The following is a 41,035-nucleotide window of genomic DNA, read 5'->3' as shown; positions in this document are numbered from 1 at the left end:
CCCTCGGTGCTCCCGGCCCCGGGCGCACCTGCTCAGCTCAGACGGAGTCCGCGAGCGCCTGCGCGATCGTGGTGGCCGGGCGCCCGAGCAGGGTCTGCAGATCCCTGCTGTCTGACTCCAGGGCGCCGTCGGCGATCCCGCGGTCCATCTCGGCGACGAACCCGGCGACCTGCTCCGGCAGCCCGGCCTGCTGCAGGACCTGGGCGTACTCCTCGACGGTCTGATCGATGTAGTCGACCTCGCGCTCGAGCAGCCCGCCGATGCGCGCAGCGATCTCGGGGTAGCTCAGGGCAGGGTCGCCGGCCAGCTCGTGGACTCGGCCCTCCTGGGCCTCCATCGTGATCACGGCCGCGGCGGCCTCGGCGTAGTCCCTGCGCGCGGCCCCGTTCACACGGGCCGTTCCGGCGGCCCCGAACATCTTCCCGTACTCGCGGGCCGGGGCGATCGCCGAGGCGTAGTTCTCCCAGTACCAGCCGTTGCGCAGCAGCACGTGGCCGATGCCGGACTCGGCCAGCAGCTGCTCGGTCTCCCGATGCTCGGGGGCCAGGTTCAGGGTCGAGGTCTCGACACCCAGCAGCGACGTGTAGGCGATCAGCTGCACACCGGCCGCCTGAGCAGCCTGGATGACGTTGGAGTGCTGCGCCACGCGCTTGCCGATCTCGCTGCCGGAGACCATCACCAGGCGCTGCACGCCCTCCAGAGCGGCCTTCAGGGCGTCGGCGTCCTCGTAGGCGGCGACCGCGACCCGGACACCGCGGTCGGCGAGGTCCTGCGCCTTGTCGGCATTGCGCACGACGGCGACGATCTCCTCCGGCGCGACCTGGCGCTCGATGAGGGACTCGATGACGAGACGGCCCAGCTGGCCGGTGGCTCCCGTGACTGCGATGCTCATGATGATCTCCTTCGGTGTGGGTGTTCCTCCGAACCGTAGCACTTACTTTTCGTGAGCACTTTGGATTGTCATGCGCCGTCACATCGGATAGCGCTGCCGATACAGTGGAGGACATGGCAGCGCAGAAGACGACACCAGGATCCGAGCACAGGCAGGCCGCGCAGCCGTCGGCCGAGCTCGGCGCGGACGTCATGGCGAAGGCCTGTGCGTCGCGCTCGGTGCTGCATCACGTCACGGGCCGATGGGGCGCCCTCACCATGGTCGCGCTCTTCCGCAGGGAGGGCCCTGCGCGCTTCGGCGAGCTGCGCCGGGCCATCGAGGGGATCAGCGACCGCATGCTCTCCCAGACCCTCAGCGAGCTCGCGCACGACGGCCTGGTGGTGCGAACCGTGCACAGCGCCATCCCGCCGCACGTGGACTACGCCCTGACGGAGCTCGGCACGGCCGTGGCCGAGCCTCTCATTGCGCTCATCACCACGATCGAGGCGGATCTGCCCGCCGTGCTGGAGGCCCGGAAGGAGCACGACGACTGCGCGTGACCAGCCCGCGCAGTCGTCGTCGGCAGCCGTCGATCTCGGCCCCACAGGCCTGGGACCGTCAGGCCACCTGCCGGCCCGTCGCCGATCTGCGCTTCACCGACCGGCGCTGTCCGCTCCTGCGGCGGCCTCGTCAGGCGTGTACCCCTCGTAGATCTGCTGATCCACGAGCTCCGCGCGCGACATCGGCATCAGATCCAGACAGCTCTGTGCCGACCGGCCCGCCTGTTCCGAGCAGTCCACGCTCAGGCTGCTCACCCCGGATTCGGCCTGGTCAGGGGTGTAGCCCTCATAGACGAGCTGATCGACCAGCCCGGAGCGGCTGAAGCCGGGCATGTCGATGTAGCTCTGTGCACTTCCAGCGGCCTGCTGGGCGTAATCCACGGTCAGCCCATCCACAGCCGCCGTCGCCGCGCCCTGCGGCACAGCCCAGGGGCCGCCTGCGGAGGCGTCCTCGCCGAACGGGTTCTGACCGACCTCCGCCGGCACCGGGACCTCGCCCGGGGCCGGGCCGACGCCCGACTCCTCGGCGAAGGGGTCCTGCCCGACGTCCGCCGGGACAGGAGTCTCGTCCGGAGCCGGCCCGGCGGAAGGATCCTGAGCCTCGGTCGGAGTCCGCCTCGGTGGCAGGTTCATCGGCCGAATCGGAGGGTGACGGCGTGGCGGACCCGGAAGGCGTCTCGGTCTTGGTCGGCTCAGCGCTCGACGAGGACGAGGCAGAAGCGGAGGACGTCGAGTCCTTCTCGGCATCCTCCCCCGAGCCGCAGGCGCTGAGCAGCAGCACGGCGGCCAGTCCCGTTGCGATCCCTGCGGTGGTCCTGCGGACGCGCTGTCCCATGGCTGCTGTGCTCCTCGGCGATGAAGTGAGGCCTCGGATCGCACCGAAGATCAGCGCCCCCCCGAAGCGGATGATATGGATTGCATCGCATCTTCAGGGGCAGGATGGGGCGCTTGCCCAGCAATCCTCCGCGGGACTTCGGCGGCGCCGCGTAGCCTTCGGAGTATGACGAACGAGCACTTCGCAGGAGACGACCGAAGCCACTGGCAGCGCATGCTCGACGGCGACCCATACATCGCCGACGGCCCCGAGTTCGCTGAAGCCTCCCGCCGCGCCACTCGCCTCTCCGATACCTTCCACCGCGCCGTCGTCGACGTCGATCCCGGCTCCCGCGAGCTGCTCCAGGAGCTGCTCGGGCACCTGGGCGAGGATGCGACCGTGCGTCCCCCGCTCTATGTGGACTACGGCAGCCGCATCAGCATCGGCGCCCGGTCCTTTGTGAACTTCAACCTCACCGCCTTGGACGTCGCGCCGATCACCATCGGGGAGGACTGTCAGCTCGGTCCCAACGTCCAGCTGCTGACTCCCACGCACCCTGTGGAGCCCGGACCCCGCCGGGACAAGCTCGAGGCCGCCGAGCCGATCACGCTGGGCGACAACGTCTGGCTCGGCGGCGGTGTGATCGTGTGCCCCGGCGTGAGCATCGGCGAGAACACCGTGGTGGGCGCCGGATCCGTGGTCACCAAGGACCTGCCCGCGAACGTGATCGCCGTCGGCAACCCCGCCAAGGTCATCCGCCAGATCCCGAGCGCCTGAGACCGCGGCTGATCTCAAGCGCGGCCCGGCGCCAGGCCTTCCGGAACGGGGAAGGCCGCAGATGCCTCAGAGGCCCAGCTGATCCGCGGCCGATGCTGCCTGTTCCGGGGTGTAGCCCCCGAAGACGAGCTGATCGATCAGACCGGAGCGGGACATCGGAGACAGATCCAGGTAACTCTGCCCAGATTCGACGGCCTCCTGGGTGTAGTCCACGCTCAAGGCCGAGACCCCGGCCTCAGCCTGCTGCGGGGTGTAGCCGTCGAAGATCAGCTGATCGACCAGCCCGGAGCGGCTGAAACCCATCAGATCCACATAGTCCTGCCCGGACTGGGCGGCCTGCTCGGAATAGTCCACCGACAGGGAGTCGACGGCCGTCGTCGCCTCTGACGTCGTGTAGCCCTCGTACTCGAGCTGGTCGATCAGACCGCTGCGCGAGAAGGACGTGAACCTCAGGTAGTCCTGGGCCACGGCGGCGGCACCACCCTGGGCCGTACCTGCTCCCCCCGTGCCGTCCGAGGTGCCCGCTCCCGGTGCGGCGCCGTCTGCTGCTGCGTCCTCGGCGAAGGGATCCTCGCCGATATCCGCCGGCACGGGGACCTCGCCCTCGCGCGGACCAGGGGTGTAGTCCTCCGTCGGATCGGCGGCAGGGGTCGCCTCCGGCGTGGTCGCCTCCGGCGTGGTCGGCACCGGCGTGGTCGGCTCGGGGCTGGGCTCTGCCGTCTCGGTCGGCGATGCGCTCGCCGCAGCCGTCTGCGTGGGCTCCGAGGCGCTCGCCTCCGACGAGCTCGAAGCGGAGGACGAGGAGCTGGCCGAGGCCTCCGGATCATCACCCGCCCCGCACGCGCTGAGCAGCAGCATGGCCGCCAGACCCGTCGTGACCGCTGCACTGATCCTGCGCTGTCCGAGTCCCATGTCCGCTCCGCTCGTGTCTGCTCGTCCGATGGACCCACCCGCCACGGCGCCTGGTGCGGCCATATGAGAGGTCATGTGCATTCCATCACATATCAGCCGGCGCTACGGCCATCGCACCGCGGCCGGCGTCAGGGCCGCGCGTACCGTCATCGCATCAGCCCGTCGCACCGCCTCATAGGCCCCCTCTGTGACTCTTGCCGGTAAATGGCGGGGTTCTGTTGATGCTTCGTAGCGGCCTCAGGTGGTACCGATGACGAGGGTGCTGGCGGCTGCTTCGATGACATCGTTGGTGATGGTGTCGAGCTCGTTGATCTTCATGACGCGCTCGATCTGCGAGAGGAGCCTCTCCAGCAGTCGGAAGTTCCCGCGGGTAATGCGGGTGATGGCTGCGATGGCCTGAGCGTCGGTGAAGTCTTCGGGGTCGAGGGTCTTGCCCAGGGAGCGCCAGTGACGCTGGAGGACGAACAGCAGCTCGTCCGTGCCCAGGGGTCGGTATTGGTGGGCGAAGCCGACACGACTGTAGAACTGCGGGTAGTGACTGAACTGCTTCTCCAGCCCAGGCATGCCGATCAGGATCAGAGCGATGTTGTCGCGGTCGTAGCGATCGCGCAGCAGCTCCAGCGCGGTGGGGAGGAGCCGTTCGGACTCATCGACGATCACCAGCTGCACGTGGTTCCTGTCGTGCCGCCATCCCCACGACTGCGAGGTGATCTGGCCGATCGCCTCCAGGTGCTGCTCGATGCAGATGTTGGTGCGGGTGATGGCCTGGTCCAGTTCGTCCTTGAGCACCCGTGGGGTGGTGAGCACGCTGGGGGTGTAGAGCACGGTACGACTCCGAGCCAGGGCGGCGTAGACCTTGGCGTCGCTGTCGGCGCGCGGCCCCCAGTTGGTCAGCAGGTCGTAGGCCTTTTCCCAGTGTGCGTAGCGACGCGCGGACAGCGTCTTACCCACCCCGGCCGGTCCGAAGCACAGGCCGATGGTGTGGCCGCGGCGCACAGCGTAGGCGAACTCGGTGAAGCGGCGGTGCTCCTTGGTGACGATGAAGCGCTGGCTCACATCAGGTCCTCCCTGTAGACCTTCAGCTTCCGCCTCGGTGCTGGCGCGGGGGCCGGCGGCTCGGCTGTCGGCGGCGCCTCGGTGGTGTGTGCGGCTACGACGGCGATGCGTTCATTGATACCTTGGCGCAGGGCTCGGCGGCGGGCGTTGCGGGCAGCCTGGATCTCCTTGAGGCCGATCTTCTGGGCCTGGTGCTCCTGGTTCACGGCCTTGCAGAGAAACTCGTCATGGTCAAAGACGCGGATCTCGGTGATATCGCGCGGGTCGTAGCGGATCACCACGGGCCGTCCGACGTAGCCGGCCAGCGTCGGGGAGACGTAGCGCAGCCCCTGGAAGCGGATGCCATCGCGGTGCACCACCCGGGACTGGGCAACCGTGAGCAGCAGCCCGTCGAGATCTTCGAGGCTCTCGGGCATGCGCGGCAGCCAGCCCTCGGCGATCCACGCACTGCGCGGCGAGGTGTCAAGCTCGCTGTGCGACCGGTCGTTGTAGGTGGCCACGAACCCCTCCAGGGCGCTGTCGAGCTCGGCCAGCGACAGCTTCGGCGTCGGAGCAAGGTGGCCCTCGGTGATGTAGCCGGGCAGTTCAGCGAGAAGCTCGGTGTTGACGGTGCCGAGGAACCGTTCGATCTTGCCGCGGCCCTGGGGGCGGGCGACGGTGGAGTGGATCAGCCGTATATGGAGGTCGACGGTGGTGCGGGTGAGGTGGTGGCTGATGAAGTCGCTGCCGTGGTCGACGTAGAGCACGTCCGGCAGGCCGCACATCGGCCACGCCGGGTCGGGCTTGTGCCAGATCGCCTGCCTCAGCGCCAGCGCAGTGTTCATCGCCGAGGGCGCACCGAGAAAGACGGTGTAGCCGCAGATCGCGCGGGAGCAATCGTCAATGATCGCCGTCAGCCACGGCCGGGCGGGCTTGCCGTCGGTGCCCACCACGAGGATGTCGAGCAACGTGTGGTCGCTCGGCCACATCGCATTCGGGTGCTCGGCCTGCCGGCGCAACACCAGCTCGTACTTGTCACGGTAGGACCCCGCGCCCTCCAGGGCGAGAGTGACCATTCCCGGATCCAGGGCCGCCACGATCGAGCGGACCACGCCGTAGGAAGGCACCGGCCACCCTCGGGTACCGCAGATACGGGTGACCCCGCGGTGGAGAGTGGCGATCGCGGGGCGGGGTTTGCTCAGCGCCAGGCCCTCGATCAACCGCACGAGTTCCGCGGGAAAATGGTGAGTACCGGCATCCGAGCGCTGTCCTGTGCTCAGGCCCGCATACCCGTCAATGCGGTAGCGGGCGTGCCAGCGCTCCAAGGTGCGCAGCCCGATCCCGGTCTCGCGGGCCAGGGCGGTCAGCGCGATGCCGTCCTCGACGTGCAGCCGCAGGATGCGCCACCGCGCCGCCCCGTCCATCTCACACCTGCTCGGCGACAGCTGCTCGGGCGCGGGCCGCCTGCTGGTGGCGATACAGCGTCGCCCGCGACCAGCCGACGAGTCGGGCGGCGTCTTCGGCGGTGCGGCCCTTCGCGCGCGCATCGGCGGCGATGTCGAGCTTCTCTGCGACCACGGCCGGGTCGACCGGAGGTCGGCCGAAGCGGGTACCGTTCTGCTTCGCCGCGGCGATCCCGGCATTGACACGTTCGGTGATCAGCTCGCGCTCATACTCGGCCAACGTGGCGAGCATGCCCATCATCATCCGGCCCGACGTCGTCTCCGGGTCGATTCCGTCCGAGACCGATCTAATCTTCACGCCTTGCCCGCGTAGCAGCGTGACCGTGTTCAGGACATCGATGAGGGACCGGCCGAGCCGGTCGATACGCCAGACCACCACGGTGTCACCGTCCTGGGCGTAGTCGAGCAGCCGCTTCATCCCCGGTCGCTCGATCGCGGTCCGGCTACCCGAGGTCACATCCGAGAACACGTCCCGCTTCTGCACCCCGGCATCCACCAGCGCATCGACTTGCAGCTGCGCATCCTGAGTTGCCGTACTCACGCGGGTGTATCCCAGCTGCCTCATACCCCCAGCATGGTGCAGAAAGTCCTGGAAGTCACCACCCTGAGGCGCTTTTCGTCGAGACGACTTAGCGAGACACTCCCGGGTGCCCATTCACGCAGGGAGTGAACCTGAGGCCAACCGCGCGCTGAACGTCTAATCAACCTATAGCTTTACGAGGCGACACTGTAAGTTCAGCTCATACTGTATAGTTCAGTAAATGCTGACTATTGCCTCTCGTGTTGACGTGATGAACCGGTTGGGCCGGGCGATGGCCGACCCCACCCGGTCGCGGATCCTGATGACCTTGCTGGAACGGCCGGCCTACCCGGCCGAACTGGCGCGGGACTTGGGGCTGACCCGGTCGAACGTGTCGAACCACCTGGCGTGCTTGCGGGACTGCGGGATCGCGGTCGCCGTGGCCGAGGGCCGCCAGACCCGGTACGAGATCGCCGATGCACACCTGGCGCGGGCGCTGACCGCTCTGGTCGAGGTCACCCTCGCGGTGGATGAGAGTGCCCCGTGCCTGGACCCGGCCTGCCCCGTGCCCAGCTGCTGCGAGACGGGAGTGGGCGCTTGATCCTGTCCTCAATTTTCCAGGCGATCGGCCTGTTCCTGGTTACCAACATCGACGACATCATCGTGCTCTCTCTGTTCTTCGGCCGTGGCGCGGGGCAGCGCGGGACCACCGCCCGGATTCTGGTCGGCCAGTACCTCGGGTTCGTCGGCATCCTGGCTGCGGCCGTGCTCGTGTCGCTGGGCGCGGGGGCGTTCTTGCCCCCGGGAGTCATCCCCTATTTTGGGCTCATCCCGCTGGGTCTGGGGCTTTGGGCAGCCTGGCAGGGGTGGCGCGGGGGCGAAGACGATGATGACGACGCCAAGATCGAGGGCAAGAACGTCGCCGCCTGGACCGTGGCCGGGGTGACCTTCGCCAACGGCGGGGACAACATCGGGGTCTACGTCCCGGTCTTCCTCAGCGTCGGCCCGGGGGCTGTGGCTGCCTACTGCATCGTGTTCCTGGCCCTGGTCGCGGTGCTGGTGGGCCTGGCCAAGTTCGTCGCCACCCGCCGACCGATCGCCGAGGTCCTGGAGCGCTGGGAACACATCCTGTTCCCCATCGTGCTGATCGGCCTGGGTTTCTTCATCCTGGTCAGCGGCGGGGCCTTCGGTTTCTAACCACGCTTCCTGATCGGCAGCCTCCACCACAAAGAGATCTCCGGCCATTGTCGATGCCAACGTCCTGGCGATCGTTGCTGGCCCCAGCTTGCGGAAAGTGTCGTTCCTGGATGGACGGCCCTTGCCGCCACGTATCTCAGCAAGAATGCCGCCACATACCTGCAACAGTCACACCCCTCGACCCGCACGGGCAGAGTCCGCGAAGGAGCAAGCGCAGGAGTACTTCACGCAGGCTGTGGCCGGGCGCGAATCGCTGATCGGCAAGCTCAATGCGGCCAACCACAGGATGCTCGAGGGCCAGGCAGAGCTGGTGGACGGAACCGCTCGGTTCATCGGCCCGCGGAAGGTCGCGGTGGACACGGCCGACGGCGAGCTGATCATCACCGCGGAGACGGTCGTGCTGGGCACCGGTGCCGTGCCCGCGCGCCCGGACATCCCCGGCATCGATCTGCCTCGGGTCTACGACTCGACGTCCATCCAGCACGCGGATCCCCTGCCGCAGCGCCTGGCGATCATCGGCGGCGGGTTCATCGGACTGGAGTTCGCCCAGATGTTCCAGCACTTCGGCTCCCAGGTCACCGTGCTGGATTCCGGCGAGCCTTTCCTGCGCCGCGCCGGGCCTGTCGTGGCGGAGTCGGTCCACCAGGTGCTCACGAAGTCGGGCGTCGTCGTGCGGCAGAGCGCCCGAGTACAACAGATCCGGCAGGACGGCGAGGCCCTCGTGCTGGAGCTGGCCGACGGCCTGGTCCAGGCCGATGCCGTGCTGGTGGCTGCAGGCCGCACCCCGGCCACCGCCGACCTGAACCTGGAGGCAGCCGGCATCGAGACCGACGACCGGAGCTTCGTGGCGGTCGATGATCAGCTGCGCACGAGCGCGGAGGGCGTGTACGCGGTGGGCGACGTCAACGGCGGCCCGCAGTTCACCTACATCTCCCTGGACGACCACCGCATCGTCTGGGATCAGCTCATCGGCTCCGGGCAGCGCAGCCGCGCCGACCGCGTGGCCGTGCCGAGCACGACGTTCCTCACTCCCCCGCTGTCCCAGGTGGGCATGGGCCCGGAGGAAGCCGTGCGTGCAGGGCACTCGGTTCTCTACGCGGCCAAGGACGTGGCCTCGATTGCGGCCATGCCGCGGCCCAAGATCGTGGGCGAGACCGACGGCGTCATCACCTTCACCGTCGACGCGCAGACCCGGCAGGTGCTGGGCGCCTCGCTGTTCTGCATCGATTCCCAGGAGCTGATCAATCTGGTGGCCCTGGCCCTCCGGGTCCAGGTCACCGCGGACGAGCTGATGAACGGCATCTGGACCCACCCCTCCAGCACGGAGGCGCTGAACGAGGTGCTCGGCGAGCTGCAGCCGTATTCGGGCGAGAGCGCCTCAGACAGCGGCAGCCCGGTCGGCGCACCGGCGACCCCGGAAGATCAGTCAGCCGCCAGGAGCTCCTCCACGGCCTCCAGCGCCTCCGTCGACTCCAGGTGCGGGCAGTGGCGCTGTCCCTCCAGGATCCGCAGCTGGGCACTCGGAATGAGCTCGGCGAGGCGCCGGGCGCTGTCAGGAGGTGTCACCTGGTCGTCGGCTCCGTGCAGCACCAACGTGGGCGGCTGAATCCGGGGCAGGTCGCCCCAGGCGTCGTGGCCGCGGCTGGCCTGGAAGTGCCTTCGGCGTGCGGTGAGATCGGCGTCGCGGGCGAAGAACTGCTCGACGACATCTGGATGCTGGGCTGCGAAGCCGTCGGTGAAGAACAGCGGCGTCATGGTCCTGCGGTCACCGGAGGCCAGGGCGGCGTCGATCCCCGGTCCGCGCGGGCCGTCCCGACGGTCGCCTCCGGTGGTGCTGGCCAGGACCAGCCGACGCACGCGCTCGGGCGCATCGATCGCCAGCCACTGACCGATGCGCCCGCCCATCGAATGGCCGTAGACATCCGCGCGCTCCAGACCGGCATCCGTCATCACGGCGAGCGCGTCCTGGGCCAGCGCCCGTGTGCTGAGCCCGTCCGGCTCCCCCAGCGTGCTGCGCCCCACGCCGCGATGATCGAAGACCACGACCCGCCGTCTACGCGCCAGCTGCGGCAGCACATGCAGCCAGCTGAGGTGGGTGGTGGCCTGACCCGCGATCAGCAGCAGACCGGGGCCCTCGCCATACGACGCCCACTGCAGCCGCGCGCCGTCTGCGGTCTCCACGGTCCCGACCCGTTTGTCCTCCTGCCGCGGCTCCTCGCTCATGGCAGACCACCGTACTCCGGCGGGGCCTAGAGCCAAGACCGTCCTCTGAGAGGAACGCCTCAGCTGCCCGGATGCAGCGATGCGCCGCTGTCCGCCCCCTGAGATCCCCCGGGCTTCTCCGCTGCGGCCATCTCCATGGCGGATCTGCCGCGCATCGGGCGCTGGTCCCGTGAGCACGTCCCCGCGCACCGGCGGGATCGGGGGCGTGTCCAGGCGGACGTCGCCGACCGCCATCTGCACCCCGGCCCGGGAGCGATCGCAGGTCGACGCCAAGGGGGACTCTTCGGCCGTGCCTCAGGCACCGAAGGCCTTCAGATGCGTCCCCTCGGCGCCCTCCTGCCCCTGACCCGATGATCCAGAGCGACATCATCAGGGCAACGACGAAGGGCCACACCACCCGGTGCGGCCCTTCGTGTTCCTTCGGTGGAGCTGAGGGGACTCGAACCCCTGACCCTCTGCATGCCATGCAGATGCGCTACCAGCTGCGCCACAGCCCCTTGCCGTTTCCGACCCGGAAACTCTACCACGTTCTCGGACTGAATCCCTCATCGAGAGTTCCTGCCCGTTCCCGCTGGGTTCGTCTCCCGTTCGGCAACGCGTTAAATAGTAGAGGACGCTCGGCGGCCGCGCAAATCGGCCGCCGCTCCCCTGCCGGATCAGCCTGCCGACGGCTCCGCCGCGGCCTCGGCCAGGCCCAGGTCGATGGCGGGAGCATCGCCCCACAGGCGCTCGAGCGCGTAGAACGCCCGCTCCTCGTCGTGCTGGACGTGCACGACGACGTCGCCGAAGTCGAGCAGCACCCAGCGGCCCTCGGCGCGGCCTTCGCGGCGGATGGGCTTCAGATCGTGCTTGTCCTGCAGCTCCTCCTCGATCGCATCGACGATCGAGGCCACCTGGCGCTCATTGGGAGCCGAGGCGATCAGGAACGAATCGACGATGGCCAGCGCCTCGCTCACGTCGATGGCCACGATGTTCTCGGCCTTCTTGTCATCGGCGGCGCGCGCCGCCGTGCGGAGGTACTCCAGGGAGGTCTCGGGAATGGTCATGCAGTGCTTCCTCTCGATCGCCGTCGGCGATGGATTCTCGTGTGTGTCTGGTTCAGAGGATGAAGAAGATGATCAGGACCGCGAGCAGCACCAGGACCAGGATCGCCGCGATCGTCAGGACGGGCGTGCGCCAGTCCGACGGCGTGCGGTAGTCCTTGGGATCCATCAGCTGCAGGCCCTGGGCATTGACGGCGCGCACGGGCTCCGACGGCGCCTGCTCGGTTTCGGCGGCGGCATCGGGCTGCGCCGCGGATGCCTGCGTCGAGGTCTCCTCGGTCTCTTCCGCTTCCGCGTCCTGCGCGGACTCCAGGGAGGACACGTGCTCCTCGCCCGGCTCGGCGGAGTCGCTCGGCTGAGCAGTCTCCGACGACTCCTCGAGGTCATCGCGCGCCGGCTCATCGGCGGGCTCAGATGCCGGCACGACCGGAACGGGCTCGCTCCACGGCGTCGCCTGGATCACGGGGTCGCTCGGAGCCTCATCAGAGCCCCGGTCCGGCTGCTCGACCTGCTCCGCGACCTCTTCGGGCGCCTCCTCGAGAGAGGACGTCCCGGGCTGGGTCTCGTGGGCCTCCTGCTCGTCGAGAGAGGCCAGGTACTCGTCCGTGATGGGCCGGATGCTCTGCGTCTGGGCGATCGCCTCGTCGGCGAGCTGGCGGTCCTCCTCGGAGGAGATCGCGGCGCGGGAGGCGAGCTCGGCCATGCGCCGCTGCTTCTGCGCCAGCACGGGATCCACGTGCGAAGGATCATCCGCACCGGAGCGCTCGATCTCCTGCTGGTGCTCGGCCATCTGCTCGCGCAGCAGCGCCAGACGACGCGGACCCAGGGGGCGGCTCGGGCCCGCGGCGATGTCACCGCCCAGGTCGATGATCGGCGCCGGCGGGTTCAGGCCCTGCTGATCAGGGTCGGTGGGATCCGGGATGGTGACGTCGTCCGGTGCGGCGTCGCTGTCCTGTGCGAACCGGCCGTCGCTCATCGGTGCCTCGAATCTGCTCGCCCGCATCTGCGGGCGGCTGGAAGAAGGTGTGGGGCTTCAGGGTGTGCCGAGGGTGTCGGCCGGCCAGTGCTGGTCCTCCCCGGGGCGGTAGAGACCGTACTTGCCGATGTACTGGACCACGCCGTCCGGCACCAGATACCAGACGGGCTGACCGCTGCGCACCCTCGCGCGGCAGTCCGTGGACGAGATCGCCATGGCGGGGACCTCCAGCAGGACGACATCGCCGGCGCCCTCGGGGACGCTGAGCTCATGGCCGGGCCTCGTGACGCCGACGAAGTGCGCCAGCTCCCAGATGTCTTCCGCGCCGTGCCAGGAGAGGATCTCGCTGAGGACGTCCGCGCCGGTGATGAAGAACAGGTCCGAATCCGGACGCAGCTCATGCAGATCCCGCAGGGTGTCCACGGTGTACGTGGGCCCGTGGCGATCGATGTCCACGCGCGAGACGCTGAAGCGAGGGTTGGCCGCCGTGGCGACCACGGTCATCAGATAGCGGTGCTCGGCGCCCGAGACCTCGGAGCCGGACTTCTGCCAGGGCTGGCCGGTGGGGACGAAGACGACCTCATCCAGGTCGAACACCGAGGCGACCTCCGAGGCGGCGACCAGGTGCCCGTGGTGGATGGGGTCGAACGTGCCGCCCATGACACCGAGGCGTGTGCGCCCGGGACGCCGCGTCGGCACCTGGATCCCCTGCGGGGCCCGAGCGCGCGCTGGGTCCTGCGCCTTGCGCTCGGCGACGATGCTCAGCTCGGAGGTCTCCGACACGGGGTGCCCGGGGTGTCCTGCTGTGCTCAGTGCCCGCGCTTGGCCGAGTAGCTGGCCAGCATGGCGGCCTCGTCGGCCGGCAGCTGTGCCGGGTCCACGTGGTGGTCGGTCTCGTCCGGCGACTGGCTGCGAGGGCCGAAGGTCAGGGTGGTGATCAGCAGCAGCATGAACACGATGAAGGCCACGATGCCGAACCACGGCCCATCCACCGGCAGCTCGTTGACGATGTGGTGGCCGCCCTCGGCAGCCTGGATCAGCACTGAGGTCTGCTGCATGGTCTTCCCTTCTGTCTCCCCGCACGCGCGCGGGGCTCCTGGTCACCCACCATGGTAGCGGTCCAGGAGCCCCGTTCGCGGCTTCGGCTCAGCTTGCGCCCAGCCAGCCTCCGGCCCGCGCGGGCCGTCTGCCGGTGTCAGGGACGGATGTGGCCGTCGCCCTGCACGATCCACTTGGTCGTGGTCAGCTCCTCGAGGCCCATGGGTCCGCGGGCGTGCATCTTCTGCGTGGAGATCCCGATCTCCGCCCCCAGGCCCAGCTGACCGCCGTCGGTGAAGCGCGTGGAGGCGTTGACCATCACGGCTGCGGCGTCGATCGAGGCGATGAACTTCTCGGAAGCGGCCAGATCGTTCGTCACGATCGCCTCGGTGTGGCGGGTCGTGTACTTCTCGATGTGCTCGAGCGCCTCGTCCAGGGAGTCCACGACCTTCACGGCCATGTGCATGTCGAGGTACTCGGTCTCCCAGTCCTCCTCCGTGGCCGCCGGCTGATCCGCCCCGGACGGCAGCAGCTGCGCGGCGCGCTCGTCGACGTGCAGCGTCACACCCGCCTTGATCAGCGCCTCGAGCACTGCGGCACCGGCGGTCGAGTCCTTGTGCAGCAGCAGCGTCTCGGCGGAGTTGCACGTGGAGGTGCGGTGCGTCTTGGCGTTCACGGCGACCTCGACGGCCATCTTCTCGGAGGCCGAGGCATCGATGAAGACGTGCACGTTGCCCTCGCCGGTCTCGATGACCGGCACCGTGGCGTTCTGCACGACCGACTGGATCAGCCCGTGTCCCCCGCGAGGGATCAGCACATCGACCTTGCCGCGCGCCGACATCAGCGCCGTGGCTCCGTCGCGGCCGTAGTCGTCGACGGTCTGCACGATGTCCACGGGCAGCCGCTTGTCCGCCAGGGCATCGCGGATCAGCCCGACGAGCACGCGGTTGGACTCGGCGGCAGCGGAGCCGCCGCGCAGCAGGACGGCATTGCCCGACTTCAGGGCGATGCCGGCGATATCGACCGTCACGTTGGGACGGGCCTCGTAGATCGCGCCGACGACGCCCATGGGCACGCGCACCTGGCGCATGCGCAGGCCGTTGGCCAGAGTCTCGCCGCGCACCATGGTGCCCACGGGATCCGGCAGCGCGGCCAGCTCACGCAGCGAGTCCGCCAGCCCCTTGATGCGGTCCTCGTCCAGCTCCAGGCGGTCCAGCAGGGCCGAGGAGGTCCCGTTCTCCCGGCCGCGGTCGATGTCGCGCTGGTTGGCCTCGATGATGCGCCCGGAGGACTTCTCGATGGCCTCTGCGATGTGCACCAGCGCGGCGTCCTTGCGCGAGCGGGTGGCCGTGGCCAGGGTGCGGGCTGCGACCTTGGCGTCATCGGCCATGAGGCCGACGGCCACCTGAGGGTCCTCGCCGAAGGTCTCGTGGGTCAGTCGGACCGAGGCATCGGTCGAGGCGGTGTCGTTCGTGGTGTTCTCGCTCATCAGGGTGTGCTCCTCCTCCGCCGTCGCGGCGGGGTCGTGATTCATCCTGCTTCGGTGGTCTTCGTGCTCAGCACAGCACAGCGGCCCGGCGCGTTGTTCCGCACCCGAGCACGACGAGCGATCACTCGCTCCTGCGCTTGCGGGGCTTGTCCGCGGCGTCGGAGGTGCTGCGCTTGCGTGAGGCGGACCTCGCGCCGGCGCCGTCCTTGGCCTTCACCTTGGGCATGGAGTGGGTCCTGGCACGGCGGCGCACTTTGGTCTTGGCCGAGCGCGGGCGGATGGTCACGAGGTTGTCCACGTGGACCAGCTCGCGCTCGAAATGGGATCCCAGGTCCTCGCCGATCTCCCGGGTGGTGCGCCCGAGCATGTCCGGAATGTCCTCGGAGTCGTAGTTGGACAGCCCGTGGGCGACCTCCTCGCCCTCGGAGTTCACCAGCGAGACCGGCTCGCCGGCTGCGAAGCGGCCGCGGACCTCGGTCACGCCGGCCGGCAGCAGCGACTTGCGCTTGCCGATGGCCTTCACGGCGCCGTCGTCGAGCACGAGCGAGCCCTTGATGTCGGCCAGGTGCGCCAACCACAGCAGGCGGGTGTTGCGGCGCCCGCCCGTGGGCAGGAACCACGTGCCGACGTCCTCGCCGGCCAGGGCGCGCTCGATGTTCGCCGTGGAGGTCACCAGCGCCGGCACGCCGCCGGCCGCGGCGATGCGGGCCGCCTGGACCTTGGTCACCATGCCGCCGGAGCCCACGCCCGCGCGGCCCACGGTGCCGATCTCGACGCCCTCGAGGTCCTTGAGCGGGTCCTCGACGACCGAGATGCGCTCACCGCCCTCATCGGGGTGCTTGGTGTACAGCGCGTCCACATCCGAGAGCAGCAGCAGGACGTCTGCCTTGACCAGGTTGGCCGTCAGCGCGGCGATGCGGTCGTTGTCGCCGAACTTGATCTCCTGGGTGGCCACAGCGTCGTTCTCATTGATGATCGGCAGCACGCCCAGGTCCAGCAGCCGCTCGATCTGGCGGTGCGTGTTCTGGTAGTGATGCCGCTTCATGAGGTCCTCGGCCGTGACCAGGACCTGGCCCACCTGGACGTCGTAGCGGGCCAGCGAGTCGATGTAGCGCCCGATCAGCAGACCCTGTCCCACCGAGGCGGCTGCCTGCTGAGCGGCCAGCTCCTTGGGGCGCTTGTCGAAGCCCAGCGGCGACAGACCGGCCGAGATCGCGCCGGAGGAGACGTAGACGATCTCCTTGCCGCGCTTCTTCTGCTGGCCCAGCGCCGCGACGATGCGCTGGATCGCGGCCTCGTCGATCGAGTTCTGGATGCTGGTCAGCGACGACGAGCCGACCTTCACGACGATCCGCTGAGCCCTGGGGATCTGCGACGGGCTGGTGATCGGCGAGACCCGGTTCTTGCCCCGGTTCTCCGAGCTGATCTGCTCGACGGACTTCTCCGCCTCGCCGCCCATGCGGTCGATGTCGTTCTTGTGCAAGACCTTCGCCATGCTTGTCCGTGTCCTTCCTGCGCCCTGTGCTCAGGGCAGATCTGAAGAGGTCAGTGGATCGTGCGTGTCGCGTGGGTGATGCTGTCGTGCTGCGCTGCGGCAGAGCCGCGCTCAGTCCTCGGTCGTGTCCCGGCCCTGGCTGTCGCCCTGCTGCCGGGCTCGGCGCTTCTCATCGACGGATTCGGTCCACACGCCGGCCAGGCGCTCGGATTCGAGCTCGTCGCGCGCGGCGGTCTTGGCGTCCATCCGATCGTAGAACTCCCGGCGCTTCTGCTCGCGCGTGGGACGGCTCGTGGTGTCCTGCAGTCGCGGGTCCGTGCCGCGCGGTGCCGCGAGCAGCTCCGCGCCGCCGACCATGGTGGGCTCCCAGTCGAAGACCACGCCGTCCTCCTCGGGTCCGATCAGCACGGCGTCTCCGGGTCGGGCCTTCTGGCGGAACAGCTCGTCCTCGATGCCGAGCTTGGCGAAGCGGTCGGCCAGGTAGCCCACCGCCTCCTCGTTGTTGAAGTCGGTCTGCAGAACCCACTTCTCCGGCTTCTCGCCGCGCACATGCCACAGCGGCTCGAGGCCGCGCTCCTCGCGCGTGATGGTGAAGTCGGGGACCCCGACCTTCCCGCCGCGACGGGTGCGCAGCGGCTCAGGCCGCAGCACGGCCGGTGCGGTCTCCTCCGGGGCCTCGGCCTCACGGCCCTGCTCGACGAGCTCGCCCATGGCGTAGCCCAGCAGGCTCATCCCCTCGTGCGAGGCCGTGGAGACCTCGAAGACGCGATAGCCGCGCTCCTCCAGCTCCGGGCGCACGAACTCGGCCAGCTCGCGGGCATCGGGGACGTCGATCTTGTTGAGCACCACCAGACGAGGGCGCTCCAGCAGCGGGATCGAGCGGCCGCCGTCGAGCTTGCCGTCGATCGCGTAGGCGGCCAGCTCGGCCTCCAGCGCCTCCAGATCGGAGATGGGGTCGCGGTTGGGCTCGAGCGTGGCGCAGTCGATGACGTGCACCAGCGCGGCGCAGCGCTCCACATGGCGCAGGAATTCCAGGCCCAGGCCCTTTCCCTCGGAGGCGCCGGGGATCAGGCCGGGGACGTCGGCGACGGTGTAGCGGTACTGCCCGGCCTCGACCACGCCGAGGTTGGGCACCAGCGTGGTGAACGGGTAGTCGGCGATCTTGGGCCGCGCCTTGGACATGGCAGCGATCAGAGAGGACTTGCCGGCCGACGGGTAGCCCACCAGCGCGATGTCCGCCAGGGACTTGACCTCGAGCACGATGTCCCGGGCGTCACCGGGAAGGCCCAGCAGAGCGAAGCCCGGGGCCTTGCGCTTGGGAGAGGCCAGCGCCGCGTTGCCGAGCCCGCCCTGACCGCCGGCGGCGGCCACGAACTCGGAGCCGATGCCGACCAGGTCCGCCAGGACCTCGCCGTCGCGGTCCTTCACGACGGTGCCGTCCGGGACCGAGAGGATCAGGTCCTCGCCCTTGAACCCGTTGCGGTCATCTCCCATGCCCGGCCCGCCGTTGGGTGCGGAGCGGTGCGGGGAGCGGTGGTACGGCAGCAGCGTGGTGGACTGGCCGTCGACCCGCAGGATCACGGAGCCGCCGTCGCCGCCATGGCCTCCATCCGGTCCGCCCAGCGGCTTGAACTTCTCGCGCCTGACGGACACGCAGCCGTGGCCGCCGTTGCCGCCCGCTGCGTGGAGCACCACTCGGTCGACGAACTCGGCCATGGTCTCCCCTCCTTGTCCGGCGTCCTGCGCCGGCAGCTGATCGGCGCCGGGAAGCGCCGCGATGTGCGTTCCGCCAGGCGGTCAGCCTGCGGGGTCCTGAGACAGAAGAGAGGGTGGGCGCACGTGGCACCCACCCTCTGCATCCTGCCGGTGAGCGTGACGCGGGTCCTCCCCGCGTCGAGTGACCGCTGCAGCACCCCGTTCAGGGTGCCGCAGCGGTCACCGGGTCACTCAGCCGCTGCGAGGACGTTGACGACCTTGCGGCCGCGCTTGGTCCCGAAGGCCACCTCGCCGGTGGCCAGGGCGAACAGGGTGTCGTCCTTGCCGCGGCCCACGTTCTCACCGGGGTGGAAGTGGGTGCCGCGCTGACGCACGATGATCGAGCCGGCGTTGACGGACTCGCCGCCGAAGCGCTTGACGCCCAGGTACTGGGCGTTGGAGTCGCGGCCGTTGCGGGTGGAGCTTGCGCCCTTCTTATGTGCCATGGCTGCTGCCTGCTTTCGCTAGTCGGTCCGGTTCGAGCCGCGGAAGGCTCGGGCGGACCCATGGAGTGTGGAGAGGGTGACCGGGTGGGGTCAGGCCTTGATGTCGGTGACCTTCACGGTGGTCAGCTCCGAACGGTGACCCTGGCGCTTCTTGTAGCCGGTCTTGTTCTTGTACTTCATGATGCGGATCTTGGGGCCGCGGAGGTTCTCGACGACCTCGGCCGTGACCTTGACGCCCGAGAGCTTCTCGGCCTCGGAGGTCACCTTGTCGCCGTCGACGAGCAGAAGCGCGGGGAGCTCGAAGGTGCTGCCGGCCTCACCGGCGACACGGTCGAGGGTCACGAGGTCGCCGACGGCAACCTTCTCCTGGCGGCCGCCTGCGCGGACAATCGCGTAAACCACGGGGAACTCACTTCTCTCGAGTAGAAATCACTGTCTGGGGGCGCAGACGCTCCTGCCTGACTGACGACGCCGAGATCACCGTAGCGTCGGCCTGCCAGTGGGATGGAGACAGTACGGCCGACGCGGCTTCTCAGCGGTCAGGAGCTGCACCCGGGTGTGCCTTCCGAAGTCCCGCGCTCACGACATGGACGGTGTCGCAAGGGGTCATGCGGCATGACACTGAGCAGGGAGACTACTCCATCGTCACCGCCGCGGACAAGGACATTCGGCCCCCGCGAGTCGTCGTGCGGATCACGTCCCGAGAAGCCCGCGCAGGGCCGGGCCCAGGTGGTGCCCGTGGTGCACCGGGCCGTTGCCCTGCCCCACCTCGAGCTCCTCGGCATGGGCGAGCGCCCCGCGCAGCCAGACCCGCGCCGCGCCGATCGCCTGGGGCAGGTTCCCCGACCGCGCGGCCAGCACGGCGATCGCGGACGAGAGCGAGCAGCCCGTGCCGTGGGTGCAGCTCGTGTCGATCCGCGCTGCGTCCCACCGCGCCATCGGCTCCGCCTGCCCGGGCGCGACCATCGCATCAGGGGTTCGCTCCCCCGGCAGGTGCCCGCCCTTGACGAGCACGGCCACGCCGAGCTGATCTGCAAGGCGCCGTCCCTGCTCGAGGGCCTCGGGCCAGTCCTGCGCCGGCGCCCGGTCCAGCAGGGAGGCGAGCTCCGTGAGGTTCGGCGTCACCAGGTCGGCGGAGCCCAGCAACTCCAGGACGGCGCCGAGCGCCTCGGACTCCAGCAGCGTCCCACCGGCGGTGGCGACCATGACGGGATCGATGACGCACAGCGGCGGCTTCTTCTCCTGCAGCCACTGCCCCACGACCTCGACCGCACCGGCGCTGCCCAGCATGCCGATCTTCACGGCATCCACGACGACGTCGTCGGAGACGGCCAGCAGCTGATCTCTCAGCACCTCCGGCGGCGGCGTGTGGATCGAGCGCACACCGCAGGTGTTCTGCGCGATGACAGCGGTGACCGCACCCATGCCGTAGCCGCCCAGGACGCTGATGGTCTTCAGATCCGCATGCAGACCGGCGCCGCCGGTCGGATCGGTGCCGGCGATCGACAGGACGCGCGGGACGGCGCGCGTGCTGGTCGTGCTCCAGGTCGTCGAGCTCATCGCTGCATCTCCCGCCGGTAGGTCTGCGCCGCCAGGCGCGGATCGGGGGCCGCGCAGATCCCGGAGACCACGGCCACGCCGTCGGCCCCGGCGGCCATCAGCCCCGCGACGTCCTCCGGCCGGATCCCGCCGATGGCCACAGCAGGCAGGGGGCTCAGAGCTCGCGCCCGGGCGAAGCCGTCGATGCCCAGCGGCTGCGGGGCGTCGGGCTTGGTCTCCGTGGCCCGCACCGCCCCGATGCCCAGGTAGTCCACCGTGCCCGCGGGCAGTGCCGCGGCAGCTGCGATCTCGTCCTGCGAGGCCGCAGAGAGCCCGATGATCGCCTCCGGTCCGCACAGGCGCCGGGCGTCCTCCGGGGGCAGATCCGACTGGCCGATGTGGACGCCGTCGCAGACGATCCCCCGGGCGCGTGCGGCCAGGTGGGTCTCCACGCGATCGTCGACGACCACCGGGGCCTTCCCGTCCACGGCGGACACGACGGCCTCGAGCAGTTCGAGCAGCTCGCGCCCGGAGGCGTCCTTTGCTCGGACCTGGATCATGCTCGCCCCGCCCTCGACAGCCAATCGCGCGACCTCGGGGACGCTGCGAGGCCGGCTGAGCTGGGGGTCGGTGACGTGGTAGAGCGACAGTGCGGCGGGGTCGAATCGGCGGCTCATCGCCCGACCTCCTCGGCCTGGTCCGCTCCGGCGGCGATATCGTCCGCGGCACTCGAGGCATCGTCCGTCTCGACACGGCAGCGCTCGGTGACATCCTCGGGGCGCAGCCCGTGCAGGGAGTCGAGCAGGTGCACGGCGAAGGACCCCGGACCCTGGCAGCGATCGGCGGCGTCCTCGGCCGCCAGCCCCCAGACCAGGCTCCCGGCCGCAGCGGCCTCGGCGGGGTCCTGCGCGACGGCGGCGAAGGCCGCGATCACGGAGCCCAGGGCGCATCCTCCGCCCACCACCTGGGTCAGCAGCTCGTGCCCGTGCGGCACGCTCAGCGTCGCCGAGGAGGAGACGATCAGATCGACGGGCCCGGAGATGGCCACGGCATCGGCGCTGCCGGTCGATACGAGCTGCCGGGCGGCCTGAACGGCGGCCTCCGGGGCATCGGTCGTGTCGACGCCGCGGCCCCCGGCCCCTCCGGTGAGAGCCAGGACCTCCGAGGGGTTGCCGCGGATCACCGCCGGACGGGACTCCAGCAGCTCGGCGGCAAGGGCAGTGCGGATCGGCAGCGAGCCGATCGCCACCGGGTCCAGCACCCAGGGGCGGCCTGAGGCCTGCCGCGCGGCAGCGGCCTCGCGCATGGCGCCGCGCTGCTCGGGATCCGGGGTGCCCAGGTTGATCAGCATGCCGTCGGCGACCTCGGCGAACGGCCCTGCCTCCCCCTGGATGTCCGTCATGGCCGGAGCAGCGCCGAGGGCCAGCAGGGCGTTGGCGGTGAAGTTGGAGACCACCGTATTGGTCAGGCACTGCACCAGGGGGCGAGTGCTGCGCAGCTGCTCGAGCAGCCGGGCCATCCGCTCCGAGACGGGCTGGTGGGCGGACTGCGATGGACTCTGGGTGTGACTGTGCATCAAGGCGACAATCCCTCCGCTAGTGCGAACTAGTTCAGGTTCGACGGGTGTTCTCTCAGCCGCCTGCTCGGGCGGCACCCCGTGTCGTGCCTGCTCAGTCTACGCATGATTCGGCTGTTCTGTTGGGAGACGACGACGGCCGCCTCCCCGCTCGGGGAGGCGGCCGTCATGCACGCGGCTCAGCGGGGCCGGCTGCTCGCCGGTGCGGCCCTGCGCTCAGGCGCGCCCGTGACCGTCCTGCGGCGAGGACTGCTCCGCGCCCGTCTGAGGAGCGGCCTCGGGCGCGCTGGCGCGCCGCGAGCGGCGCGGGCGGCGACGCGGTCCGGCGGCACCGGGCTCGCGCTCGCCCATGGTGCTGGCCAGCGACTCGAGCTGCGAGCCGGTCGAGCCGCCGGCGCCCAGCGCCTCGGCGGCGCTGTGGCCCTGCGGCAGCTCGATGACCTCGCCGTTGATCGTCACCTGCGAGGCTCCGTCGGTCTGGGCGACCACCGAGGCGGTGCCTGCGGTCACGGTCGCCGCGGCGGCCGGAGCCGCGGGAGCCGACTGCGGGACCTCGGGCGTGCCCGCCGGGGCGGCGGCACGGCGCGAGCGACGGGCCCGCTGGCGCACCGGAGCCGCCTGCTCCGCGTCCGCGCCGCGCACCGTCGCCGTGCCCTGGGCGACCGGAGCCGACGGTGCGGCCGGGGCCTCGACCGTCTCCGGTGCGGCCTGCGCGGCCGCCGCAGTGCGGCTGCTGCGCCGCTTCTGCTGCGCGGCGGCCGCCTGCTCACCCTGCGAAGCTCCCTGGGCAGCCTCCTGCGACTCGGTGCGCGCCGTGCGCGTGCGCCGCTCACGACGGCCCTCGGAGTCAAGGGCCGAGTCCAGGCGCGAGCTCGTGCGCTTCGGCTCCGACGCCGCAGCGGACGCGGATTCGTCGGTCTGCTCGTGGTCGGGGCCCGAATGCTCCGCCGCGTCCTGTGCTGCAGCACGGGGCTCGGAGGCCTCACCGGAGGCGGCGCGGATGCGGGCCTCGATCAGCGAACGGGTCTCGTCCTCGGATCGAGCCCCGCTCGGGGCCTCGGAGCGGCCTCGGGCGCCCCGACCGGCCGAACGACCGCCGCGCCGGCGGGGCTCCTGCGCACGGGACGTCGACTCGCCGCGGCCCTGCTCGGCCTCAGCAGCCGTGGACTCGTCCTGAGCGCTGCGCTCGCGCTCGGTGCGCTCGGCGGCCTCCTGCGAGGACTGCTGCTGCCCTGCCTGGCCCTGAGCCTCCTGCTCCGGCGAGCCCTGGGCGTCCTGGCCGCGGCCGCGCGAGCGCTTGCCGCGGCGCTTGCGACGGCGCTTGCCGCTCTCGCGGGACTCCTGGTCGTCCTGCGAGCGCTGGGCCTGGGAGTCGTCGTGCCCGGCGGGCTCGCTCGCCGTCGCCGGCTCCGGGGCTCCGCCTGCTGCGGCGGAGGAATCAGTGTCGTGGCCGCTGGCCGAGGCGATCGCGGCCAGTGCGCTGCGAGTGGCCTGGGCGCGCCTGGCCTGCTCCGGGTCCTCGGCACGCGGGCGCTGCTCGTCCTGCCCGCCCGGCAGACGACGGCTGCGCTTGCGGTCGTTGCGGCCCTGGCGGTTGTCCGAGGACCCCGAGCTGCGGCCCTTGAGCGGGTGGTCGTGGACGATCACTCCGCGGCCGTCGCAGCCCTCGCAGTCCTCCGAGAAGACCTCGAGCAGTCCGGTGCCCATGCGCTTGCGGGTCATCTGGACCAGCCCCAGCGAGGTGACCTCGGCGACCTGGTGCTTGGTGCGGTCGCGGCCCAGGCACTCGACCAGGCGGCGCAGCACGAGATCGCGGTTGGCCTCGAGCACCATGTCGATGAAGTCGATGACCACGATGCCGCCGATATCGCGCAGGCGCAGCTGCCGCACGATCTCCTCGGCCGCCTCGAGGTTGTTCTTGGTGACGGTCTCCTCGAGGTTGCCGCCGGAGCCGGTGAACTTGCCGGTGTTGACGTCGACCACGGTCATGGCCTCGGTGCGGTCGATCACCAGCGAGCCGCCCGAGGGCAGCATGACCTTGCGCTCGAGCGCCTTGAAGATCTGATCGTCCACCCGATAGTGGGCGAAGAGATCCTCGTCGCCCTCCCAGCGGTGGACGCGCTCCAGCAGGTCCGGGGCCACGTAGGTCACGTAGGCCTCGATGCCGTCCCAGGCCTCCTGGCCCTGGACGTGCATGGCCGTGAAGTCCTCGTTGAAGACATCGCGCACGGTCTTGATGGTCAGATCCGGCTCGGAGTAGAGCAGCTCGGGAGCCAGGGTCTTGCCCTGGGAAGCCTTCTCCTGGATCTGCTCCCACTGGGTGCGCAGGCGGTTGATGTCGTTGGTGAGCTCCTCCTCGGAGGCCCCCTCGGCGGCGGTGCGGACGATCACGCCGGCGCCCTCCGGGAGGTGGTCCTTGAGGATCTTCTTCAGGCGCTGGCGCTCCACGTCCGGCAGCTTGCGGGAGATGCCGGTCATCGACCCGCCCGGCACGAACACGAGGTAGCGCCCCGGCAGGGAGACCTGGCTGGTCAGCCGAGCGCCCTTGTGCCCGACCGGATCCTTGGTGGCCTGCACGAGCACGGGGTCACCGGGCTTGAGCGCATTCTCGATGCGCTTGGCCGCACCACCCAGGTTCGCCTTGTCCCAGTCGACCTCGCCGGCGTAGAGCACGGCGTTGCGGCCGCGGCCGATGTCCACGAAGGCGGCCTCCATGGACGGCAGCACGTTCTGGACCTTGCCCAGGTAGACGCTGCCGATCAGCGAGTCCTGCTGCGTGTGCGAGACGAAGTGCTCGGCCAGGATGCCGTCCTCGAGCACGCCGATCTGGATGCGGTCGTTCTTCTGCCGCACCACCATGGTGCGCTCGACCGACTCCCGGCGCGCCAGGAACTCCGCCTCGGTGATCCCCTGGCGTCGGCGCCCGGTCTGACGGGACTCGCGACGACGCTGCTTCTTGGCCTCCAGGCGCGTGGAGCCCTTCACGGACTGCACAGTGGTGGGCGCCGAGCCGTCGACCACGCGCGCGGTGCGGATGCGGGTCACGGTCTGCTCGGGATCGCCGTCCTCCCCGCCGGTCAGCTCCAGGTCTTCCGAGCCGCGGCGCCGACGCCGACGCCGACGGCTGGTGACCCCCGCGCCGGGCTCCGGGTCCTCGTACTCGGCCTCTTCGGCCTGCTCCTCCGCCTGGACCTCGCGCAGGCGGGCCTCCTCGCGTTCGCGCTCGGCGCGCTCTCGCGCTGCCGCGACGTCCTCCGGAGCAGGGGCGTGGAAGAGCAGCGACGTGGCAGTGGCGGCGCCGAAGGCCGCGAACGGATCCGCAGCCGGCTGCTCGTCCTGCTGCTGCGTCTCGTGCTCCTTCTCCTGCTGCTGCGCCGCCGGCTCCTGGACGGGCTCTCGTGCTGAACTGTGCTCGGAAGCCTCAGCCTCGTCCTGGCCGTCCTGCTCGCCGCCGGGCAGCGGCGTGGTGCGCAGGATCGTGGAGGTTGCCTGCTCCTGCGGCTGCTCCGCCGACTCGAGCGCCTCGAAGGCGGTCTGCGCCGGGTCGGACTGCTCGGCGGCGTGGCCCTCGGCCTCGACGTGCTCGGCCTCGGCCTGCTCGGACGCTGCCGGTTCGGCTTCAGCCTGCTCGGTCGCCGGCTGCTCGGCCTCGGCCTCGGCCTGCTCGGTCGCCGGCTGCTCTGCCGTCGTCTGCTCGGTCGGCTCCGCCTCCGGTGCGCTCTGTGCCCCGGGCTGTGCCTGCTCTGATGCCATGTGCGCTGTGCTCCTGCGGGTACCGGCCGTCCGCACCCGGTGGTCCCCCGGTCGTGAGCGCCGTGCGTGGCCCCGTGGGGTCGCGCGGCTGCTGCAAGAAGTCGTGTGTGTGCGCTGCGCGGGGGCGCTGTTCGCCGGGCGCGCAGGCCGTCACGGATCCGAGTCGCCGGGGCCGATCCTGTAGGACCGTGCTCGCGGCCGATCTTGTCCGGGCGGCGGACGCGCTCGATCCTTCCGAGAGCTGCGGCCACGCCGACCGGGTCGGAGCCGTCGACGGACCCTCCATCGGGTGCGACCGACGGAGGACCGCCCTCATTCTGACACAGCGCACCTGCGCAATGAGGCACATCACGTCCGATCGCGGGGTGACGGCCGCGACCCTCAGCACCGGTGGGTGCCGTCGTAGGATCGGGAGTGTGAATACCCGAGACACCCTGGCCTCCTCCACCGAAGAGCTGGACCGCGCCCACGCCTCCGCGCACAGCTTCGAGCCGACCTCCCCCCGCCCCGCGGGCGAGACCAGCTGGGCGATCCTGGCGCTGATCACCGCGGCCGCCGGGCTGTACGCCTCGATCTCGCTGGTCGGAGAGAAGCTGCAGATCCTGGAGAACCCGCTGCACACCACGGCCTGCGATCTCAATGCGGTGCTCTCGTGCGGCACCGTGATCCGCAGCGACCAGGCGGCGGTCTTCGGCTTCCCGAATCCGCTGATCGGGCTGATCGCCTACGCGGTGGTGATCGTGATCGCAGTCGCCGTGCTGGCCGGAGCCCGCTTCCGCCGCTGGTTCTGGTGGGGCCTGATCGCAGGCCTGGTGCTGGGAGAGGTCTTCCTGATCTGGCTGTGGTTCCAGGCCACTTTCGAGATCAACGCCCTGTGCCTGTACTGCATGCTCGTGTGGCTCGTGCACCCGTTCCTGCTGATGTCCACGATCGGACGCGGCGTGCGCACCGGGGCGCTGCCGGGCTCGGCGGCCGCCCGCTCCAGCGCGGGCCTGTGGAGCATCGGCGCGGCCGTGCTGATCGTGGTGGTCGTCTTCGGCGCCGTGCTGGTCCGCTTCTCCGGCACCATGTTCGCCTGATCCCCCGCCCCCGTGCCAGGGGGCCTGGACACAGAACGAACGCCCCGGAAGAGGACTTCCGGGGCGTTCGCGCTGTCATTCCCCCGCATCTGCGCGAGTCCGGGAAGGACCCAGCGGCGATCGGGAGGGACTCACAGCCTAGGGGCGTGCCCCAGGCTCCGCAATCCGCTCAGGCGACTGCCCGGTGATCAGCGCGGAGGCATGCGCAGGGCGCCGTCCATGCGCACCGTCTCCCCGTTGAGGTAGTCGTGCTCGGCGAGCATGGTCACCAGACGGGCGTACTCGTGGGGACGGGCCAGGCGCGCCGGGAACGGCACGGTGGCCTCCAGCCCGGCGCGGAAGTCGGGGTCGATCCCGGCCATCATGGGCGTCTCGACGATGCCCGGGGCGATCGTGCACACGCGGATGCCCTTCGAGGCCAGATCGCGCGCCGCCGAGATCGTCAGCGCATGGACGCCGCCCTTCGAGGCCGCGTAGGCAGCCTGCCCGATCTGGCCCTCGAAGGCCGCGACCGAGGCGGTGGAGACGATCAGGCCGCGCTGGCCGTCGTCGTCGACCGGCTCGAGCTCGGCCATGGCCGCCGCTGCCGCCGTCATGACGCTGAACGTGCCGATCAGGTTGATCTCCACGACCTTCTGGAACAGCCCGATGTCGTGGGGGCCCTTCTTGCTGAGGATGCGCTGGCCCGGGGCGATGCCCGCACAGTTCACAGCCAGGCGCAGCGGGCCGGCAGCGGCGGCCTCGGCCACGGCGGCCTGCACGGCCTCGGGATCGGTGACGTCGGCGGCGATCAGGTGCACGCCGTCCTGGGCCTCGGCCTTGTCGATCGAGGGCTGCAGGTCCACTCCGCAGACGGTTGCTCCCTGGGCGACGAGCTCGGCGGCGGTGGCCGCTCCGAGTCCGGAGGCCGCTCCGGTGACGAGGGCGACGGTGTCCTTCAGCTGCATGGTCTCTCCTTGGGGGTTCTCGTTCGGGTTCTGCTCCGGCGCGCCGAGGCGCGGGACCGGGGGCTCAGGAGCGCTCGCCGGTGGCGGCCTGCGCCTTGCGCTGGGCGCGCAGCACATTGCGCTGGACCTTGCCCGACGGCGTCTTGGGAAGCTCGTCGACCAGGTGGACTCGGCGCGGGAAGGCGTGCGCGGCGTACTCGGTCTTCACGAACCGGGCGATCTCCTCGCCCAGGCCGTCCGTGCCCTCGGCGTCATCGCGCAGCACGACGAAGGCCTCCACGACCTCGCCGCGCAGGTCGTTGGGCACGCCGATCACGGCGGCCTCGGCCACGGCGGGGTGGCCCATCAGGGCCGACTCGACCTCGAGCGGGCCCACCCGGTAGCCGGCCATGAGGATGACGTCGTCGTCGCGCGACGTGAAGGCGAAGGCGCCCGAGGACAGCCTGCGGGCGAGGTCGCCGGTGAGGTACCGGCTGCCGTCGGAGGAATAGCGCTGCGCGGTGCGCGCGGGCTCGTCCACGTAGCCGGTGAACCACATCAGGGGGCTGTCCGGCAGGACGATCGACAGGCGGCCGGGCTCGTCGTCAGCGGCGGGGCGATCCTCCTCCATTTCGAGGACCTGCGCGGCGAATCCGGGCAGGGGCCTGCCCATGGAGCCGGGCTCGATCGGGCGCAGCACGTCCGGGTGCCAGCCGTTGACGATGCACATGCCCATCTCGGTCTGGCCGTAGTCATCGCGGATGGCCGTGCCCAGGTGCTGCTGCGCCCACTCGACCAGCTGCGGGTTCAGGGGCTCTCCTGCGGAGGAGGCCACCCGCACACTGACGGGCTCGTCCGGGCCGGACCCGGAGCGCAGCACGCGGTAGACGGTCGGCGCCGCGGCGAGGTTGGTGACCCCGAGCTCGCTGAGCAGCCGCCAGGTCAGCTCCGGGCTGAAGCCGCCGCGCAGCAGGATGTTGGCCCGGCCCATGAACAGCGGGCCCATGATCCCGTAGTACAGGCCGTAGGCCCATCCGGGGTCGGCGGCGTTCCAGAAGACATCGTCCGCACGCACGTCCAGGCCGTAGTCGAGGTAGATGCCGAAGGCGGCCAGCGCGCGCACCGGGACCGGCACGGCCTTGGGCGAGCCGGTGGTGCCGGAGGTGTAGATGTGCACCAGGTGGTCGTCGCCGTCGCACAGCGCTGCCGGCATGCCCGGCTGGTGCTGCTCGAGCAGCTGGTCCAGGGCGGGCTCCCGCACGGGCTCGCCGGAGCCGTCGTCGGCGGTCACGACCGTCCAGTCGGCCTCAGGCCCGCACAGCTGCTCGGAGTCAAGCTTGCTGCGCTGGGAGGCGTCGCAGACCACCACTCGAGGCCGGCTGGGCAGCAGCCGCTGGACGATCGCGGACGGGGCGAAGGCCGTGAACAGCGGGATGTGTGTCGCCCCCAGGCGCCAGATGCCCAGCAGCGTCACCACCAGGTCCTCGCCCTTGCCCATCAGGGTGGCCACCCGGTCGCCGGGCCCCACGCCGAGCTCGGCCAGTGCAGCGGCGGCGCGCTGCGAGCGCTCGGTGAGGTGCCCGTAGGTCAGCTCCCGGCGGGAGAGATCCTGCTCGACGACCGTGAAGGCCACCGCCTCCGGGTCGTGGCGGTCGCACAGCAGGTGCGCCACCGGGATGCCGGTGCCGCCGACGAGCTCCAGCAGCTCCTGCGTCCTGGACTCCGGGGTGCTCACGGCGCCTCCTTCATGGGTGGGATCGCGCTTCCGTGCGCTCTTGCACGGGATGCTTCAGCAACCTACTGGTGCGCCCGGGCGTGTGCAACGGCTCACACTCCAGCGGCGCGTCGCGGCGCGGCAGGTACGACGACGGCCGCACCGAGCATGTCGGTGCGGCCGTTGTGATGCTGCGGGAGGCTTCGGCTCAGGCGAACCAGATGCCGATCTCGCGCTCGGCGGACTCGGCGGAATCCGAGCCGTGCACGATGTTCTTCTGGACCTTCTCGCCCCAGTCGCGGGCCAGGTCGCCGCGGATGGTCCCGGCGGCGGCCTTGACCGGATCGGACACCCCGGCCATGGCGCGGAAGGACTCGATCACGGACTCGCCCTCGAACACCGCGGCCACGATGGGCCCGGACATCATGAACTCGACGAGCGGCTCGAAGAACGGCTTGCCCTGGTGCTCGGCGTAGTGCTGCTCCAGGATCTCCCGGGTGGCGTCGAGCTTCTTCAGCTCGGCCAGGCGGAAGCCGCGGGCCTCGACCCGGGCCAGGACCTGACCGGTCAGGCCTCGCTCGACGCCGTCGGGCTTGACCAGGATGAGGGTGCGCTCGGTCATTCGGTGCTTCTCCGTCTCTGCCGTGCGCCCTGGTACGGGCGCGGTGTTCGGGTCTCTGTGACCACCCTACTGGGGCACGGTGCCGCCTTCAGCGCGCAGGCGTCCCGACAACGGACCACAGCAGCCGCGCGGCCTCTCCCAGCGCCTGGGCGAAGCCATCGGGGTCCTCGGCGGTGTCGGTCCGGAAGCTGAGGCAGAACTCGAACTCGTGCTCGCCCTTGGTGTAGGCGATCCCGAAGCCCGCTGCCGTGGACGGGGCGAAGGCGTAGCGCACGATGGACTGCGCCCCGCCCACCGAGGTGGTCGACAGGAAGTCCTCCGAGAGCGCGTCCAGCGACGGGTCGCTGAGCAGCCCCTCCTGCGCTTGGGCCTCATCTGCCATCAGCCGCAACCCGGTGAGGTGCCGCTCCGGACCGTGTCCCGCCTTGCAGGCCTTGATCCAGTCCTTGTGGGCCTCGATCGCCGCGCGCAGCTGCTCCTGGGTCGCGGTGCCCTCCACGGCGGCGGCCGCGAACTCGACGGCCCGGGAGGTCACGGGACGAAGGCACTCGGTGCGCCCGGCCTGGAACTCGCGAACGTCGACCGATTCGTAGACGCTGCGCACCCGCCCGAAGGCCAGCAGCTGGGCGATCGTGAAGATCAGCTGCTGGACGGCGTCGTCGCTCATCCGGAACGGCCGGTCCTCGGCGGCCGCGCGCGGCACTGTGACGAGGCGCACCGACAGCGGCTCGACGGCCTGAGACACGCCCTCCAGCCCGGTGCGCACGCGCTGGGCCTGCTCCGCAGTCATCGACCAGGCGAGCTCCGGGGCCTCGATGACCAGGTCCGGATCGGCGGCGGGGGCGTCGTGGATCTCGACCTGCTGCATGCGCCCCACGGCCGCCAGCACCGTGGCCCCGTCGATCGTGCTGTGCTCCACGTGCACGCCCGTGAAGGTGTCACCCAGGCCGATCTCGTAGGACATCGGCTTGCGCACCCAGGCGTCGTGGAAGCCGAAGGCCAGGTGCCGCAGGTGCTGCTCCTCGGTGAGCTCCTGCTCCTGCAGGCTCACGGTGAAGACCAGCCGGGACAGCCGCTCGTAGGTCCGCGCGTTGGACTCCTCTGCCAGCAGCCCGTCGAGGATCTCGGCGGCGGCCTCGGAGGGCAGCCAGGAGACCGCGCCGAAGGGCAGTTCGTCCCGGGCTCCGCCCGGCGCGGCGACGATCGTGCGCAGCGCCTGCGCGATCCAGGCGGCGCTGCGGGGCTGGCCGTCGGCATCGGCAATCGGCAGGACTCGCAGACGCCCCCGGTGGAGGATGCCGATCTCGGCGTCGGCGGCCTCGACCCGCGGCCGGCGGATCTCGTCCGTGCCCGCCTGCGGGTGCCGCAGCCCGCCGCCCAGGGCCTCCCACTGCTGCATGCACAGGTGCGCACCGCGCGGGCTGACCTCCACCGGGGTCTCACCGCGCAGCTGCTGCAGGTGCACGGCGGCCGCGCGGTGGATGAAGCGCGCGGCGCGATCCAGGCCAGGAACCCCGGGCTCGTCGGCCAACTGGAAGCCCACGCTCGTGCTCAGCGGCAGGGGGTCGCGCGTGCGCAGGTAGCCGCGCAGCCACTCCCGCGACAGCCAGCTGCGGCCCTCCGCGTCCTCCTGCCGGGCGAAGTCCAGCAGACGCTGCTGCAGCAGAGGGGCGCCGCCGGCCAGCCAGTCCTGAGCGGTCTCGCGAGTGCGCTCGAGCTGAGCGGGCTCCACGAGCGGGCGCACGGCTGCCAGCAGCCTCTGCACGGTCGGCTCGAGCTCGGGCACGGGCAGCGCAGGAGGGGTCATGGTGTCCTCTTCGAAACGGTGGCGCCGACGACTCGTCGACGGCATCTCGATTCTCGCAGGCGCCGCGCGACCCCGGCAGAGTGCAGCCGCAAGTGTGAGCAGAGCCGCATCGCCCTCGGTGCGGCCCCCGCCCGGGCGGACAGAGCTATCCCCGGACCGGCGAGCCCGCACCCCATGTCGCCGGGGGCGGCGGGCTCAGCTCGCGAACGGCATCGACCTGGGATGCAGCATGCTCGATCGCCGAACTCGCCAGAAAGTCATGCAGTCCGAGCAGGGCACCTCTGGCGGCTTCAGCATCTCGATTCGCCATCGCCCTCAGGCAGGGAACGTAGAAGGAGCGGCCTCGCTCCACCTCGCCCGGCCTCTGGGCGGTCGTCGCCAGCCAAAACCGTCGCGAAAGCCCCTGCAAGGGAGTCAGCGAATCGGCCAGGTAGTCGTTGACCGCAGCGCGTCTGATCAGTTCATGCGAGCGCGCGACGCCGGCGACGTAGCCCTCCGTGGACGACACGGCGGCCAGGGCTTCGGCATGTGCGCGCAGCTCCTCGACCTGCTCCGGGCTGGCCCGGGTGCTGGCCAGCCCGACCGCCAGGGCCTCCAGTGAGCGCCGGACCTCGAGGCGCGCCAGCTGATCGTCCACGGAGATGACCGGCACTCGCAGACCCCTGACGGGGCCGAGATCGAGCCAGCGGTCCTGGACCAGCCGCTGGACAGCCTCACGGAGCGGCGTGCGCCCGCACCCCGTGGATTCCATCAGCGCGGCCTCGGTGACGGCCGCCCCTGCTGGCAGAGCGCCCGTCTCGATCATCTGAGCGAGCAGCGCATAGGCCTCGTCTCGTTTGCTCATCGCCTCACCCTAAGGCTCGCCGCGGAAGACCGCCCCCTGAGGCTCCGGACAATCTCGCCCAGATGCTTGATATATGTGGGATATACGACGTAGTGTGCGCCGCAACCTGTTACCCAGATCACATGGAGGGCCCGTGAAGTACCGTCCGCAGCATCAGGAGAACCCGCTGCCGTTCTCACCGTTCAAGAGCTCCACCGTCCCTCGACCCATCGGCTGGCTCTCCTCCGTGAGCCCTGAAGGCGTGGAGAACATCGCTCCCTACAGCCAGTGGCAGAACCTGACCTTCGACCCGCCGATGGTGATGTTCTCCGCCAATCAGTACCCGGACGGTCGACGCAAGGACACCGTGCTCAACGCCGAGCGGACCGGGTGGTTCGTCTGGAACATGGCGACCTACGACCTCCGGGAGGCGGTCAACACCTCGGCCATGGCGCTGGACTCCGCAGCTAGCGAATGGGACCGCATCGCCGAGCACGGCGTCACCAAGGTCTACGCGGACAACCACCCGATACCGATGGTGGCGCAGTCACCCATCCGCTTCGAGTGCCGCTACCACTCGACCCACCACATCCCCGGAGACTCCGAGGTCGGAACTGTCGACATCGTCTTCGCCCATGTGGATACGATCCACATCGACGACGACGTCATCACACCTGAAGGTCGCATCGACATTCCCAAGATCCAGCCGATCGCTCGACTGGGCTACTTCGACTACACCGTCGTCCGCGAGACGTTTGAGATGCGGGTGCCCGGCGCGGACGGGGAGGCCCAGGCCGGGCTGGAGGGCCGCGCATGAGCCCCGCGACACCCTCCGCCCGGCCGGCCGACGGCGCTGCGCTCGACGAGCCGCAGCCGCGTCGTTTGCGAGACATGATCGCCGTCAACTTCGGCAACGCCCTCGAGTGGTACGACTGGAACGTCTACACGATCTTCGCCCCGGTCTTCGCTGCCCAGATCTTCCGCTCGGGCAACCCTGCGTCTGATCTCCTGGCGACCCTGGCGGTATTCGCCGTCGGCTTCGTGGCTCGTCCCCTCGGCGGTTTCCTGTTCGGCGCCTATGCAGACCGCGTGGGGCGCAAGAAGAGCCTGTTCATCGCGATGATGATCACCGCCCTGGGCAGCTTCATGATCGCCGTGACTCCGACCTTCGAGACCGCGGGCGTCCTGGCCGCCGTCATACTGGTCAGTGCGCGGCTCATCCAGGGCCTGGCCCACGGAGGCGAGATGGGCACTGCCGTGACCTACCTCGTCGAGCGCGCACCGCGCTCACGACGCGCGCTGTACGGCTCCACCTCGTGGGTCTCCGTGATCCTCGGCACCATCATGGCCACCTTGACGGGAATGGCGATCAACGCGGGCCTCACCCCGGATCAGGTGGCGTCGTGGGGCTGGCGCTTGGCCTTCGGCCTCCTAGGCCTGTACGCCCTGTACCTGCGGCGCTCGATCTCCGAGTCGGAGACCTTCACCCAGTCGGTGCCGCAGGTGCAGACGACCACCAAGTCCACCCAGCCTGCCTCCGGCCATCGTGGGGACGCACCCGCCGGTCGAGGCCACGCCCTTGGCGCGCCATCCGTAGGGGTCGGTCTGCTGATGATCTTCGCCCTGTCGGCCGGCGGATCCCTGATGTTCTACACGTGGCTGATCTATCTGCCCACGTACGCCCAGGTTCAGCACGGCATGACTCCCCAGCAGACTCTGGGGGCCTCCCTGGTGGCTCAGGTGATCTTCCTCGCCACGATCGTCGCGGCTGGGCTGCTCGGGGACCGGATCGGCCGCAAGCCCTTGGTGATCGGGTTCGGCGCCGCTTTCCTCGTTCTGCCCTTCGTGCTGTTCCGCATGCTCGACGGCAGCGTCGCCTCGTTCCTCCTGGTCCAGTGCCTCGCGCTGATCGCCATCGCGCTGCTCTTCGGTGTGAACGGCGCAGTGTGGTCCGAGGTCCTGCCCTTGAGGGTGCGCGCGAAGGGTGTCGCTGCGACACTGTCGCTCGCGACCGCGGTCTTCGGCGGAACCGCCCCATATGTCATCACCTGGCTGTCTCAAGCCGGCATGGGATCCGTGTTCTCGTGGTATCTCGCCGGCATCGCGGGCCTGACCTTGGTGGCGGGTCTGCTGATGCGAGAGACCAAGCACGTGGATCTCACGCTCTAGGAGATGGTCCGGGCCTGCCCGCTCCACTCCTGCGGCCTCTAGAATCGAGGGCCGTCCGCGGCGCCCAGCCGCGGACCGCCGAGGCTGAGAGGGAGATGCTGGTGGAGCTCGATCTGCTGCACGTGCGACCCGCCGGACAGGGCTGGGCCCCGTGGACGCCCTCGTCCGGCTGACTGCGCGGCTGCTGGATGCCCGGGTGATCCGTCTCGACGAACGCGCCCCGCACACGGCCCTGCAGCGCGGCGCCTCCGCGATCCCCCGGTTCCGCTCCGCCTCCTCACGCGGCCTGCTGGTCATCACCCCGAACCCGGCGCATCTGGCTCAAGCGGCGCGGGTGCGGCACTGGCTGCCCGGCCACGCCACGATCGTCGCCTGGGTGATCGACTCGTTCTGGACGTATCGCATCGCCCGCTTCACCCGCACCGGGCGGCACTTCGATCACCTGTTCATCACGGATCCCGGCCTGCGCCAAGAGTGGGCCCCGCTGACGGACGCCCCCGTCTCCGTGTTGCCCTGGGGCGCCGACACCCTCACCTTCCCGCTGCAGGACGGGGACCGCAGCACCGATCTGCTGCGCGTCGGACGCCAGCCGCCGGCCTGGGACGACGACGCCGCCACGGCGCGGCTGGCCGTCGAGCGCGGGCTGCGCTTCCAGGGGCGCCCGCCGCTGGATCCCGCGGACCCGGCCTGCAACTACGAGCACCTGCGTCAGGCACCGCTGCGCAGCCGCTTCATGCTGGCCTTCTCCAACCTCGTCAGCCCAGCGTCCTACACCCACCCGACCCGCGACTACCTCACGGGGCGCTGGACCGATGCGCTGGCGGCCGGGGCAGTCGTCGTCGGGGCGGCCCCGAGCGGCACCCTGGAGACGCTGTGGGAGACGGCCACCGTCGAGGTCTCCCCCACGGATCCAGCCGCGGGTCTGGAGCGCATCGCCGAGCTCAGCGGGCAGTGGAGCCCGGAGGCGGCTCGGGCGCAGCAACTGCTGGCCCGGCAGAGGCTGGACTGGCGCCACCGCCTCCGCACGCTGTGCGAGGTCCTAGAGATCCCCGAGACACCGCTGCTGACCCGGGAGTTGCAGCACCTGGAGGCAGCCGCGAGAGCCCCTCACCGCTTCTCGATCCGTTGCGAGAGCTCAAGCACCGGGCGTTCCTGGCCCGCCGAGACGTCAGGCTGGTGGGCACCAGCCTGCTCAGCCGACGGACCGGAGCGCTGGCCCAGCAGCTGCGAATCGCCCGCGCAGGACTGGACCTGCCGCCCCTGGCTGCTCACCGGGGCATATGGGCCGTGGGCATGGTCCGCGATGAGGCCGATGTCTTGGCCGAGACGATCCGGCATCTGCTCGCCCAGGGTGTCGAGCCCGTTCTCGTGGCGGACAACCTCTCCACGGACGGTACCGAGCAGATCCTCCGCGAACTGGCCGCCGAGCACCCGCAGGTCCTCGTGGCCAGCGATGCCGAGCCCGCCTACCTGCAGTCGGCCAAGATAACCCTGCTCGCCGAGGCCGCAGCCAGCGCAGGTGCGAAGTGGATCATCCCGTTCGATGCCGACGAGCTCTGGTACGGGTCTCGCTCCACGCTCGCCGAGACGCTGTCAGCCGCCCGCGCTCCGATCGCGCGGGCCGTGGTGCACAACGCCTTCCCTTCCCCCGACGGCGGGGACGGGCTGCGGCTGGATCAGAGCCCGCACTACGACGACAAGGTCGCCTTCCGCCCCTTCCCCGGGGTCGTGGTGGCCATGGGCAACCACGAGGTCAGTCGCCCGGGCAGATCGGAGTCGTCGCTGCGGATCCTCCACCGTCCGTGGCGCAGCTAAGAGCAGTTCGCGCTCCAGTCGCGCAACGGGGCCGCAGCGCTGGCGCTGGCGCAGCTGCCTGCCGAGAAGGCGTATCACTGGCGGGCCCTCGGAGCCCTGGAGGAGCACGAGCTGCGCTCGGCCTGGCAGTCGCTGCTTGCCGGCACGTCCCCGGAGGAGGTCGCCTGGGGGCCCCGAGGACGTCTGGCGCCTCTGGGGCCGCGACTGCCGCGCTCATGGGACGAGGTCCAGCGGCTGCTGTGACGGGCTAGCGCTCCGAGCCCGCCAGACAGCGCATGTAGGCGCCCAGCCGCTCGCGCGAGGTCGGCATGGACTCCTCGGCTCCCAGCTGCGAGTTCCTGGGACGCGGCGCCGCAGCAGGACGGTCCCGGAAGGACTCCGCCGTGCTGACGGGGCTCACCCGCTGCGGGCCATGGCCCGTCAGCTCGAAGACCGCGCGCCACCTCGAACCAGCTCATGGCCGGCCCGCCGCTGGTAACGTGCCGGGTGCCGTAGGGGGCCTGCTCGACCACGAGCTCCAGCAGCACGTCGGCCAGGTCCTCGGCGAAGGTGAGCCGGCCGTGCTGATCGTCGACGACGGCCGGGTCGATGCCTCTTTCGGCCAGCGAGGCTATGATCCGCACGAAGTTGGCGCCGTCGCCGATCACCCAGCTCGTGCGCACGATCCAGTGCTTCGCCCAGGTCCGCTCTGCGGCCTCCCCGGCTGCCTTGGACTGCCCGTACGCTGACAGCGGGGCCACGAGGTGCTCGGGGGCGTGCTTCTGATCCAACGGCAGGGAGCCGTCGAAGACGTAGTCGGTCGACACGTGCGCCAGGGGGACGTCGTGATCGCGGCAGGCGGCGGCGAGCGCACCCATGGCCGTGGCATTGACCTGCCAGGCGCGGGCGCGGCCCTCGGCGGTCTCGGCCTCGTCGACCGCGGTGAACGCCGAGGCGTTGAGCACCGCGCGGGCGGTCTCCAGCTCGGCGAGCGGCCAGCTGCACGGGGCCTTTATGTCACAGTCGGCGCGCTCGAAGGTCCGGTGCGCGATGCCGCGGCGCTGGCAGACGGCCACCAGGGCTCGGCCAAGCTGCCCGGCGGCGCCCAGGATGAGCAAGGGTGCCGCCGGCACCGGCGCCACCTCTGCCAGACGCGGATGCTGCCGATCCTTGTCCGAGAGTTCCGCCTGCTTGAGCGGAACCGGCCGCTCGATAGCGACGGTCTCGTCGGCGAGGTTCAGGAACGTGTAGCGCGATTGCGCCTCGGGCGACCAGTGCGCGGTGACCAGATAGGTGTAGGCGGTCGCCGGCTCCAGGGTCTGGAACCCGTTGGCCACCCGGCGCGGGACGAATACGGCCGTGTCCGGTCCGAGTCTCCTGGGTCACGACGGTGCCGAAGCTCTCCCCCTCGCGCAGATCCACCCATGCGCCGAAGACCCTGCCGGTGGCAACGGACACGTACTTCTCCCACGGCTCGGCGTGCAGGCCGCACGTGGCCCCGATCGCGGCGTTGAAGGAGATGTTGTTCTGGACCGGGCGGATGTCGGGCAGCCCGTCCTCGGTCATCTTCTGCCGCTGCCAGTTCTCCTTGAGCCAGCCGCGGCTGTCGCCGTGGACGCCGAGCCGCACGATCAGCAGGCCCGGGATGGCTGTCTCGGTGATCTCCATGTGCCCGTTCCTCACTGCCCGCTGCGGGCGTAGTCGGCCTCGACGGCCGCCTTGTGCGGGCGCCACCAGTCCTCATGCTCGCGGTACCACTGCACGGGGGGCTGTCCAGCGTGCTCGGAGGCTCCGACTACCCACTGGGCGCGAACCTGGGCAGGCGCCGGGCCATCGCCGAGACGACGGCGGATTCGACGAGGCCTTCGCCAGAGGCCACGATGAGACAGATCTCGCCTGGCGCGCCCAGGCGGCGGGATTCGCCCTGACCGAGGCTCCTGAGGCCGTCATCGACTACACGCAGCGCCTGGCGCCCCGCTCACGGGCCAGGCAGGCCCGCTGCTCGGGTCGGACCTCGATCCAGCTCTGGACCCGCCATGAGCACCTGCTCCCGCCGCACGCCGTGGACATGCGGGCCGCAGTCCGCAACCTATTGCGGAGCCTGCCGCTGGGCCTGCGGCTGCTGCTGGGCCGCGCCGATCTGGAGGCCGTAGCCGCCTGGGGTTGGTGCGCCGGGGTGCTCGGGCCACGTGCGCTATCGGCTGCTGCGGCGGATTCCCGCTCCGATCATCCCGGTCATCCCGCCGGTCAGTGCTCGGGGGCCTCGAGACGGCTCAGACTGACCAGGTGGGCGAACTCCGGGTCGTCGGCGACCAGCTGCGCAATGCTCCCCCGCGAGCGCAGCCGCCCATCGGCGAAGAACAGGATCTCGTCGACATGGCGGATCGTGGACAGCCGGTGGGCGATCACCACCACGCTCAGCTGGCCGCGCAGGCGCTCGATCGTCTCGGTGATCTCCCGCTCGGGGCGATTGTCCAGTGCACTGGTGGCCTCATCGAGGATCAGCACGCTGGCCTGGGAGTAGAGAGCTCGGGCGATCCCGAGTCGCTGGTTCTGCCCGCCTGACAGACGCGCGCCCTCATCGCCCACGCGCGTCTGCATGCCCTCGGGCAGCCCCGTGATCACCTCCTCCCGACGGGTCCGGCCGACCACGTCAGCCAGCAGCCGCTCATCGACCTCCTCTGGTCGCTGCCCGAAGGCGATCAGCTCGCGGATCGTCCCGTCCCACAGGTAGACCCGCTGGGAGACCATGGCCACCTGGCTGAGCCAGGCCCGCGAGTGCTCGACGATGTCGATCCCGGCGGCCCGGATCTCACCCTGGGTGGGCTCGTAGAGACCCGCCAGCAGATCAACGAACGTGGTCTTGCCCGCCCTGGAGCCCCCGACCAGTGCCACGGAGCCGCCGAAGGGGATCCGCGCGGTGATCCCCGACAGGACGTCCTCGTGGGCATCCGGGTAGCGGAAGCTCACGTCGCGCACCTCCACGGCGTCGCTCGGTCCCATGCTGATCCTCGTCCCGTCCTCGGGCTGGGCCGCGGAGGTCTGAGCGCGCAGCACGTCGATCCCCTGGGCGAGGTCCCGCAGCACCGGGGAGCCCGAGTTGATCTGGTAGAAGGAGGCCACCGATCTGTTCAGAGCGGGGATGATGCGCATGGCCGCTGCCGCGAAGACGGCCAGCAGTCCGAAGGCGGTCTCCGGATCCTGCGTGAGGAACAGCAGCGTGGCGACCAGGAGGTTGCCCAGGATCATCACGATCTCCAGGAGGTGCTTGGCCAGCTCGTTGAAGATCAGCTGGAACCGGGTCAGCCCCGCCGGCTCCTCCCGGTTCACCCGGAACCGATCCACGAACGGGGACTCCCGCTGGAAGATCCGCGTCTCGCGGAAGCCCTCGATGGCCGGATGCCCGGAGCCGGCCGACTCCTTCTGCAGCTCGAAGTTCCGTTGCGCGTACTTCAGGGAGTAGGGCTTGAGCACGCGCGTCGTGAGCATCGCGAACCCGCCGAAGACGATGATCGAGGCCGCCGCTGCCAGCGGGGAGGCCAGCAGCCGGAACAGGAACATCAGGACCACGGCCATGAGGTCCACGACCAGCATCAGGATGCTGCCGAGCACGACGTTGAAGGCTGTGGGGACGGCGCTGGTCACCTTCGTGAGCATGGCGCCCTTCGAGCGCATCCGATGATCCTGATAGCGAGCGGCGGTGTAGAGGCGCAGCAGCTAGGTCTGGGCGGCCGAGGTGGCGCGCGTGGGCTGGCCCAGGATCCTCCAGCGCACGGCCACGACCGCGAGGTTCTTCAGGACGACGGCGAAGAGCACCAGCCCCGCCGTGATGATCAGCAGGGTCTGGGCATCTCGCTGCCCTACCAGAGGCACCACCAGGCGCTCCAGCAGCGGCGGCGTCTGCTCGGGGGGGGGGGGACATCAGCAGCTGGGTCAGAGGCAGCATGGAGGCCACTGCCACCAGGTCCAGGATCGCAGGGACGAACGCCGCTGCGGCCCTGCCGATGATCCGCCACCGCATCCGCCACGGGATCATGGTGAAGACGGTGCGCAGGTCACGCACGACGCCCAGCGCGGACTCAGCGCTTCGGGTCACTCGGTTCACTCGGGTCTCCAGATCGGCAGTGCTGGCGCCCTGGCCCAGCGGAGGACGCCGTATCCTCAAGCTGCGCACCATGGTGGTCGACGCCGAGGAGCGCCTGGGGAGCTCATGCTGCGCGAGCAGCTCGGCCGAGAGGGCCTGTTCAAGCTCGAGCACGACCCGCGCATGACGCGCGTCGGGGCCTTCCTGCGACGCACGAGCCTGGACGAGCTGCCCCAGCTGCTCAACATCCTGCGCGGCGAGATGTCCCTGGTGAGCCCGCGCCCTCCGCTGCCGCGCGAGGTCGCCGCCTACGACACCCCCACCCGGGGCCGTCTGCTGGTGCGCCCCGGACTGACCGGGCTGTGGCAGGTCTCCGGCCGCTCCAACCACTCCTGGGAGGACTCGGTGCGCCTGGACCTGCTGTACGTCAAGCAGTGGTCGATGGTCCAGGTCCTGCTGATCCTCGTGAAGACGGTCCGTGCCGTGGTCACGGCGCGCGGCGCGTACTGAGGCTCGAGCGCGCAGCCCGGACGAC

36 protein-coding genes, 1 tRNA gene, 3 pseudogenes and 1 riboswitch are annotated in these 41,035 nt (G+C 70.3%); of the genes and pseudogenes, 11 read left to right on the top strand and 29 right to left on the bottom strand.

Going from position 1 to position 41,035, the window contains the following annotated elements:
- Positions 1 to 37: 37 nt before the first annotated feature.
- A complete protein-coding gene (locus M3E84_RS07400) occupies positions 38 to 892 on the bottom strand; it encodes an SDR family oxidoreductase (protein WP_259895568.1) in 855 nt (284 codons plus the stop codon).
- Positions 893 to 1,005: 113 nt separating this feature from the next.
- Here M3E84_RS07400 and M3E84_RS07395 point away from each other — a divergent pair, with 113 nt between their 5' ends.
- Positions 1,006 to 1,431 (top strand): helix-turn-helix domain-containing protein, encoded by a 426-nt coding sequence (locus M3E84_RS07395; protein WP_259895567.1) that lies wholly within the window; start codon positions 1,006 to 1,008, stop codon positions 1,429 to 1,431.
- 93 nt (positions 1,432 to 1,524) lie between these two features.
- Here M3E84_RS07395 and M3E84_RS07390 read toward each other — a convergent pair whose 3' ends face one another.
- Positions 1,525 to 2,064: an Ltp family lipoprotein gene (locus tag M3E84_RS07390; protein WP_259895566.1), complete on the bottom strand. Its 540-nt coding sequence runs from the start codon at positions 2,062 to 2,064 to the stop codon at positions 1,525 to 1,527.
- Positions 2,065 to 2,431: 367 nt separating this feature from the next.
- Between M3E84_RS07390 and M3E84_RS07385 the strand changes: the two genes are divergently transcribed.
- Positions 2,432 to 3,022, top strand: a complete 591-nt coding sequence (locus M3E84_RS07385) for a sugar O-acetyltransferase (RefSeq protein ID WP_259895565.1) — start codon at positions 2,432 to 2,434, stop codon at positions 3,020 to 3,022.
- Between the two features lie 66 nt (positions 3,023 to 3,088).
- Here the strand turns inward: M3E84_RS07385 and M3E84_RS07380 are convergent, their stop codons facing one another.
- The 4 genes from M3E84_RS07380 to M3E84_RS07365 all read right to left on the bottom strand — a co-directional run bounded on the left by M3E84_RS07380 (position 3,089) and on the right by M3E84_RS07365 (position 6,997).
- Positions 3,089 to 3,934 carry an Ltp family lipoprotein gene (locus tag M3E84_RS07380; RefSeq protein WP_259895564.1) on the bottom strand — a complete coding sequence of 282 codons (846 nt, stop codon included), beginning with the start codon at positions 3,932 to 3,934 and terminating at the stop codon, positions 3,089 to 3,091.
- Positions 3,935 to 4,171: 237 nt separating this feature from the next.
- On the bottom strand, positions 4,172 to 4,990 hold the full coding sequence (locus M3E84_RS07375; RefSeq protein WP_259895563.1) for an AAA family ATPase: 819 nt from the start codon (positions 4,988 to 4,990) through the stop codon (positions 4,172 to 4,174).
- Entirely contained in the window at positions 4,987 to 6,393 is a 1,407-nt protein-coding gene (locus tag M3E84_RS07370; RefSeq protein WP_259895562.1) for a Mu transposase C-terminal domain-containing protein, read from the bottom strand. Before M3E84_RS07370 ends, M3E84_RS07375 begins: the two co-directional genes overlap by 4 nt.
- A gap of 1 nt (position 6,394) precedes the next feature.
- Positions 6,395 to 6,997 (bottom strand): recombinase family protein, encoded by a 603-nt coding sequence (locus M3E84_RS07365; protein ID WP_064847476.1) that lies wholly within the window; start codon positions 6,995 to 6,997, stop codon positions 6,395 to 6,397.
- 196 nt (positions 6,998 to 7,193) lie between these two features.
- Here M3E84_RS07365 and M3E84_RS07360 point away from each other — a divergent pair, with 196 nt between their 5' ends.
- The 3 genes from M3E84_RS07360 to M3E84_RS07350 all read left to right on the top strand — a co-directional run bounded on the left by M3E84_RS07360 (position 7,194) and on the right by M3E84_RS07350 (position 9,755).
- Entirely contained in the window at positions 7,194 to 7,553 is a 360-nt protein-coding gene (locus tag M3E84_RS07360) for a helix-turn-helix transcriptional regulator (RefSeq protein WP_259895561.1), read from the top strand.
- Positions 7,550 to 8,149: a cadmium resistance transporter gene (locus M3E84_RS07355; RefSeq protein WP_259895560.1), complete on the top strand. Its 600-nt coding sequence runs from the start codon at positions 7,550 to 7,552 to the stop codon at positions 8,147 to 8,149. The genes M3E84_RS07360 and M3E84_RS07355 overlap by 4 nt, the downstream gene beginning before the upstream one ends.
- A gap of 145 nt (positions 8,150 to 8,294) precedes the next feature.
- Complete coding sequence (locus tag M3E84_RS07350; RefSeq protein ID WP_259895559.1) at positions 8,295 to 9,755, top strand: NAD(P)/FAD-dependent oxidoreductase; 1,461 nt, start codon at positions 8,295 to 8,297, stop codon at positions 9,753 to 9,755.
- Here the strand turns inward: M3E84_RS07350 and M3E84_RS07345 are convergent.
- The 15 genes and pseudogenes from M3E84_RS07345 to M3E84_RS07275 all read right to left on the bottom strand — a co-directional run.
- Positions 9,662 to 10,372 (bottom strand): annotated as a pseudogene (locus M3E84_RS07345) (alpha/beta fold hydrolase); the annotation flags it as partial. The gene M3E84_RS07350 and the pseudogene M3E84_RS07345 sit on opposite strands and share 94 nt — an antisense overlap.
- A 424-nt stretch (positions 10,373 to 10,796) precedes the next feature.
- A tRNA-Ala gene (locus tag M3E84_RS07340) sits at positions 10,797 to 10,869 on the bottom strand.
- A gap of 159 nt (positions 10,870 to 11,028) precedes the next feature.
- Complete coding sequence (gene rsfS / locus M3E84_RS07335) at positions 11,029 to 11,418, bottom strand: ribosome silencing factor (protein ID WP_259895558.1); 390 nt, start codon at positions 11,416 to 11,418, stop codon at positions 11,029 to 11,031.
- 52 nt (positions 11,419 to 11,470) lie between these two features.
- Entirely contained in the window at positions 11,471 to 12,391 is a 921-nt protein-coding gene (locus tag M3E84_RS07330) for a hypothetical protein (protein WP_259895557.1), read from the bottom strand.
- 57 nt (positions 12,392 to 12,448) lie between these two features.
- A complete protein-coding gene (nadD, locus tag M3E84_RS07325; protein WP_259895571.1) occupies positions 12,449 to 13,096 on the bottom strand; it encodes a nicotinate-nucleotide adenylyltransferase in 648 nt (215 codons plus the stop codon).
- A 104-nt stretch (positions 13,097 to 13,200) separates the two neighbouring features.
- A complete protein-coding gene (locus M3E84_RS07320; protein ID WP_053447268.1) occupies positions 13,201 to 13,449 on the bottom strand; it encodes a hypothetical protein in 249 nt (82 codons plus the stop codon).
- Positions 13,450 to 13,586: 137 nt separating this feature from the next.
- Entirely contained in the window at positions 13,587 to 14,918 is a 1,332-nt protein-coding gene (locus M3E84_RS07315) for a glutamate-5-semialdehyde dehydrogenase (RefSeq protein ID WP_396415583.1), read from the bottom strand.
- A 121-nt stretch (positions 14,919 to 15,039) separates the two neighbouring features.
- Entirely contained in the window at positions 15,040 to 16,413 is a 1,374-nt protein-coding gene (gene proB, locus M3E84_RS07310; protein WP_259895556.1) for a glutamate 5-kinase, read from the bottom strand.
- A gap of 111 nt (positions 16,414 to 16,524) precedes the next feature.
- A complete protein-coding gene (gene obgE, locus M3E84_RS07305; RefSeq protein ID WP_259895555.1) occupies positions 16,525 to 18,129 on the bottom strand; it encodes a GTPase ObgE in 1,605 nt (534 codons plus the stop codon).
- A gap of 227 nt (positions 18,130 to 18,356) precedes the next feature.
- Positions 18,357 to 18,614: a 50S ribosomal protein L27 gene (gene rpmA / locus M3E84_RS07300; RefSeq protein ID WP_137802549.1), complete on the bottom strand. Its 258-nt coding sequence runs from the start codon at positions 18,612 to 18,614 to the stop codon at positions 18,357 to 18,359.
- A 90-nt stretch (positions 18,615 to 18,704) separates the two neighbouring features.
- Positions 18,705 to 19,016, bottom strand: coding sequence for a 50S ribosomal protein L21 (rplU, locus tag M3E84_RS07295; RefSeq protein ID WP_137802548.1), 312 nt, complete (start codon positions 19,014 to 19,016; stop codon positions 18,705 to 18,707).
- 291 nt (positions 19,017 to 19,307) lie between these two features.
- The gene (gene thiD / locus M3E84_RS07290; RefSeq protein ID WP_259895554.1) at positions 19,308 to 20,174 is read right to left on the bottom strand and encodes a bifunctional hydroxymethylpyrimidine kinase/phosphomethylpyrimidine kinase; all 867 of its coding nucleotides are present in this window, start codon (positions 20,172 to 20,174) and stop codon (positions 19,308 to 19,310) included.
- The gene (thiE, locus tag M3E84_RS07285) at positions 20,171 to 20,830 is read right to left on the bottom strand and encodes a thiamine phosphate synthase (RefSeq protein WP_259895553.1); all 660 of its coding nucleotides are present in this window, start codon (positions 20,828 to 20,830) and stop codon (positions 20,171 to 20,173) included. Before thiE ends, thiD begins: the two co-directional genes overlap by 4 nt.
- Positions 20,827 to 21,729: a hydroxyethylthiazole kinase gene (gene thiM, locus M3E84_RS07280; protein ID WP_259895552.1), complete on the bottom strand. Its 903-nt coding sequence runs from the start codon at positions 21,727 to 21,729 to the stop codon at positions 20,827 to 20,829. Before thiM ends, thiE begins: the two co-directional genes overlap by 4 nt.
- A riboswitch (TPP riboswitch) is annotated at positions 21,723 to 21,821 on the bottom strand. It overlaps the preceding gene by 7 nt.
- A gap of 124 nt (positions 21,822 to 21,945) precedes the next feature.
- Positions 21,946 to 25,482 carry an Rne/Rng family ribonuclease gene (locus M3E84_RS07275; RefSeq protein WP_259895551.1) on the bottom strand — a complete coding sequence of 1,179 codons (3,537 nt, stop codon included), beginning with the start codon at positions 25,480 to 25,482 and terminating at the stop codon, positions 21,946 to 21,948.
- Positions 25,483 to 25,898: 416 nt separating this feature from the next.
- Here M3E84_RS07275 and M3E84_RS07270 point away from each other — a divergent pair, with 416 nt between their 5' ends.
- Positions 25,899 to 26,561: a vitamin K epoxide reductase family protein gene (locus M3E84_RS07270; RefSeq protein ID WP_259895550.1), complete on the top strand. Its 663-nt coding sequence runs from the start codon at positions 25,899 to 25,901 to the stop codon at positions 26,559 to 26,561.
- A 188-nt stretch (positions 26,562 to 26,749) separates the two neighbouring features.
- On the opposite strand, the gene M3E84_RS07265 is transcribed toward M3E84_RS07270, so the two are convergent.
- From M3E84_RS07265 to M3E84_RS07245, 5 genes are all read right to left on the bottom strand, one after another.
- Complete coding sequence (locus M3E84_RS07265) at positions 26,750 to 27,508, bottom strand: SDR family NAD(P)-dependent oxidoreductase (RefSeq protein ID WP_259895549.1); 759 nt, start codon at positions 27,506 to 27,508, stop codon at positions 26,750 to 26,752.
- Positions 27,509 to 27,572: 64 nt separating this feature from the next.
- Entirely contained in the window at positions 27,573 to 29,222 is a 1,650-nt protein-coding gene (locus tag M3E84_RS07260) for an AMP-binding protein (RefSeq protein WP_259895548.1), read from the bottom strand.
- A 187-nt stretch (positions 29,223 to 29,409) separates the two neighbouring features.
- The gene (ndk, locus tag M3E84_RS07255) at positions 29,410 to 29,823 is read right to left on the bottom strand and encodes a nucleoside-diphosphate kinase (protein ID WP_259895547.1); all 414 of its coding nucleotides are present in this window, start codon (positions 29,821 to 29,823) and stop codon (positions 29,410 to 29,412) included.
- A gap of 88 nt (positions 29,824 to 29,911) precedes the next feature.
- Positions 29,912 to 31,630 (bottom strand): choline/carnitine O-acyltransferase, encoded by a 1,719-nt coding sequence (locus M3E84_RS07250; RefSeq protein ID WP_259895546.1) that lies wholly within the window; start codon positions 31,628 to 31,630, stop codon positions 29,912 to 29,914.
- 145 nt (positions 31,631 to 31,775) lie between these two features.
- Positions 31,776 to 32,474 carry a GntR family transcriptional regulator gene (locus M3E84_RS07245; protein WP_259895545.1) on the bottom strand — a complete coding sequence of 233 codons (699 nt, stop codon included), beginning with the start codon at positions 32,472 to 32,474 and terminating at the stop codon, positions 31,776 to 31,778.
- 133 nt (positions 32,475 to 32,607) lie between these two features.
- On the opposite strand from M3E84_RS07245, the gene M3E84_RS07240 reads away from it, so the two are divergent.
- From M3E84_RS07240 to M3E84_RS07230, 4 genes and pseudogenes are all read left to right on the top strand, one after another.
- Positions 32,608 to 33,270, top strand: a complete 663-nt coding sequence (locus tag M3E84_RS07240) for a flavin reductase family protein (RefSeq protein ID WP_259895544.1) — start codon at positions 32,608 to 32,610, stop codon at positions 33,268 to 33,270.
- Positions 33,267 to 34,622, top strand: a complete 1,356-nt coding sequence (locus M3E84_RS07235) for an MFS transporter (RefSeq protein WP_259895543.1) — start codon at positions 33,267 to 33,269, stop codon at positions 34,620 to 34,622. The genes M3E84_RS07240 and M3E84_RS07235 overlap by 4 nt, the downstream gene beginning before the upstream one ends.
- Before the next feature lie 733 nt (positions 34,623 to 35,355).
- A pseudogene (locus tag M3E84_RS12495) lies at positions 35,356 to 35,646 on the top strand (glycosyltransferase); the annotation flags it as partial.
- Between the two features lie 269 nt (positions 35,647 to 35,915).
- A complete protein-coding gene (locus tag M3E84_RS07230) occupies positions 35,916 to 36,437 on the top strand; it encodes a glycosyltransferase family 2 protein (RefSeq protein ID WP_259895569.1) in 522 nt (173 codons plus the stop codon).
- A gap of 247 nt (positions 36,438 to 36,684) precedes the next feature.
- Here M3E84_RS07230 and M3E84_RS07225 read toward each other — a convergent pair.
- From M3E84_RS07225 to M3E84_RS07215, 3 genes and pseudogenes are all read right to left on the bottom strand, one after another.
- Positions 36,685 to 38,084, bottom strand: a pseudogene (locus tag M3E84_RS07225) (sugar nucleotide-binding protein).
- 579 nt (positions 38,085 to 38,663) lie between these two features.
- A complete protein-coding gene (locus tag M3E84_RS07220; protein WP_259895542.1) occupies positions 38,664 to 40,091 on the bottom strand; it encodes an ABC transporter ATP-binding protein in 1,428 nt (475 codons plus the stop codon).
- Between the two features lie 42 nt (positions 40,092 to 40,133).
- Positions 40,134 to 40,292 carry a hypothetical protein gene (locus tag M3E84_RS07215; RefSeq protein ID WP_259895541.1) on the bottom strand — a complete coding sequence of 53 codons (159 nt, stop codon included), beginning with the start codon at positions 40,290 to 40,292 and terminating at the stop codon, positions 40,134 to 40,136.
- Positions 40,293 to 40,626: 334 nt separating this feature from the next.
- On the opposite strand from M3E84_RS07215, the gene M3E84_RS07210 reads away from it, so the two are divergent.
- Positions 40,627 to 41,010, top strand: coding sequence for a sugar transferase (locus M3E84_RS07210; protein WP_311200450.1), 384 nt, complete (start codon positions 40,627 to 40,629; stop codon positions 41,008 to 41,010).
- Positions 41,011 to 41,035: the final 25 nt, after the last annotated feature.

The sequence above is a fragment of the Kocuria sp. p3-SID1428 genome (assembly GCF_025149945.1).
GTDB lineage: Bacteria > Actinomycetota > Actinomycetes > Actinomycetales > Micrococcaceae > Kocuria.
This window is presented reverse-complemented; position numbering and strand designations above follow the sequence as displayed.

Excerpts from the sequence above, each read along its gene's own strand:
- thiD (WP_259895554.1), bottom strand. The coding sequence starts at position 20,174 with ATGAGCTCGACGACCTGGAGCACGACCAGCACGCGCGCCGTCCCGCGC.
- rsfS (WP_259895558.1), bottom strand. The coding sequence starts at position 11,418 with ATGACCATTCCCGAGACCTCCCTGGAGTACCTCCGCACGGCGGCGCGC.
- M3E84_RS07390 (WP_259895566.1), bottom strand. The coding sequence starts at position 2,064 with ATGAACCTGCCACCGAGGCGGACTCCGACCGAGGCTCAGGATCCTTCC.
- M3E84_RS07350 (WP_259895559.1), top strand. The coding sequence starts at position 8,295 with ATGCCGCCACATACCTGCAACAGTCACACCCCTCGACCCGCACGGGCA.
- ndk (WP_259895547.1), bottom strand. The coding sequence starts at position 29,823 with ATGACCGAGCGCACCCTCATCCTGGTCAAGCCCGACGGCGTCGAGCGA.
- M3E84_RS07230 (WP_259895569.1), top strand. The coding sequence starts at position 35,916 with ATGGTCCGCGATGAGGCCGATGTCTTGGCCGAGACGATCCGGCATCTG.
- M3E84_RS07370 (WP_259895562.1), bottom strand. The coding sequence starts at position 6,393 with ATGGACGGGGCGGCGCGGTGGCGCATCCTGCGGCTGCACGTCGAGGAC.
- M3E84_RS07250 (WP_259895546.1), bottom strand. The coding sequence starts at position 31,630 with ATGACCCCTCCTGCGCTGCCCGTGCCCGAGCTCGAGCCGACCGTGCAG.
- M3E84_RS07330 (WP_259895557.1), bottom strand. The coding sequence starts at position 12,391 with ATGAGCGACGGCCGGTTCGCACAGGACAGCGACGCCGCACCGGACGAC.
- M3E84_RS07245 (WP_259895545.1), bottom strand. The coding sequence starts at position 32,474 with ATGAGCAAACGAGACGAGGCCTATGCGCTGCTCGCTCAGATGATCGAG.
- M3E84_RS07220 (WP_259895542.1), bottom strand. The coding sequence starts at position 40,091 with ATGCGCTCGAAGGGCGCCATGCTCACGAAGGTGACCAGCGCCGTCCCC.
- M3E84_RS07275 (WP_259895551.1), bottom strand. The coding sequence starts at position 25,482 with ATGGCATCAGAGCAGGCACAGCCCGGGGCACAGAGCGCACCGGAGGCG.
- M3E84_RS07315 (WP_396415583.1), bottom strand. The coding sequence starts at position 14,918 with ATGAGCGAGAACACCACGAACGACACCGCCTCGACCGATGCCTCGGTC.
- obgE (WP_259895555.1), bottom strand. The coding sequence starts at position 18,129 with ATGGCCGAGTTCGTCGACCGAGTGGTGCTCCACGCAGCGGGCGGCAAC.
- M3E84_RS07210 (WP_311200450.1), top strand. The coding sequence starts at position 40,627 with ATGCTGCGCGAGCAGCTCGGCCGAGAGGGCCTGTTCAAGCTCGAGCAC.
- proB (WP_259895556.1), bottom strand. The coding sequence starts at position 16,413 with ATGGCGAAGGTCTTGCACAAGAACGACATCGACCGCATGGGCGGCGAG.
- M3E84_RS07235 (WP_259895543.1), top strand. The coding sequence starts at position 33,267 with ATGAGCCCCGCGACACCCTCCGCCCGGCCGGCCGACGGCGCTGCGCTC.
- M3E84_RS07400 (WP_259895568.1), bottom strand. The coding sequence starts at position 892 with ATGAGCATCGCAGTCACGGGAGCCACCGGCCAGCTGGGCCGTCTCGTC.
- M3E84_RS07320 (WP_053447268.1), bottom strand. The coding sequence starts at position 13,449 with ATGCAGCAGACCTCAGTGCTGATCCAGGCTGCCGAGGGCGGCCACCAC.
- thiM (WP_259895552.1), bottom strand. The coding sequence starts at position 21,729 with ATGCACAGTCACACCCAGAGTCCATCGCAGTCCGCCCACCAGCCCGTC.
- M3E84_RS07360 (WP_259895561.1), top strand. The coding sequence starts at position 7,194 with ATGCTGACTATTGCCTCTCGTGTTGACGTGATGAACCGGTTGGGCCGG.
- M3E84_RS07380 (WP_259895564.1), bottom strand. The coding sequence starts at position 3,934 with ATGGGACTCGGACAGCGCAGGATCAGTGCAGCGGTCACGACGGGTCTG.
- M3E84_RS07265 (WP_259895549.1), bottom strand. The coding sequence starts at position 27,508 with ATGCAGCTGAAGGACACCGTCGCCCTCGTCACCGGAGCGGCCTCCGGA.
- rpmA (WP_137802549.1), bottom strand. The coding sequence starts at position 18,614 with ATGGCACATAAGAAGGGCGCAAGCTCCACCCGCAACGGCCGCGACTCC.
- M3E84_RS07385 (WP_259895565.1), top strand. The coding sequence starts at position 2,432 with ATGACGAACGAGCACTTCGCAGGAGACGACCGAAGCCACTGGCAGCGC.
- M3E84_RS07395 (WP_259895567.1), top strand. The coding sequence starts at position 1,006 with ATGGCAGCGCAGAAGACGACACCAGGATCCGAGCACAGGCAGGCCGCG.
- thiE (WP_259895553.1), bottom strand. The coding sequence starts at position 20,830 with ATGAGCCGCCGATTCGACCCCGCCGCACTGTCGCTCTACCACGTCACC.
- M3E84_RS07365 (WP_064847476.1), bottom strand. The coding sequence starts at position 6,997 with ATGAGGCAGCTGGGATACACCCGCGTGAGTACGGCAACTCAGGATGCG.